Origin of the sequence: Arthrobacter pascens (genome assembly GCF_017052465.1) — a bacterium.
Lineage (GTDB): Bacteria > Actinomycetota > Actinomycetes > Actinomycetales > Micrococcaceae > Arthrobacter > Arthrobacter pascens.
Map to the genome: position 1 here is coordinate 1 of NZ_JAFHKT010000144.1, position 55,637 is coordinate 55,637.

The following is a 55,637-nucleotide window of genomic DNA, read 5'->3' on the forward strand; positions in this document are numbered from 1 at the left end:
CGGCACCGACCTCGCCGCCGAAAAGCTCGCACGCCTCCTCACCAACGACCCCGGCATGGGCGTCATCCGCCACGCCGACGCCGGCTACGACCGCGCCGTCGAGGTCGCCAAGGAACGCGGCGTCCGCATCCCCATGCACGAGACTGCCTCCGAAACCCACTAGCCACTTCGGTGATCGAGCCTGTCGAGACCTGGATCTCGACAAGCTCGATCACCGGCCCAGGTTTCGACAAGCTCAACCACCAGAAGTAGGAACAATGACCATAACCACCCACGAACCGCTCACCGTCACCCTCGGCTCCAGCGGCGTGACCCCCGAGGACGTCGTCGCCGTCGCGCGCCACGACGCCAAGGTCGCCATCTCCCAGGAAGCCCTGGACACGGTAGCCAAGGTCCGCGCGCACATCGATGACCTCGCCTCCAGCGACGTCCCCGCCTACGGAATCTCCACCGGTTTCGGGGCGCTTGCCAACCGGCACATCCCCAATGAACTTCGCACGCAGCTGCAGAAATCGCTCATCCGCAGCCATGCCGCCGGCATGGGACCGGCCGTGGAGCGCGAGGTGGTCCGCGGCGTCATGTTCCTGCGCGCCAAGACCCTTGCCTCCGGCCGCACCGGCGTCCGGCCCGTCGTGCTGCAGACCATGGTCGATGTGCTGAACGCCGGCATCACACCGGTGGTCCGGGAGTTCGGCTCGCTCGGCTGCTCCGGTGACCTCGCACCCCTCTCGCACTGCGCGCTGGTGCTCATGGGCGAAGGTGAGGCAACAGGGCCCGACGGCGAACTGTACGGCGGCAAGGACGGACGCCCCGTGTCAGAGCTCCTCACCCAGCACGGGATCGAGCCGGTGGTCCTCGCGGAGAAGGAGGGCCTGGCGCTGGTCAACGGCACCGAGGGCATGCTGGGCATGCTCCTGATGGCCATCGCGGACATCCGGCAACTGCTGACGACGGCGGACATCACCGCCGCGCTCAGCGTGGAGGCGCTGCTCGGCACCGACCAGGTGTTCCTGCCGGAGCTGCACGCCGCGCTGCGGCCGCACCCCGGGCAGGCCGCGAGCGCCGACAACATGCTGCGGGTCCTGTCCAATTCCCCGATCGTGGCCTCGCACCGGGTGGGTGACTCCAAGGTCCAGGACGCCTACTCGCTGCGCTGCGCTCCCCAGGTGGCCGGCGCCGTCCGCGACACCGTGGACCATGCGGCCCTTGTTGCCTCCAGGGAGCTGGCTGCGTCCATCGACAACCCCGTGGTCCTTCCGGACGGTCGCGTCTCCTCGAACGGCAACTTCCACGGCGCCCCGGTGGCGTACGTGCTGGATTTCCTGGCGATCGCCGTCGCGGACCTCAGCTCGATCGCCGAGCGGCGGACGGACCGCATGCTAGATCCCGCCCGCTCCCATGGGCTGCCGGCATTCCTCGCGGGTGATCCGGGCGTGGACTCGGGGCTGATGATCGCCCAGTACACCCAGGCGGGACTGGTGTCGGACAACAAGCGGCTGGCGGTTCCTGCCTCGGTGGACTCCATTCCAAGCTCCGCCATGCAGGAGGACCACGTGTCCATGGGCTGGCACGCTGCACGCAAGCTCAGGAAAGCGGTGGAGAACCTGCGCCGCGTGCTGGCCGTGGAACTGGTGACGTCGGCACGCGCCATCGACATGCGCACGCAGCTCTCCCGGGGAGCCCTGACTCCGGGCCCCGCGGGGGCAGCCGTCATCGCCGCCTTGCGTAACGTCGTCGACGGCCCGGGCACAGATAGGTTCCTGTCGCTGGAACTCGAAGCGGCAGACCTTTTGGTGGCCTCCGGCGAGGTGCGGGCGGCTGCCGAATCCGCCGTCGGCATTCTCGCCTGACGCTGAACAATGTGCGGCGCCGGGAAACATTTTCCGGCGCCGCCGAAATACTCTGCAACGCGACCGGCGCAGGCGTGTCGAGTGTAGTAGAACTAAAGGTGTAGTAAAAGTCACATCGATGATGCTGTGGCGCAAGAACATCCACAAAGGGGTAGAAGTTCAAATGAAAGCACGCGGGGCAGTCCTGTCCAGACGCATCGCACACGCTGTTACGGTTTCCGACTGGGGATCATTGCAGCCGGGCGAGCGGGTCGAGATCCTTAAGCATGCGCATGTCATCGCGGCAGGCGAGGTTGAGGAGGTCTCACGGAGCGGCAACGTACTCTGGCTCGTGGGCGGCGGTCATTCCGAATCGCAGCCGTTCATGAAGTCCGACGGCGTGCAGGTCCGGCGGGCCTAGCCCGCTTGGCGTCCTAAAAAGGTTTACGCACCCAAAAGCCCCCGACCCTGGCATCATCCGGCGCAGTTAAGCGGCGGATGACACCAGAGGCGGGGGCTTTTTGCGTGTTAGGCTGCGATGTCCTCGTGAGTTTCGCCGAACGGGACAGACTCGTCGAGGGCGACGGTGTACCGGCCGGGCTGGATCCGGGTGACGCGGATGCCGCAGGTGCCCTCCTGGGCTGCCGTTTCGATCAGGGCTTCAACTGCACTCTCGAGGCCGTCGTGGATTTGATCCGCGCTGGTGAATGCCAGGTAGATGGACCGGGAATCCGACGAGCCATACGAGGGCGAAGAAGCGGTTGGGCGCTCCATGGTTGCTGTGCTCATGTACCGAACTTTCTGTGTTTCTTGCCGAGGCAAGAGACAAGTCTACCCTCCGGCCGGCCAAACGTAAGATGACTGGCATTTGACCGGCCTTTGACAGGGCTTGTCAGGCTGCGCTCGTGCCCGTCGCAGCGGCCGCCGGGCCTGATTCGCCGCTAGTGTTGGTCAGACCCGCCCGCGCCGGATTGGAGGCGACCATGTTTGAAGCCGCAAGCATTATCTTCGCCGCGGCCGGTCTCGCTGTCTTTGTCGCTGCCATCCTGCCCAAGCTGCTCCGCAATGCGCCGTTCTCCATGCCCATGGTCTTCCTGGCGGCAGGCTTCGCCACGTTCTGGCTGCTGGGCGACCTCCCGGACCCGGATCCGGTGCTGCATGCAGACTTTACGATGCACCTGACGGAAGTCTGCGTCATCATCTCGCTCATGGGCGCCGGTTTGGCTCTGGACCGGCCCGTCGGACGCCGCCGGTGGGCCACCACCTGGCGGATGCTCGGGATTGCTATGCCGCTGTGCATGCTCGGCCTGACCCTGCTGGGGCTGTGGGTGCTGGGGCTGGGCCTGGCTGCCGCCCTGCTGGTCGCGGCCGTCCTGGCGCCTACCGACCCCGTGCTGGCGTCAGAGGTCCAGGTCGGTGAGCCCGCCGACGAGGACGAGGAGACCGACAAGGAGGACGAGGTCAGGTTCGGGCTGACATCCGAGGCCGGGCTCAACGATGGGCTCGCTTTTCCGTTCGTGTACCTGGCCATTGCCATGAGCGTGGTGGGGACGTCTCCCTCCGACTGGTTCCCTGAGTGGTTTGCCGTGGATGTCCTGTGGCGCATCGGCATGGGCGTGCTGCTGGGATTCGGAACGGGCAAGATCCTGGCGAGGCTCTTCTTCTCCGCGCGGCACGACAGCATGAGGCTGTCCAACCACTCCGAGGGGTTCGTTGCGCTGGCAGCAACATTCCTGGCCTATGGAGTGACCGAGATGATCGAGGGCTACGGTTTCATCGCAGTTTTCGTGTGCGCCGTGACCATCCGGGCGGCGGAGCACACCCACGGATACCACAAGGTGCTGCACTCATACGTGGAACAGCTCGAGCGGCTGATGACAGTGGTGATCCTGGTCCTTCTCGGCGGGGCCATCGCCAGGGGACTGCTGGCCGGAATCGGGTGGACGGAGGTGGCCGTCGCACTGGCGTTCCTCGTGCTGGTCCGTCCGCTGTCCGGTTGGCTGGCCCTGGCCCGGGGCAAGACCGGTCCGCGGGAGCGGATCGCCATTTCATTCTTCGGCATCCGGGGCATCGGCTCGCTGTACTACCTCGCCTACGCGCTCGGCAAGGGCCAGTTCGGTGCCCAGGCGGACTACCTGTGGTCCGTTGTGGGGCTCGTCGTGGCAGCCTCCGTGGTGCTGCACGGTGCCACCACCGCGCCGGTGATGCAGCGGCTGGACCGGCTCCGCGAGCGCCGGGCAGCCGAAAAGTTCGGAGACGAGGGGAAGGCTCCGCACACTCCTGTTTGAGGCCCGGACAGTCCGCAGCGCAAGGCGCTGTCCGGGGGCGGCCCGCGGCCCGGCGCGCGGTGTGGATTGCCCCTTGGGCAACGCGTATCCTGAAGTCAATCGAGATGCGTGGTGAGCTGGAAGCGTGGCAGTGATGAGGTTTGTGGCGCGGACTGGACGGGCCTTGTCAATGATGCTCGGGTTCCTCCTCGTGAGCGCACTTTGCGGTGTCCTGGTGGCCAGTTTCCTGGTGCCTGCGGCGGCCCTGGCCGGAACGACGGTCAGCAGGTCGATCGACTATTTCAACAGTCTTCCCACAGAACTGACCGTGCAGCCGCCGTCGCAAACCACCAGGATCGTCACGGCGGACGGGAAGCCGATCGCCACGTTCTACGCCGAAAACCGCGTTCGGGTCCCGCTCAACAAAATGTCGCCGTTCATCAGGAAAGCAGTTGTGGCCATCGAGGACTCACGCTTTTACGAGCACAGCGGCGTGGACGCCCAGGGCGTTCTCCGGGCGCTGACCAGCAACCTCACCCGCGGCGAACGGCAGGGGGCGTCCACCCTGACCCAGCAGTACGTCACCAACATCGTCAACGAAGCGATGATCTCCGCCGGACGGGAGGACCAGGTGGTCCTCAGCGGGCAAAAAAGCATGGGGGACAAGCTACGCGAGATGCGTCTCGCCATCGCGCTGGAAAAGAAGTACACCAAGGACCAGATCCTTGAGGGGTATCTCAATATCGTCTTCTTCAACCGCAGTGCGTACGGCATCGAGGCGGCTGCCCAGTACTACTTCAGTCTTCCTGCCAGCAAACTCAGCCTGCCCCAGTCTGCCCTGCTCGCCGGACTGGTCAACAGCCCCAGCTTCTACGATCCCGTCGCCAACCCGAAGAACTCCATCCAGCGTCGAAACCAGGTCCTGGACGCGATGCTGGACGAAGCCATGATCACCAAGAAGCAGCACGCTGCCGCCAAGGCCGCGGGCATTGGGCTCAAGCTCCGGCCGTCGAGGCAGGGCTGCGCCGCCGCGACAATGGCCCCCTACTTCTGCGACTACGTGAGCCACCTGATCCTGAACAACCCCGCGTACGGTGCCGACACCAAGGCCCGGGAGCAAAAGCTGTACCGCGGCGGCCTGACCATCACCACTACCCTGGACAGCCGGCTGCAGACGGCTGCCCAGGCCCAGGTGAACGCGACGGCCGGGCCGAACCCGGGCAAATGGGGTGCCTCCCTGGTCTCGGTGCAGCCGGGAACCGGCAAGATCCTCTCCATGGCGCAGAACACGGTGTTCCTGCCGCAGCGCGGGAAGTTCGATACCCAGCTCAACTTCAACGTTGACTCCAGGGACCCCAACGGCAACGACCTCAATGGCGCCGGCGGGTTCCAACCCGGATCGACGATGAAGCCCTTCACCTTTGCGGAATGGCTCAACCAGGGCAAGACCATAACGGAAACCGTGGATGCGACCCGGCGTGAATACCCGCTTGGCTTCCGCTGGCGGTCCTCCTGCGGCAAGGTGGCCGGCGCTTACAGCACGAAGCAGCGCAGGGCCGGCCTCGAGGCGGCCGATGATCTGCAGAACGCCTCCGAAGGCTACTACCGGAAGATGCCGGTCAACTACGGGCTGTATAACTCCATCAATACGGCAACGTTCGCCTCTGCGGCACAGCTGGACTTCTGTGGGATACAGAAAATGGTCAACACCGTGGGCCTCCACAGCGGGTTGGACGGCACTCCCATCAACATGCACCAGCTGGGCAACGTGCTGGGCGCCACGGGCGTGGCCCCCCTTCACATGGCCAACTCCTTCGCCACCTTTGCCGCCGATGGCCAATACTGCGCCCCGATTGCCATCCTGCGGGTGGCGGACCGTGCCGGGAAGCCGCTTCCTGCACAAACCTCCAAGTGCCGGGACGCCGTGGACCGGGACGTGGCACGCGGCGTGAACTCGGTACTCCAGGACGTTCTCAAGGTGGGATCGGGCGTTTACATCAACCCCAAGATCTCCAGCAAGCTGCCGGTGGCGGCTAAGACGGGCACGAACAACAGCAACGGAGCCAGCTGGGTGGTGGGCTACACCACCGGACTGGCCACGGCCTCCTTCTTCGGCGACGCCCTCGAAGGCCAGAAACGTCCCGGCCGGAACCTCACCATCAACGGCAAGTTCTATTCGCGCATCGACGGCTACATGATCGCCGGACCGCAGTGGGCGCAGTACACAAACAAGGTGGCCGGACTGTATCCGGCGGCCTCGTTCCCAAAGCCGCCGGCCTCCATGGTCAAGAAGGCCGCCCCGAAGCCGCCGGCCTCTTCATCCAGAACCAAGGGCCGGTCCGGCTCCTCTGACTAGCGCGGGGCGAGCAGTGTGTTGACGAGCCGCGCTGCCACCCGGGCGGTGCGGTTGTCGATGTCGAAGGCCGGATTCAGTTCTGCCACGTCCGCGTGCAGCAGCTTCCCGCTGGTCGCTGCCTGGCGGCACACGGCGGCAACCAAAGGCAGCGGGACACCGAGTGCCGCCGGAGCGCTGACCCCCGGAGCCACCGCCGCGGGCAGCACATCGAGGTCGATGGTCAGGTACAGGACATCAATTTCCGCCAGGAAGTCCGCGACGAATGCCTGCACGGCGTCCGGCGTGCAGTCCTCGTCCAGGAGATACTTCACACCCAGGCGGTCAGCGGTGGTGAACAGCGCCCGCGTGTTGTTCGGCTGGGAAATGCCGACGACGGCGTACTTCAGTTCGCGGCCCGCGGCGGCCTCCGCCTCGGCCATCTGGAGGAACGGGGTGCCGGAGCTGGGGGCCGGTTCGTCGCGGAGGTCGAAATGCGCGTCCAGGTTGAGGACCCCGAGCCGCTGCCCGGTGCGGACGGCCTCGGAGCCGGCGACACCGAGATAGCTCGCGAAAGCCGTCTCGTGGCCGCCGCCCAGCAATACGGTCAGGTTGCCTGTGTCGAGGAGGGACGAGACCGCTACGCCGGCCCGCGCCTGGCCGGCTTCGAGTTGGCCGTCCCGGACTGCCACGTCTCCGGCGTCGAGGACGGGTCTGTCCAGATGGAAGGCCAGGGGGCCCAACGCACTGCGGATGGCGGCTGGCGCTTTCGCGGCGCCGGTCCGTCCCTTGTTGCGCCGCACGCCCTCGTCGCTGCAGAATCCCAGGATGACGGCGGGACGCGAAGCCCCGGCCGGAACCCCAGCCGGAGCGCCGGCCGAGGAAGCAGCCAAGGAAGCAGCCGGAACCCCAGCCGGGGGAGCGGCCCTGACGGGCGGGTCGGACCGCAGGGGACTGCGGTCCTGCCGGGCTTCTGCATAAGGGGTCACGGCCTGCCACCACCGGAGGTGGGCTGCACCGTCACCATCGAAACGGCCCGTCCACGGGTGGGGCTGAACATCGACCGAGAGCGCGGGAAAATCCATGCTCCAAGCTCACCGCACCAGGGGAGCGAAAGCCAGCAGCGCCGCCGTCGTGATGTCTGGAATCCCGGAAACCTGCAAGCCACGAAACGCAGATGGCAGGTGGGAGGATCCTAGGCCATGCCGAGGGCCTGCTCGATGGGGCCGATGCAGAAGAACACCACGAAGGCTCCGGCCACTGCCCACATGAGCGGGTGGACCTCCCGGGTGCGGCCCTGGAACATGCGGATGAGGACGTAGGAGATGAAGCCCGCGCCGAGGCCGTTGGCGATCGAGTAGGTGAAGGGCATCAGCGTGAAGGTCAGGAAGGCCGGAAGTGCGATGCCCCAGTCCGTCCAGTCGATCTTGCCCACCTGGGCCGCCATCATGAATCCCACCACCACCAGGGCGGGGGCCACGGCCTCGAACGGCACCAGGTTGATGAGCGGTGTGAAGAACATGGCCACCAGGAACAGCAGGCCGGTCACGATCGAGGCCAGGCCTGTCCGTGCGCCTTCGCCGATGCCTGCGCCTGATTCGACGTAGATCTGGTTGGAGGATACGGACGCGCCGCCGCCGATGATCGCGCCGAGGGCGTCCACCTGCAGCACCCGGTCAACGTTGGGGATGTTGCCGTCCTTGTCCACGGTTCCTGCCTCGTTGGCCAGGCCCACCATGGTCCCCATCGCGTCGAAGAAGATGCTGAGCAGGATCACGAACGCGAGGAGCGTGGCGGCCACGAAACCGAGGTGCTCAAAAGCGCCGATCGGGTTGGCCTTGCCAATGAGGGAGAGGTCCGGGGCGGCCCATTCGGTGAACGTGGGGGCAACCAGGGACCAGCCCTGCGGGTTGTGGTTCGTCCCGTCGAAGCTCGGCCCGATGTGCAGCGTGAACTCCAGGATCACGGACAGGATGGTGGAGGCGACGATGCCGATCAAAATGGCGCCCTTGATGTTGCGCACCAGCAGGGCGATGGTCAGGATCAGGCCGAACACGAACACCAGCGTCGGCCACCCCAGGAGCCTGCCGTCAAACCCGAGGCCGACCGGGACGGTGGTGCCGGCAGCGTCCGGGATGCGGCGCACAAAGCCGGCGTTGACCAGGCCGATCAGGGCGATGAACAGGCCAATGCCCACCACAATCGCCGTCTTGAGCCCGTCCGGGACTGCCCGGAACACCGCGGTCCGGAAGCCGGTCAGGACCAGGATCAGCATGGTGGTTCCGGAGAGGACCACCAGACCCATCACGTCCGGCCAGGTCAGGCCCGGGTTCGTCGCCACTGTCACGGCCACGAATGCGTTGACGCCCAGTCCCGTCGCAATTGCGAACGGATGCTTGGCCCATGCACCCATGAGGATCGTCAGGATTCCCGCGACGAACGCGGTGACAGCCGCCACGGCGGGGAAGCCGAGCGTGGCGCCGGAGGAGTCCGGGCCGGAAAGAATCAGGGGGTTCAGCACCACGATGTAGCTCATGGCGAAGAACGTGGCAAAACCGCCGCGGATCTCGCGCGAGTAGTTCGACCCCCGTTCGGAAATCTTGAAATACCGGTCCAGTGCAGAGCCCTGCTTAAGCATTAGTCCTCCGGAGTCTTGGGGTCGCTTGAATCCTATTCGGTCGCCGGGATGTTCCCCGGCAAATTCGCCTAGTCTGTAAGGAAGCCAACACGAGGAGAAATCCGCCCATGCGTTCCATCCGCCAGCTGCTGACCGCCGTCCTGGGCGCAGTCGCATTCGCCGCCCTGCTTTTCGCCGCCGGTCCGGCCTCCGCCCACGACGCCGCCGAGTCAAGCAGCCCGGCCGATGGCGCCACCGTCGCTGCGCCTCCCGCGGAGGTGTCCATCACCTTCAACAACACCCCGCTCGGGCTGGGTTCGCAGGTGAGGGTCAACGATGCCGCCGGCGCTGACTGGGCCGACGGCAAGGTGGAGATCGTGGACAACGTGGCCACCCAGAAGCTGCGCGAGGGCGCCCCGGCGGGCAAGTACACGGTGCTGTGGCGCGTGGTCAGTTCGGATTCCCATCCCATTGAGGGAACGTTCACGTTTACGGCCACCGCCGGGGCGGAAGGCTCGACGGCGGCCGCGCCGGTTCCCACCGTGGGCACACAACAGCCGGGCGTCACCCCGGCCCCGGAGAACGCGCCCAGTGCTTCGGAGCCTTTCCCGTGGAGCCTCGTGGTGTTCGCTGCCGTGGCCGTGGGGCTGCTCGTGGCCCTTGGTATCCTGGCCCGCCGGAAGCTCGTGATGGGGAACGACGAAGAGGACGCTGATTCCGGGGACACGGCCGCAGGCGGCCGGAGCCACTAACCGGAGCCTCTAACCCGCAGGCGCTTCAGACCGGGGCGGGGAGCGCCGCGAAGCTTCCTGTCAGGACGGACGGGACGCTGTCGGGGTTCACTTTGGCCGAAATTGCGCGTCCGACCACCTTGGCCTGCCGCAGCACCTCCTTCGGGGTGGGGGTGATGAGCTCGCCCACCCCCACGAGGTAAATGCCGATGGCGCGCATGGCGGCCACCAGGTTCTGGCCCACGGAGATGCCCAGATCCGTGATCATGCGGCGCAGTTGCCCGTTGGCACACCGCGTGAGGATGATGTGGTCTGCCATCAGAACGCCGTCGGGGGTATGGACCGCCCAGCGGTGAAGGGAATCGCCGGCCGTCGCAGTCCCCATCTCCAGCAGCACCGCGGAGGTGTCGTTCCGGATGTCCAGTTGGTGGCTCGCAGCGTAGTTGCGGAGGTGGCGGATGATCTCGTTGCGCTCTTCCCGCGATGAGGCGCCCGGGGCGCCGCAGCGTTGCGGGGGCGCCGCTTGGGAGGCCTGGGATGAGCCGGGGGAGTCCAGCCCGCTGACGATGATCGAGTCGACGCCGCGGCGACGGAGTTCGGTGGCGACGGCCAGGCCGGGAAGGCCCGCGCCTATGACCACGGCGGTGGTACGTTCAGCCCTGCTGAGACCAGGCATGCTTGACACTACAGCTTCCTCCTCGAAAATTTTCGAGGTGCAGGGCGTCCGCGCCCCGCACCGTCCGCTGCCCCAGCAAGCAGACACCACATGTTGTCCGAGTGTGTTCTGAAACACAGATCTCGGATCAACAGTGTCTCGAAGGATACAGACTTTTTCGGCCTCTGGATAGCCCACGCGGCACATTGCGGGAGAAGCTCACGAGGAGCAGTAAGAAGGCCAGGAGGGCGTCCCTGGAGAGGGCCCGGGCAGGGCCGAAAAAGTGCGTGCTGGAGGTGCCGCAGCGGGCCCTCCGGCCTGCTTGCTAACTGCACTGCGACCGAGAATAGTTATGACTTAGAGCAGGTCTTTTACAATCCGGCAAAGAAGACCTGCCGGGTGACGGCGATGGTGCCTCCTTCTGGCAGAATAGCCGCATCATCAGGGCAGTACGCGAGGAGGCGGACCCACAAATGGGCGCACACGAGTTGCATCCGGACCCGGCACGGGATGGCGGCGGCAGGTCTGCCAGGCCCGAGGGAATAGTGGTTGGCGTCGACGGCTCGGACCATGGGCAGTGCGCCCTGGTGTGGGCGGCCCGTGAAGCCGAGCGCCGCCGTCGTCCTCTCCATATAGTCACCGCCTACTCGGTTCCCATTTTCGCGGCGTCGGGCCTCGACGGCGGGTACGCCACCGTCGACGACTCCGTGATCCGTGAGGGTGCCGAGGCCATCCTGCAGCATGCGGTGGACAAGGTGGCCGCCTACAACATAGACGTCTCCGCCTCCGTCGAGAACGGGGACGCTTCCGGCGTCCTGCTGGACTTGTCGGAATCCGCCGAGCTCCTGGTTGTTGGAACGCGCGGACGCGGCGGCTTTGTGGGGCGGCTTCTGGGCTCCGTCAGCAGTGCGATGCCGGCACACGCCAAATGCGTCACCGTCACCGTTCCCCTGATCTGTGCAGACCGGCTGGGTGAAACCACGCAGGACAAACACATCAGGGCGGAGCAGGCCAAGGCCGGCCGAGGGCCCGTGGAGAACGTCGTTGTCGTGGGCGTGGACGGCTCCGAACAGGCCAGGGTGGCGGTTCTGGAAGCCGCGGCGCAGGCCGAACGGCTCGCTGCGCCGCTCAGGGTGGTCTGCGCCGTGCCCCAGTACAGCGGCTCGCTGGCGTGGGTTCCCGCGCCCATGGACCGGGAAGCACTGTTCGCCGACATCCAGGTCCAGCTGAAGGCCGGTGTTGCCTGGCTGCAGAGTCACTACCCGGGGCTCACGATCGAAACCAGGCTCCTGGACGGCTCTCCCGTGGACGTGCTGGTGGAGGCGAGCCGCCACGTTGAGCTGGTGGTAGTGGGTACCCGCGGCCGCGGCGGTTTCACCGGCATGCTCCTGGGTTCCACGTCGGACGGTGTCCTGCATCATGCGAAGAGCCCCGTCATGGTGGTGCCCGACAGGGAGGATCCGCGGCTGGCTGACCGCGCCAGCTTCGGGCCCATGCTCGGCGCCTCATAACCCATGGGCGCGCTGGTTCTCGGCCTGGGCGCTGTCAACGCCGACATGCTGCCCGAGGTGGGCGGCAAGGCCGCGAACCTCGGTGAGCTGCTGGCCGCCGGGTTGCCGGTGCCGGAGGGCTTCTGCCTCACTACCGCTGCGTACCTTCAGGCCACGGCGCCGATCGGACTCGATGAAGTGCACCGCGCCCTGAGAGCCACGCCCGCCGACGACCTGGACGCCCTTGCAGCGCTGGCCGGCCGGGCCCGAAGCCTGATCACATCGGCTGAGCTGCCGCCCGAGATCGCTGCCGCTGTGCGGTCGGCCTACGGTGCACGCGGAACCGCCGCCGGGCGGCCTGACGCTCCGGTGGCGGTCAGGTCCTCGGCCACGGCCGAGGACCAGCCGTTTGCCAGTTTCGCCGGGCAGCAGGACACCTACCTGAACGTCGTTGGCGCGGACTCCCTGCTGGCAGCTGTGCGGAACTGCTGGGCATCACTCTGGACGGACCGCGCTGTGGCCTACCGCGCCAGCCGCGGCATTGACCCGTCCACCGTGGCGCTCGCCGTCGTCGTCCAGCGCATGGTGGACTCTGCAGCTGCCGGAGTCATGTTCACCGCCAACCCCGTGACCGGGCGCCGCCGCGAGTCGGTCATCGATGCCAGCCAGGGTTTGGGCGAAGCCGTGGTGTCCGGCGCGGTCAATCCCGACCACTTTGTGGTGGACACCGAGTCCGGGACGATCCTTGAGCGGAGGCTGGGAGACAAACGGCTGGTTATCCGCTCCACGCCAGGGGGCGGCACCGAACACGTGGACCAGCCCGCCTCGGGAACGAAACCCTGCCTCACGGACCGTCAGATCCGCGACCTGGCAGCACTCGGAGGCCGGGCCGAAGCCCACTATGGCGCTCCGCAGGATACCGAGTGGGCGATCGACCCCGCGGGCAAGCTCTGGCTGACGCAGTCACGCCCCATCACCACCCTCTATCCCGTGCCAGTACAGGTCCCGGGGGCGGGACCTGCGGCCAGGCGGGAAGGCACCCGGATCTTTCTCTGCTTCAGCCTCGCCCAGGGACTGACGAGGCCCCTTACCCCGATGGGGATCGCAGCCTTCCGGATCCTCGGTTCCTCGGTGGCCCGTGCGGCATCCTTCGACGTGCCTGATGCCAGGACTGGCCCTCCGCCCTTCGCCGAAGCGGGACAGCGCATTTTCATCGACCTGACCGGCGTGGTGCGGAGCACCGTGGGACGCTTCATCGTCCCCAGGGCCTTTGACGTTATGGAGGCGCGCTCCGCGGCCGTGCTGCGCAGCGTGTTCACGGATCCGCGGTTCTCCATAACCCGCCGTACGCCCTGGGGCCTCCTCCGGCGGGTGATACCGGTGGCCCTGCGCGGCCGCGTGCCGGAGTCCCTGCTGCGTGCCCTGCTCCGGCCGGAAGCCGCGCTCCGCCGCGTCGACCGTTTCACGAAGGACTTCGGCCACGCCCTGGAGCTTCCCCCCGGAACGTCTTCGCTGCAGCGGCTTGACCACGCGGAACGGGTGCTCGCGGGGGCCTTTCCCATTGTGCCGGCCATCCTTCCGTTGCCCGCGCTTGGTTTTGCCCTGCTGGCCCTGGCCGGAAAACTGCTGGGCGGACCCGACCGGCGCACGGATCTGCAGCCCATTCTTCGAGGACTGCCCAATAACGTGACTACCGAGATGGATCTGGAGCTGTGGCGGCTGGCCACTGCGATCCGCTCGGACGGCGAAGCCCGCCGGTTGTTTGAGGACCAGCCCCTCGCCGTGCTGGCCCAGCGCTTCAGCGCACAGGAACTGCCTGCCGCGGCACAGCAGGGCCTGGACGGTTTCCTGGAACAGTACGGGCACCGTGCGGTTGCCGAAATCGACCTCGGCATGCCGCGGTGGAGGGATGACCCCACCCATATCCTCGGCGTCCTGGCAAACTATCTCCGGCTCGAGGACCCCGCCCTGGCCCCGGACCGCCAGTTCCGCCGGGCAGAGGCCGAGGCCGAGGCCCAGATTGCCCGGCTCGTCGCGGAGGCCAGCTCAAGGGGCCGCGTCCGCGGCGCCATTGTCCGGGCTGCACTGAGGCGGGCGAGGCTCTTCATCGGCCTGCGTGAACGTCCCAAATACCAGATCGTCCTGGCACTCGCGGAAGCCCGCAGGCAAGTGGCAGCCACAGGGGCCGAGCTGGCACGCCGTGGACGGATTGCGCGGGCCGACGACGTCTTCTTCCTGGACTTTGCCGAAGTGCGGCAAGCTTTGGGCGGAACCGACATGCAGGACCTCGTGGCACGGCGGCAGGGTGCCTACAGCCTGGAGCTGGACCGACGCCGCATCCCGCGAATGCTGCTGTCCGACGGCACCGAACCCGAAACTGTGCTTTCAGCGGGTGCCGCCGCGGACGGCGCCCTGGCGGGAAGTCCGGCGTCGGCGGGAACCGTGACCGCCCCGGCACGGGTCATCCTGGACCCGGTGGGGGCGCACCTGGAACCGGGTGAAATCCTTGTGGCGCCGTCGACGGATCCCGGATGGACCCCGCTGTTCCTCACGGCGGGCGGCCTCGTCATGGAAATGGGCGGCCCCAATTCGCACGGCGCCGTGGTGGCCAGGGAGTACGGCATTCCGGCCGTCGTCGGCGTTCCGGACGCCACGTCCCGCCTCCGGACGGGCCAACAGATAACGGTCGACGGCGGTGCCGGCACCGTGGTGCCCGGCAGCTAGAAGCACCTGCAGCCAGAAGCCCCCCACAGCCAGAAGGTCCCCAGACGGATGCTACTGCGGGCGTTCGGCCGCCCTCCTCCTCCGGACATAGCGGACGATGAGCCAGGCAACGAAGAGCGCCAGGCCTGCGTAGACGGCGTAATTCAGGTAGCGCGAGTACTGCTCGACCATGGAGTGCTGGCGCCCCAGGACGGATCCCAGACCGATCAGTGCACCGTTCCAGATGCCGCTTCCTGCAATGGTCAAGACGCTAAACGTGCCCAGATGCATCCGCTGGGCACCTGCCGGCAGCGAGATGAGGCTGCGCACACCCGGAAGCAGCCGGCCAAAGAATATGGCGGATTTGCCATGGCGCCGGAACCAGTCATTCGCCGTTTCGAAATCCTCACGGTCCATGAGGGGGAGCCTGGAGAGCAAACGAATTGACCGCTCAAGCCCCACCTTGGCTCCCAGGAAATACAGCGCCAGGGCGCCCAGGTAGGCGCCGAGCGTGCTGGTGACCAAAACCAGGCCCAGGTTCATGGTTCCCTGGCGTGTCAGGAAGCCGGCGAGGGGAAGGATGACCTCGCTGGGGATCGGCGGGAACACTGTCTCGGCCAGGGTAAACAGCCCGACGCCCCATTCCCCCAGCGCGTCCAGGGACTGGGCCGCAAAACCGACGATGCCGGTCATCTCATCTGCGGGACTGGAGGGGATGGGCGTGCGCATTGCTCAGGGCTCCTGAAGCTGGATAACGGCGTCCCGTCCAGTCTGGCCCAGTAAGTGCAGTGAGGAAAGTTGGGGGAGGGGACAATCCGGGGCTGTCAGGAGAATGGCCGAGGCGTACCCTGAGGATATAAAGCTGCGACGTCGGAGCGGAGTTAGAGATGACCTCCAAGTGGCTGCGGTGGATGCCCGCCGCGGCCGTACCTGCTGTAATCGCTGCCGGGGTACTGGCAGGATCCGTACCCGCCAGCGCCCGTGACCCGCTGCCGGACAAGACGCCCGCGCAGGTGCTCGCCATGATCGGACAGCACTCCACCAAAGCCCTGTCGGGAACCTTGGAGCAGACCTCCGAGCTTGTACTGCCGGACGTTCCCCAGATTGGCCCCAGCGCCGGGCCGGGAACAGGCTCGATCGCCGAACTGCTGACGGGGCCGCACAGCGCACGGGTCTTCGTGGACGGACCCGCCAACGTGCGGATCCAGGTCATGGACAGGCTCGCCGAGCGCGACGCCGTGCGGCAAGGCAACGAACTGTGGCTGTACAACTCCAAGGACAACACGGCCACCCATGTGACGCTCCCGGACAAGGCTGCCGGCAGCAAGCCCCCGGCCACCCGGATGCCGGGATCCGTGCTTACCCCGGAGGAGCTGGCCGCCCGGATGCTCGCCAAGATTGATTCGACTACGGAAGTGACCGTCGGTGATGACGTGGAGGTGGCTGGCCGCGCGGCGTACAGCCTGAAGCTGACCCCGCGGTCGGACGGAACGCTGGTGGAGTCCGTTGCCATTGCCGTGGACGGCGAAAAGGGCCTGCCGCTCAGCGTTGAAGTCCGCGCCCGCGGACAGGCCGAGCCCGCATTCCGGGCCGCATTCACCAGCCTCAAGCTCGAGGCGCCGGACGCAGGCCTGTTCAACTTCACACCGCCGCCGGGTGCCACGATCAAGGAACTGGTGTTGCCGGGCAGGCCGCACGCAGCCAAGGTTCCTGGCAAGCACCACGGGCCGGGCAAGCACTACGGGACGGGCCAGCCCCCGGGTGCCCAGCGGAACTCTCCGTCGGTGACAGGCTCGGGTTGGGATAGCATCGTCAGCTTCCCGGCACGTACCGCTGCTCCGAATACCGGCGCACCGAACGCCGGCGTGCCGTCCATCGACAACCTCTTGACGGACCCGCTGCTGCGGCAGGCCACCGTCACTGTTCCCGGAGGCCGGGCGATCTCAACGTCCCTGCTGAACGTCTTGCTCACCGACGACGGCCGCGTGTTCGCCGGGTCCGTACCCTTGGAGCGGCTTCAGGCAGCCGCTGCTGCGAGGTGACGTCCGCTGACCGCGGCCCCGGGCTCGCTATCGAGACCCGGGGGCTGACCAAGCGCTTTGGCCACCAGGTGGCTGTGGACAGCATTGACTTGGCCGTGCCGCGGGGATCCGTGTTCGGGTTCCTGGGCCCCAACGGTTCAGGGAAAACCACCACCATCCGAATGATGCTCGGCCTCGCCGCGGCGACGGCCGGCTCCGTCAGTGTGCTCGGGCTGGACATGCCCCGCCGGCTCGACGAGGTGCTGCCCAGGGTGGGCGCCCTGGTTGAGGGGCCGGCCTTCTATCCGTTCCTCTCGGGGGCGGCAAATCTGCACCGCTTTGATGCTGCGGACCGGCATGCGGTTCCCGCCACGCGGCGTGCCCGCGTGGCGGAAGCCCTCGAACGGGTAGGGCTGTCACACGCCGCCCGAAAGAAAGTCCGGGCCTATTCGCTGGGCATGAAGCAGCGGCTGGGAATCGCCAATGCGCTGCTCGCCGACAGGGAACTGCTGGTGCTTGACGAACCGACCAACGGCCTGGATCCGCAGGGCACCCGGGAGGTGCGAAACCTGGTGCGGTCGCTGGCAGCCGACGGCGCCACCGTCTTCGTTTCCAGCCATCTGCTCGCGGAAGTGGAGCAGATCTGCACGCACGCGGCGATCATGAGCGCCGGACGCCTCGTGGCACAGGGCCCGCTGCCGGAGCTCCGCAAGACCGGCTCGGCGCAGCTTCGGCTTCTCACGCCCGACGCCGGCGCGGCCTCGGGCGTTTTGGCCCGGTTTGGGATGACTCCGGTCGTCGGACATCCGGACGGCCAGGGCGCTGTCATTACCGCAGTACTGCCTGATAGCGGGTTGCCTGAGGGCGGGCTGCCTAAGGGGGCCGGGACGGCGCCGAGTCTGGAGCCAATAGAACCGGAGTCAATCGTCGCGGCGCTGGTGGCCGACGGCGTGCGGGTCCGCGGCTTCACCGTGGAGCGCGGCAGCCTGGAAGACCGCTTTGTGGCACTGACGGGGGAGGGCTTCGATGTCGCACAGTGAGCGGACAGCCAACACCGCGGGTGATGCCCGGCGGACGCCCTCCAGCGGCCCGCTGTTGGCCTCGGAGCTGACGCTGCTGTTCCGGCGGCGCAGGACCCAGGCCCTGCTGCTGGCGCTGGCCGCCATCCCGGTGATGATCGCCGTCGTCGTCCGGGTTTCCTCAACGGTCCCGCCGGGCCGGGGGCCGGCGTTCCTGGACCGCATCACCCAAAACGGGCTGTTCGTCGGGGTGACGGCACTGATCGTTGCCGTGCCGCTGTTCCTGCCGCTGACCATCGGGGTCGTGGCCGGCGACACCATCGCCGGCGAGGCCGGCCACGGCACCCTCCGATACTTGCTCGTGGCTCCTGCGGGACGCGTGCGGCTGCTTCTGGTGAAATATGTTGGGGCGGTCGCTTTCTGCATCGCGGCGCCGCTGGCGGTGGCACTCGCCGGGGCCGGAATCGGTGCGGCGCTTTTCCCGGTGGGTCCGGTGACACTGCTCTCCGGCGACGTGGTGGAGCCGGGCGAAGCATTCAGCAGAATGCTGCTGATCGCCGCCTACCAGACCGTCTCGCTGCTGGGACTTTCGGCGATTGGGCTCTTCCTGTCCACCCTGACGGACGTGCCGGTGGGAGCCATGGCAGCCACGATCGTCCTGTCCGTGGCATCGCAGGTGCTGGACCAGCTGCCGCAGCTGGAGTGGCTGCATCCATGGCTGTTCAGCCACTATTGGTTCGGATTCGCGGACCTGCTGCGTCAGCCCATCGGATGGGAGTCCTTCACCAGCAACGCCATGCTGCAGGGCGGCTATATCGCTCTTTTCGGTGCCTTGGCCTATGGCAGGTTTGTCAGCAAGGACGTGCTGTCGTAGGCGCCGGGACGGGCTGGCAGCGCGCCTAGTAGCGGGCCGCCACCGGGTGGAGCTGCATGCCGCCATCGTGCCCAGGTCGGTCACCGTGATGCCGGCGGACGGGTTCAGGGCCTGCACCACCCTGCCACCGCCGAGGTAAATTGCCACGTGATAGAAGCCGGGAGCCGATCCCCACACCAGGAGATCACCGGGCTGCGCCTGGGACAGGGGAACATGAACGGGCGCCTGCGCGAATTGCGCTGCGGCCGTCCGCGGCAGGTATTTCCCGGCCGCCGCGAAGGCGTTCTGCACGAGTCCTGAGCAGTCAAAACCGTAAGCGCCGGTACCGCCATACTCATAGAAATACGGCTTTCCCACCTTGCCCAGGGCAACGGAAATGGCGGTCTGGTTGGAGCCTCCCGGCGACGGCGCCGGCGCGGGCTGGACAGGTTTCGGAGCGGGGGCGGGAACCACTGGGGCAGGTGCCGGCGGAGCGGGCTGGACAGGGGTGGCCGGCGCGGGAGCCGCCGGCCGTGCCGGCGCCGGCGCTACTGGAGCAACAGGCGCCGGTGCAACAGGCGCCGGCGCTGGCGCTTGGGCGCCGCGTGTCCGGCCGGCAGGAGCCTGAGTGGCAGGGGACTGGGAAGACGCCGCCGGAACCAGAGCACCCTGTGCCGCGGGGCGGACGGCGCCGCTTGCCTGCGTTCCCTGATCCGTTCCCTGCGTTTCCTGATCCGCTGCCGTCTCCGGGGCAGCCGAAACGGTGGCGAGCAGGGCCTGTTGCCGCTGCCGTTCAAGCCCGTCGATTCTTGCCGATTCGAGCGCAACGGTGGTGCGCCTCAGTGACGCCAGTTGGCCGACCAGGACCGACCTCTGTGCCTTGGCGTCGGACACTGCCTGCAGTTGTGCCGCGTTCGCCTGCTCGGCCGCGGCCTTGAGCGATTCGGCGGTCTTGGCGGCATCGTCGGCTGCCCGCCGGGCGTCTGCAGCGGCTGCGGTCAGGGACTCCGCCGCGGAGGCCGAGGCCTCGGCCGTTTCGAAGGCGCGGCTGCGGCCGGCCGAGAGGGCCTGCAGGGTGGCTGCCTGCTCCAGGACATCACCGTTGCCGGTCACGAAGCTGCTGAGCGCCGGGTTCAGCCCGCCGCTGCGGTACAGGTCCCCGGCCAGCTGGCCGATCTCCTTGCGGCTCTTCTCCTGCTCTTTGTCCGCGGCGCTGGCTCTGGCGGCCGCGGCGTCGGCGGCGTCAGTCCGGACCCGGAGTTCCACCAGGGCATCGCTGTAGGCGTTGTTCGCTTCCAGGCTCCGCGCGAAGGTGCTCGACTGGGCGGCGGCTGCCTCCGCCAGGAGGCCCTCGATGTCGGTGACCTTGGCCGCCGTCGCACTTTCACTGGATTTGGCCGCGGCGATGTCGTCGGGGGAGGGGACCTGCGGCGCGGCGGGAACCGTGACGGCAGCCGGGAAGGTGCCAGCCGGGTGGGCGCCAGCCGGCCTGTCGGCCTGTGCCGGGCCGGCGAGAAACCCAAGAAGGACGGCAGTTGCGCAGAGGGCGGCAGCCTTGCGGCCGGGACCGGTCAAACTCATTCGCAAACCTCGCAGCGCTCGGGCCGGGACGAACGGGTCTGGAGGCGGCACGGAAGTGCCCCTCGGGATGCCCAGCAGCATTGAGGCTACGGGTCAATTTTCACTTTGGCAACAAGGGTCTCATCTTTAACATAAACAACACCAGTGTCATTCGGTGGCATTTTGCCGGGCGTGTTCCGCTGACAACGTCCGGCCTCCTTTCTTAGCCGGCGCGCTTAGCCGGCGCGCTCAGGCGTGCTGGTGCGATTCGTGCTCGGAGTGGCTGGCAGGTTCGAGCTGGAAGGTGCAGTGTTCGGTGTCGAAGTGCGAGCCGAGGCAGGTGGTGAGCTTGTCAAGGACCTGGTCCGCCCCGCGGGCGCTGAGTACGCCGTCCTCCACCACCACATGGGCGGAGAACACCGGCACGCCCGACGTGATGGTCCAGATATGGATGTCGTGGACCGCCACGACGCCTGCCACCGACAGGATGTGTTCGCGGATCATCTGGACCTCCACCCCTTTCGGGGCGGCTTCCAGCAGCACGTCCACAACGTCCCGGAGCAGGTGCCATGCCCGCGGCAGGATCATGATGGCAATGAGGACGGAGGCGATGGTGTCCGCGGCAAGGAATCCCGTGAGCATGATCACCACGGCCGCGGCGATGACCGCCATGGAGCCCAGGAGGTCCCCCAGCACCTCGAGGTAGGCCCCGCGGACGTTGAGGCTTTCCTTCTGGGCGCCCCGCAGGATCAGCAGCGAGACGAGGTTCGCCGCGGCGCCGAGGATGGCGGCGTACAGCATGATGTCCGTCTGCACTTCCGGAGCGGCTCCGATCCTGCGGATGGCCTCGGTGAAGATCACCACGGCGATCGCCACGAGGATCAGGGCGTTGGCGAGGGCCGCCAGCACCTCGGCGCGCTGGTAGCCGTAGGTCCGCAGGTCGCTGGCAGGCCGGGAAGCGATCCACGCGGCCAGGAGCGCGATGAAGACGCCCGCCGCATCGGAAAGCATGTGCCCGGCGTCTGCGAGCAGTGCCAGGGATCCCGACAGGGCGGCCCCTGCCACCTGAATGAGAACCACGGCCATGGTGATGGCCAGGACGGCGATTAGACGGCGTCTGTGCTTGCCGGTCGCTGTGATGCCCGGGGCATGGTTGTGGTCGTGTCCCATGCCTCTAGGCTAATCCCAACCGAGTTCGTGGAGCCGGTCGTCGTCGATTCCGAAGTGGTGGGCGATTTCGTGGACCACCGTCACGGCGACTTCCTCCACCACGTCCTCGCGGGAGGAACAGATGTCCAGGATGGGTTGGCGGTAAATGGTGATGCGGTCCGGCAGTGAGCCCGCGTCCCACCACGAGTCGCGTTCGGTCAGCGGCACGCCCTCATAAAGTCCCAGGAGAACCGTGTCCGGGTCCTCGCCCGGCTGGGGTGTGTAGTCGTCCTCGATGAAGACGGCCACGTTGTCCATGGCGCGCGCAATGTCTGCGGGGATCATGTCCAGGGCGTCGCTGACGGCTGCCTCGAAATCAGTTTCGGACATGTCGAAGCCGGAGGAATCACCGGCGCCGTCCGGCACGATGGGAAGTCCTGGCGGCAGGTTTGCGGGCATACCCCAAACTTTAGCGGGATCTCCGCCGTGTGAGGCCCACGCCCACCAGGCAGATGGCACCTCCGACAAGGCCCCAGACGGTGGGGATTTCTCCGAGCACCAGCCAGGAGATCAGCACCGTGGTGGCCGGCACCAGGTAGGTGGTGGCGGCCAGCCTGCCTGCGTCGATGAGGGAGAGGGCATAAGCCCATGTGGTGAACGCAATGGCGGTAGGAAAGACGCCGAGGTAGACGAGGCCCAGGGTGGCGGGCAGCGGCGCGGCCTGCAGCTCCGTGACCAGCTGGCCGCTGAACGGCAGGCAGCACAGGAACCCCACCATGATGCCGAACCAGGTGGCCTGCCCTGCGGAGAACTTCCGCAGCACCGGCTTCTGGACAATAACGCTGACGGCGGCGAGCCCAGCGGCCAGGAGGCAGAGCAGCACGCCGGCCACGTCCGCCGTCGACCGCTGCCCGGAGCCAAGCGCGATGACGGCGACGCCGCCGAACGCTATGGCGCTGCCGATGATGAGCCAGCGCGGGAATCCCTCCTTGAGGACGATGCCGGCCAGTACAGCGATCAGGATGGGGTTGACGTTGATCAGCAGCGCGGCAGTTCCGGCGTCGAGCAGGTGCTCGGCGGCGTTCAGGGCGATGTTGTAGCCGCCGAACCACATGACCCCGAATGCGAGGATTGGCCACCATTCACGTCCCCGCGGCAGCATGCGCAGCTTGGGCAGGACCACAACGCCAAGCGCGACGGCGGCAATTGCCAGGCGCCCCAGTGTCAGGGAGCCGGGGGAGAAGCTGGGGCCGACGGCGCGGATCCCCACAAAAGCGGACGCCCAAAGCACCACAGTGATGACGACGGCGGCGACGCCCAGTCGGCTGATGCGCGGCCCGGCCGGGCCGGGCGATGCGGAGGAGTCCAGCGGTGCGGAGGCATCCGGAGGGGCGATGTCGCGGCCGGGGGAGGAGCCTGCCGGTTTTGCTGCCTGGGAAGCGCCCTTGTGGGGATCTGCTGGCTGGATGGGGCCGGTGCGGGCGGTGGTTGCCATGGTGCCAATCTAGTCCTGTGTCGGGTTCCTGGGCTGGCGGAAATCGGTCACGTCTAGGCGAGAAACTGCCAAAATTTCCGGGCGGCTGCCGGACTTTGGGGCGGCGTCATCGCCGATTTTGGAAATTCCCGGAGGAGGCTCTATAGTTTTAGAGGTCCAGTTCGGAGCAACTCGAAGGGACAAAAACGAAAGGCTTCGGCCCTTTATTTTTGCCCGGAACAACCCGTACTGAGTTCAGGCCCCCATCGTCTAGCGGCCTAGGACACCGCCCTTTCACGGCGGCGGCACGGGTTCGAATCCCGTTGGGGGTACGCAAGGAAGTGGTCAAACCAGACCAAAAAGTCTGGTAGGCTAAAGGCCTTGAAAAATTGCAGTAGCGATACTGCAAGCAGCAAGAAACACGCAGTACAAGCAAGGCCCTGTAGCGCAGTTGGTTAGCGCGCCGCCCTGTCACGGCGGAGGTCGCGGGTTCAAGTCCCGTCAGGGTCGCTCTGATTGCCAGAAGAAATTCCGGCTCTCATGGTGACATGTCACCTAGGCTCTGTAGCTCAGTTGGTAGAGCGTTCGACTGAAAATCGAAAGGTCACCGGATCGACGCCGGTCGGAGCCACCACTGGGAAGCATCAGTTCTTCGGAACTGGTGCTTTTCTTCTTTAACCGCCGTTCCCCCGTGTCCACACGGTGGAACGGCGGCATTTTTCGTGCCCGGATTGCCGGTCGACCTTGTCGGGGCCAACGCGCCGGGCATAGACAGGCTCAATTGCCGGAGAGGCTCATCCATTCTCCGGCAGTGCCGTTGGTCTTCTGCCAGCCAGGTTTGGGAGGGGAGCCGGCCATGACGGATATCACTCTTTTGCCCCCTGCCGAACGCGTAAGCGCAGGTGACGTCATTGTTACGTTCCGGTTGATCAATTTCCTGCGCTGTGGCACGCGCGCGGAAACGTAGATGTAAGCGCTTGCACTAAATTGGCGGGACGACTCGATGCCCCTGAAAACCGGGTTGAGCTCGGCTGACAACGTTGTCTACCGTGGGGGTGTGCCGAGCAATGTATGACATCTCGAGCCACCTTGACGGGGTCCTACCCAAACCCCGTTCTCCCTCGACACAACGGCGTCCTCGATGACGCATGTCGTGTCAGCGGGGATTTCCGGAGTGCTGGGGGGCAGGGCATCAGCCCATCTTCCACGAACGTAACTCCGCGAGAAGAGCAAAAACATGCACAAGCACCCCAACACCCCCCGGATGCTGCGGTGGCGCCCCGCCGCCGTAGCTCTGGCGGCGGCTGTCGCAGCTTCGACGTTCCTTGCCACGCCTTCGGCACAGGCAAACGAACCGTCGGATCCGCCGGCCCAGCAGCAGATGCCGGCTCCCGCCCCCGGCTTCCCCCTGCCTACAAAGCACACGCAGAAGGCTTACGACCCGGCGTCCGACTTCACCTCGAAGTGGACCCGTGCGGACGCGAAGCAGATCATGGCGCAGAGCGACTCCACGGTAAAGCCCGGCGAGAACTCGATGAGCCCCGACGTCACCATGCCGGAAATCCCCGAGGACTTCCCCACCATGAACGACGACGTGTGGGTTTGGGACACCTGGTCCCTGACCGACGAGCACGCCAACCAGATCAGCTACAAGGGCTACGACGTCATCTTCTCCCTCGTCGCTGACCGGCACGCAGGCTACGGCTTCGACCAGCGCCACTGGAACGCCCGCATCGGCTACTTCTTCCGCAAGACCAACGCCGACCCGGCCAAGGACAAGTGGAACTACGGCGGACACCTCTTCCTGGACAACACGTCCATCGGCAACACCGAATGGTCCGGGTCCACCCGCCTCATGAAGGGCAACCAGGTGAACGTGTTCTACACGGCCACCACGTTCTACGACGTCAAGGAGCGCAACGCCGGCGGCGGCGGAATTGCCCCTGACGCGGCCATTGCCAAGGCTCTCGGCAAGATCCACGCCGACGAGAACGGCGTGACCTTCGACGGCTTCAAGCACCACAAGCTGCTCGAACCGGACGGCAAGATGTACCAGACCAAGGAGCAGAACCCGGGCTTCGCCTTCCGTGACCCGTACACCTTCGCTGACCCGGCACACCCCGGCAAGACCTTCATGGTCTTCGAAGGCAACACCGGCGCCAAGCGCGGCGACTACCGCTGCAAGAACGAGGACCTGGGTTACCGTAAGGGCGACCCCAACGCTGAAAGCCTCGACGAGGTCAACAACAGCGGCGCCTACTACCAGACCGCAAACGTCGGCCTGGCAGTGGCTGAAAACAAGGACCTGACCAAGTGGAAGTTCCTGCCCCCGATCCTCTCCGGAAACTGCGTCAACGACCAGACCGAGCGCCCGCAGATCTTCATCCAGAATGAGGGCGGCAAGAACAAGTACTACCTGTTCACCATCAGCCACCAGTTCACCTATGCAGCCGGCATGCGCGGTCCCGACGGCGTCTACGGCTTCGTGGGCGACGGCATCCGCTCCGACTACCAGCCGATGAACAACAGCGGCCTGGCACTGGGCTCCCCGACGGACCTGAACCTGCCGTCCGAATCCCCGGAGGCCCCGACCCCCAACCAGAACGGCCGCCAGTTCCAGGCCTACTCGCACTACGTGCAGCCGGGCGGCCTGGTCCAGTCCTTCATCGACAACGTGAACGGCGTCCGCGGCGGATCCCTTTCGCCCACCGTGAAGATCAACTTCCGCGACGGCGTATCCCAGGTTGACCGCAGCTTCGGCAAGAACGGCCTCGGCCCGTTCGGCTACCTGCCCACCAACGTCAGCGTTGGAGGCAACGGCCTCTACAAGTAGAGCCGGGCTTGACCTGTAGGCCGGTGATTAGGCCGGCATAGCAGTACATCGGCGGAGGCGCCCGGATCAAGTCCGGGCGCCTCTGCTGCGTTCATGGCGCCGGCGGGCATCTGACCGCCGTTCCTTATATACATATACAAATACGAATACGCGCGCTGCGGACCGGCGGACCCGTGCCCTGTCAACTTGGAATGCATGCGGCGGTCACGGCTAGACTCGCACGCCGGGGGATACGGCCGGCTCTTGCGCCGGCCAGTCAAGGCCGCCTGCTGGCGGCGAACCAATCCAGGAAATGTGAACTGTGAAAAACTTTGCCCGCACGCTGACCGCCACCGCTCTCTTCGCCGCAGTGGCACTTACCGCCTGCACCGCCCCGACGGCCGGCAGCACGCCGTCGTCCTCCAATGGTTCCGGGTCCACGAGCAGCCCGGCTGCCGCGCCGGAGACAAGCACGCCGTCTGGCGCTTTTGGCGGCTTCGCCACTGCCGCCGAAGCGTGCAAGGCCATCGCCGAGCAGGCCACCGGCGCCTCGCTGCTCCCAATGTCCGCTGCCCAGGGGAAGACCGCGGAGCTTGAGCAGAAGAAGGCCGAGCTCAGCGAAACGGCGCAGCGCGTACCTGACTCGATCAAGGCAGACTTCGCGAGGCTGAACGAGGTGGCGGTGGCCGGTCTGAGCGACCAGACCGTCTATTCGAGCGGCAAGTTCCAGGAGGCCATCGCCCCCGTGAACCAATGGCTGGCCACTAACTGTGCCTAGGCCCCGCGCTCGGAACCGATAGGCGAATCGTGCCCGCGCCACCCCCTGACGTTGTCCGACCTAGGGGATAGGGTTGAGTTCAACAGAAGGGGAGCGCCTGATGGAATACGAGAATCCGGATCCTGCCGGCATCCGCACGCAAACGGCCCTCAGCCAGGCCGCTGGCGGCGGACGCACAGTCATTTCTGAAACAGCGGTTGCTAAGGTGGCCGGAATCGCGGCCCGGGCTGTGCCGGGCGTCTACTCCCTGGGGACGGGCTCATCCAGGGCCTTGGGGGCCATCCGGGACGCCGTGGGTAGCTCCGACCACGCCGCCGGGGTGCACGCCGAGGTGGGCGAGACCCAGGTCGCTGTTGATATCACCCTCGTCGCAACCTACGGCACTCCGCTCCACTCTCTGGCCAACCAGGTTCGGGCCGCCGTCTATTCGGCAGTCGAGAAGCTTGTCGGACTCCAGGTCATCGAAGTGAACGTCGAAATCAATGATGTCTACATCGCGCCGCCCGTGAAGCCCGCGGGTCCGGCGGCAGCACCTGAGAGGGAGGCGATCCTGTGAGCCTGACGGTCGTGGGAATCGGGATCGGTGCGTTCGTGGCCTTCATGTCGCTCCAGTTCGGTCTGTGGGGATTCCTGGTCGCCTTGCTCTTCATGGGCGTTGGCGCCCTCTTGGGCCGCGCCGCAGAAGGGAAACTGGACCTGCGCAGCGTCATTGATGCCCTGAGCGGCCGGCGCTCCTCGTCATGAGCGAGGAAGCCGAAGCGACTCCCAGCCGGCTCTACAGCGGTCACAATAGGATCAGCACCCAGGCCCTGACGAGCCTGGCGAAGGCGGCGGCAGGTGCGGCGCTGGGGATTCCTCCGCACGACGTCCGCGCGGATTGGTCGGACGACGACGGCCTGCTGGCGTTGTCCCTCGTCACTCCGATCAAAATCCCTTCCCTGACGGCCGTCGTGCGCGACCCTGCCCGGGTGCCGGCCTTTGGCGGCTCCATCCGGGAGCGGGCCATTGCAGCCAGGTCGGAGATCCTCACCACCGTCACGGAACTCAGCGGCGCACGCCTGAGCAGGGTGGATATCCGCATCAGCGGCGCGCACGTCACGGAAAGGGGCCGGGTACGTTGAGCTCAGTCATCGAACGGCAGAATCCCGCGGATGGAGACCCGGGCGATGCCGCCGGTCCCGTGAACGCCGGATCATTTGACATGCGCCGCGTCCTCCACCGGGAAACCCACTCCTCGCGTGCCGCAGCGGCCGGCATCGCCGCCGTCCTTGTTGTCCTCGTCTCCCTCTATGCCCTCCTTGAGTCGGCAGTCCGGGCGATCGGCCAGCCTCCCTGGCTGATCGACCCCCAATCAGCGGCCGAACGGATCGTTGCGCTGCCGAGCGGCGTCCCGCCGCTCCTGCTGGGCGTTACGGGTGCCGTCGTGACAGCGGCCGGTCTGTTCTTCTTCCTCAGCGCCATACTGCCTGGACGCAGGGCGAGGCATTTGCTCGAAGAGCCCCGCGTCGCTGTGGTGGTGGACGACGAAGTCATAGCGTCCGCCCTCGCCCGCCGGGCCCGCCTTGCGGCCAACGTCACGCCGGAGCAGGTCATGGTGGTGGTCTCCCAGCGCCAGGCGGTGGTCAACGTGCGCCCCACATCCGGTGTTCCGGTCAGTGAGAACGCGGTCCGGGAGGCCGTCGAGGACGAACTCCGTGCCATGGCGCCCATTCCCCTCCCCGCAGTCCGGGTCAACCTGGCGGAGTCCGGGGTGATCGGGGCATGAACAGCACTCCGCGCCTGCTCAACAGGATCCTCATCGGGATCCTCGGCCTCAAGCTCCTGGCTGTGGGCATCCTGCTCATGCTGCTGGCCACGGTTCCCGCTGTGGGTTCGTGGTGGCAGTCCTGGTCCGCGGGTGTCAGGGACGGCGCCAACCGGCTTTTCGACGGGACAACGTTCCCGGGCCGGCAGGAGAGCTGGCTCTGGATCGTCCTCTCGCTCGTCCTGGTCCTGGTGATCGGGCTCGTGGTGGCGTGGGTCGCCCAGCAGGGAAAGGGGCGATCAGGGCTGCTGCTGGCCGCCGAGGACCCCGGCGGCGTACCGGGAGACGTCCGCATCGGCAGCGGCGTGGCGGAGCAGTCCCTCAAGAACGCGCTTGCCGAACGTCCCGATCTCGCCAGTGCCACGGTCAGCACCTATGAGGTCCGCGGGCAGCCCGCGCTCAAGATCCGCCTTCACCCGCGGTCCGGTGTGGCGCCGCATCTTCTCGCGGAGGACGCATCTGCCCTTGTCGCGGCGCTGGATGAGGTTGTCGGCCAGAAAACACCCGTGCTGGTGCACATCGCGGCCGGCGCCCGCACCCGCTTCAGCCGTGCGGAGCGCGTCCGCTGATTGTGACCTCTGCATGTCCTGCCCGGCGTGGGCCTTTGCCTCAGGGTCATGCTGGCGCCTAGTTTGAAGGCGAGGGCACGTTGTGGCCGCAGGTCACACGGCCCGCCGCCGGGGCCAACAACCCGGCCAAGCCGTCGACAAGGGAGAACACTGTGCGCGAAGGAGTAACAGGAAACCACGCTGCAAAAGACGGACTCGAGAATGCTGTGGGCCACGCCAAGGAATTTGCAGGCGGCGCCGCTGAAAACGTCAAAGTGTTGGCGGGCGGGACAGCGGAACACGTCAAGGAGTTCGCCGGACAGGCAGCCGGGAACGTCAAGGAACTCCTGTCAGGGGACGTCGCCGCAAATGTGAAGGAAGCGGCGAGCGACGCAGCAGGCAACGCCAAGGAACTCGCTGGTGGTTTTACCGAGAAGGTCAAGGGCTTCTGGGCCAAGCTTGCCGGACTCCTCAAGGGCGGCAAGTAGTCCTTCGGCCTGTCCCATCACCGACAGAGCGCTGCGTCCCCGAGGGCACGCGGCGCTCTGTCGGTTGTGGCGGCACCTCTTGGTTGGGGCCTACCCGGCCAACAGGTAGGCCGCGCTGTTGGGTGCAATGACGGCGCTGTCGGCGTCGGCTCCGGCTCCTGACCCTGTCGCCGCGTCACTCGACAGAACCACCCGGTAGCCGTCCGGGACGGGCGTCGCCTCGGTCCCCATGTTCGCCACCACCAGGACGTCCCGGTTCTCAAAGGCCAGCACACCCAGTTCCGGATCGTGCATGTCGGCCCAGCAGAACGTGCCCGAGCCCAGTCCGTGGCTCCGTCGCAGGGACAGCGCCGAGCGGTACAGCTCAAGCGTGGAACCAGCGACGCCTTCCTGTCTGTCCGCCGCGAGCCCGCCGAACGAGTCCGGCTGGGGAAGCCACGGCCCGGCCGGTGCGCCGGCAGTCGTCGACCCCGCCGCTGTGTACGCCTCGGCGAAACCGAAGCCGGGTTCGTCCGACTTCCACGGCAGGGGAACGCGGCAGCCGTCGCGTCCGCGCTCTACGCCATTTGTGCGGAAGAACGTCGGGTCCTGGCGCGCGTCCGCGGGCACGGTGGTGTGTTCCGGAAGGCCCAGTTCCTCCCCCTGGTAGAGGTAAGCCGAGCCGGGGAGGGCGAGTGACACGAGCGTGGCCGCCCGCGCGCGGGCGAGGCCCAGGGCCGCATCCGGCTGCTCGTCCTCCGCGGCAATGCCCTTCGGGAAGCTTGTGGGATCGGACAACCCGAACCGGCTCGGGTGGCGGACGGTGTCATGGTTGCTCAGCACCCACGTTGTCGGGGCGCCCACCGAAGCGGCAGCCTCGAGCGACTCCTCGACGGCTACCGCCATGCGCCCGGCGTTCCAGCCGGCGAGCAGGAAATCAAAGTTGAACGCCTGGTGCATTTCGTCCTTGCGGATATACCGTGCCAGCCGTTCCGCCGGTTCCACCCAGGCTTCGGCCACGAGCATGCGGTCGCCGTCGTACTCGGCCAGGACACGGTTCCAGTCCCGGTAGACGTCGTGGACACCGTCCTGGTCAAAGAAGGGCGACGGCGGATACAGCGGAGACACCGGTTGATGCTGCGCGCCCTCTCCCGGAGCCAGCACGGAGACTTTGCCCCGGGCTGCGTCATCCGCGCCGGCGCTGCCGGCCGCAAGGCTGGCGTGGTGGGCCGTGTGCGGCTCGACTGACTCCGGGTGGGCGCCGGGGGCATCCGGGAGGTGCCGGGCGTCGGCTGAGCCTTCCACCATGGCAGCCACGCCGTCCCAGTCCGGCAGCCCGGCCTCCTTGACCATTCCGTGCGCCACGTCCACCCTGAAGCCGTCCACGCCGCGGTCCAGCCAGAACCTGATGACGGACCGCATCTCCTCCCACACCTCGGGGTTCTCCCAGTTGAGGTCCGGCTGTTTGGTGTCGAACAGGTGCAGGTACCAGTGGCCCGGCGTGCCGTCCGCGTTGGTGGTCCGCGTCCAGGCCGGGCCGCCAAAGATGGACTTCCAGTTGTTCGGGGCGATGTTCCCGTCACCGGAACCGTCCACTTCGTCCTTCCCGGGCCTGAAGATGTAACGTTCCCGGGCGGCCGACCCCGGTTCCGCGGCCAGGGCCTCGCGGAACCACACATGTTCGTCGGACGTGTGGTTCGGCACCAGGTCCACGATCACCTTCACGCCGAGGGCGTGAGCTTTCTGCAACATCTCGTCAAAGTCGTCCAGGCTGCCGAACATCGGGTCTACCTGGCGGTAGTCGGCGACGTCATATCCAGCGTCCGCCTGCGGGGACTTGTAGAACGGTGACAGCCAGACGGCATCGACGCCGAGCTCTTTCAGATAGGGCAGCCGCGCAGTCACGCCGCGCAGATCGCCCATGCCGTCTCCGTTGGCGTCCGCGAAGGAGCGCGGGTAGATCTGATAGACGACGGCGCTGGCCCACCACGCCTCTATGTCAGAACCGGGCGTTGAAATGGGGCGGTGGCTCATAGTTGCCTCTCCGGTAACAATTAGGTGTAAACGCTTGCATTTCTTTCCGCAACGTTACTAGTGTGATGGTCACCACAACAACCGCACCTAACGACTTTTCTTTGTCACTCAGCGAGGAGTTCTTTGCCAATGAAAACCCGCAAATTCTTATTGCCGGTCGCTACCGCCGGCGTTCTCGCCCTCACGCTCTCCGCCTGTGGCGGCGGTGGCGGGGGCGGCACCACAGCCGGTGGCGGTGACGCAGCCAACGGTCTCGACGGCCGCGGTCCCATCACGTATGTGCAGGGCAAGGACAACAGCAATGTGGTCCGTCCGTTGATCGCCAAGTGGAATGCCGCGCACCCCAACGAAAAGGTGACGTTCAAGGAGCAGACCGACCAGGCCGACCAGCAGCACGATGACCTGGTCCAGCACTTCCAGGCCAAGGACGCCAACTACGACGTCGCGAGCGTGGACGTCGTCTGGACCGCCGAATTCGCCGCGAAGGGCTGGCTGCAGCCCCTTAAGGACAAGATGGCGCTGGACACCTCCGCCATGCTGAAGCCTACGGTGGACAGCGCATCCTATAAGGACACCCTGTACGCAGCGCCGGTGTCCTCCGATGGCGGCATCCTGTACTACCGCAAGGACCTCGTCCCCACCCCGCCCAAGACCTGGGACGAGATGATGCAGATGTGTTCCATCGCCAAGGAGAACAAGATCGGCTGCTTCTCCGGCCAGTACAAGCAGTACGAGGGCCTTACGGTCAACGCCTCCGAGGCCATCAACTCCGCCGGCGGCTCCGTGCTGGACAAGGACGGCAAGCCGAGCCTGAACACTCCCGAGGCCAAGGCCGGTCTTGAGAACCTTGTCAAGGCGTTCGCGGACGGCAACATCCCGAAGGAAGCCATCACCTACCAGGAAGAGGAAAGCCGCCGCGCATTCCAGTCCGGCAACCTGCTCTTCCACCGCAACTGGCCGTATGTCTACAACCTGGCGACGACCGAAGGTGCGTCCAAGGTGAAGGACAAGCTGGGCATGGCCCCGCTTCCCGGCAAGGACGGTCCCGGCGCCTCGTCGCTGGGTGGACACAGCGCTGCCATCAGCGTCTACTCTAAGAACAAGGCCACCGCCCTTGACTTCGTGAAGTTCCTGGTCGAGGAAGAACAGCAGAAGTTCTTCGCGACCCAGGGTTCACTGGCTCCAGTGATCACTGCCCTCTACGATGACGCCGCGCTCGTGAAGAAGCTTCCGTACCTGCCGGTCCTGAAGACTTCGATCGAGAATGCCGTTCCCCGCCCTGTAACGCCGTTCTACCCGGCCGTCACCCAGGCCATCCAGGAGAACTCCTACGCAGCGCTCAAGGGTGAGAAGCCGGTGGACCAGGCGCTGTCTGATATGCAGAAGTCCATCGAAGCCGCCGGTGCGGGATCGTAGTCCAGCCATGGCAACCGAAGTAGGCCCGACGCCGGTCAAGACACCGGCGTCGGGCGGTACCCCGATCCACCACGGGCCCAAGGGCGTGGGTGAGGACAACAAGATCCTCAGCCAGGGCAAATGGGCCTCCTGGCTGCTGGCCCCGACCATCATCGCGCTGGCCGTGGTGATCGTTTACCCGATCATCAGCGCCATCGTGATGTCCTTCCAAAAGGATGCAGGGCTCGATCCTGCCACCGGCCTCTTCACGGCGGGCGGCCCGGCAGGCATCCAGAACTACGTCAACTGGATCGCGCAGCAGTGCGGCACCGCCGACGGCGGGACTGTCGCCTGTCCTCCCGGAACCCTGGGAGCGCAGTTCTGGACCGCGACCCAGACCACCTTCATCTTCACGATCATCACGGTCACGCTGGAGACCATCCTTGGTTTCTGGATGGCCATGATCATGGCCCGGAGCTTCAAGGGCCGGAGCCTCGTGCGCGCAGCCGTCCTGGTGCCGTGGGCCATCCCCACCGCCGTGACGGCCCAGCTGTGGCTGTTCATTTTCGACTTCCAGGGCATCGCCAACAAGCTCTTCAACGCTTCTATCCTGTGGACCGGAAGCGAGTGGCCGGCCAAGTGGGCGGTCATCATCGCTGACACGTGGAAGACGACGCCCTTCATGGCGCTGCTGATCCTGGCAGGCCTGCAGATGATCCCGGCCGAAGTCTACGAGGCAGCCAAGGTGGATGGAGCCAGCGCCTGGCAGCGGTTCCGCATGATTACCCTGCCGCTGGTGAAACCGGCCCTGATGGTGGCCATCCTCTTCCGCACACTGGATGCGCTGCGCATGTTCGACCTGCCGTACATCCTCACGGGCGGTGCGAACAACACCACCACGCTGTCCATCCTTGTCATCAACCAGATCCGGCAAGGGTTCAACTCGGCGGCGGCGTTGTCCACCATTACCTTCATCATCATCTTTTTGGTCGCTTTCATCTTTGTCCGCTTCCTCGGGGCGAACGTTGTGGAGCAAAGCGGCGCCACCGGTAAGGGGAAGAAATGAGCACCGGGACAGCCCTCCGCGCAGAGCAGGACAGGGGCCGCCGCGCGGCGCAGAACAAGGAAAAATGGGCGCAGGGGCGTACGTACATCAGTGCGGCAGTCATCCTGATCTGGTGCCTGGCACCGGCGTACTGGATGGTCGTCGTCGCGTTCCGCGAGGTCGGCTTCACGTACGACACGTCGATTTTCCCGACACATGTCACGCTGGATAACTTCATAACAGCGTTCGACACGTCCTTCGGCAACAGGTTTGGCCAGGCGCTGCTGAACAGCATCTTCATCGGTGTGGTGGTGACAGCCATCTCGCTGCTGATCGGCGTCTTCGCCGCCTACGCCCTTGCCCGGCTGAACTTCAGGTTCAAGTTCCTGGTCCTCGGCTTCATTCTTGGTGCCTCCATGTTCCCCGGCGTTGCCCTGATCACGCCGCTCTTCCAGCTGTTCACCAACATCGGCTGGATGGGCACCTACCAGGCGCTGATCATTCCGAACATCTCGTTCGTGCTGCCGCTGACCGTCTACACGATGACGTCCTTCTTCCGCGAAATGCCGTGGGAGCTCGAGGAATCGGCACGTGTTGACGGCTGCACGCAGGGGCAGGCTTTCCGGAAGGTCATCATGCCGCTGGCGGCTCCGGCCATCTTCACCACGGCCATCCTGGCGTTCATCTCCTCCTGGAACGAGTTCCTGATCGCCAGCCAGCTGTCCAGCGACGCAACGCAGCCGGTAACGGTGGCAATTGCCAACTTCGCCGGTGCGCAGCCCCAGCAGATCCCCTACACGGCCATCATGGCGGCCGGCACCATTGTCACCATTCCCCTGGTGATTCTTGTGCTGGTGTTCCAGCGCAAGATCGTGGCTGGCCTGACAGCGGGTGCAGTCAAGTGACGGACGGAGCAGCGCCGCAGGGCAAGAAGCCGGCAGCAGGGCTCGGGCATAAGCATGTCCGTTCCGGCGAGGACTTCGACATCATCATCGGATTCCTGGGCTTTTGGGCTGTGGTGCTGCTCGTCGTCACCGTCTGGATGGAGCTGACCGCCCAGCCTGCCTTGGGATGGGCGCTCGGTCTGCTGGCCATCCTGCTGGCGCTCTACGGGATGATCCGGCTCCGCAGGCGCCTTCCGGCACGCACCGCCACGCGGCGCAACTGACACACGCAGGCCCAGACTAAAATGGTTTCTTGCCGTTGGGAGAATGAGATGGCGGAAATCTGCAGCAGGCCTTTGAAGGGACACCGTGGCGCGCACAACTGACCGGGCTCAGCGCGGCGGCCACTCCGGTGTGAGCATCGAGGACGTGGCGGCAGCTGCGGGGGTGTCCACTGCCACGGTGTCACGCGCCGTGCGTGGCTTGCCGCGCGTCTCGCCGGCAACACGGGCAAAGATTCTCGAGGTTGCCGGCGCCCTGGGCTATGTGGCGTCCTCGTCGGCCTCTGGCCTGGCAACCGGCCGTACCAAGACCATCGGAGTGCTGGCACCGTTCGTGAGCCGCTGGTTCTTTTCCAAGGCCATTGAAGGGGCTGACCGCGAGCTTCATGCGCGGCAATACAACCTGTCCCTGTTCAACCTGGGCGGCCACGGCAGCCACCGTGAGCGGCTCTTCAGCAAGACCATGGTCTACAAGCAGATCGATGCGCTCCTTGTCCTGTGTATGGCGTTGTCCCACGACGAGCTTGACCACCTGCAGAAGATCGACATTCCGCTGGTGGTGGTGGGCGGCCATGTCGAGGAATGCGCCTATATCGGCATTGACGACTATGCGGCCGCCTCCACGGCCGTCAAGCACCTGATCGACCTGGGCCACCGCGACATTGCCCTGCTCCACGGGGACGACGAAACCGACCTCAACTTCGACGTCCCGCGCGTCCGTATCCTGGCGTTCCAGGACGTGATGGCGGCGGCGGGGCTTGAGGTCCGCCCGGAGTGGGACGAATGGGGCGATTTCACCCTCCGCAGCGGCCAGGAAGCGTTCCGGCGGCTGTGGGGCCAGCCCGGCCCGAAGCCGACCGCGATTTTCTGTGCCTCCGACGAAATGGCCATGGGCGTCATTTTCGAAGCACAACGGGTGGGGGTCCGGGTGCCCGAGGACCTGTCGGTGATCGGCATCGATGACCACGACTTTTCCGACGCCATGGGTTTGACCACCGTGGGCCAGCGCCCGGACGAACAGGCGGAGCTGGGGACGAAGATGCTCCTGGATGAACTCCTCGGCATCACCGGCTCGGTGCAGTCCGCCGTTGCGCCCCACCAGCTGATCGTGCGGCGCACAACGGCGCCGCCCAGGTCTTAGGGCGCACGAAGCGCAGCACGGGTCAACGGGTCAGGATGCCCGGGCCAGTTGGCGGATGGGAATCCACCGCGACGCGAGCCGGCGGTAGGCGGCGGCTGCGCCGGTCATGTCGCCCTCTGCGAGGCACTCGATGCCAAGGCGGACATCCATGGGGGAGTCATCGGGATACACCTTGTCTGCCACGGCCCCGTAATCCAGCTCCACCATGGACTCCACGTGGAAGAGTTCCAACCACTCGGTGAGCTGGGTGAGGTCGTCGAGCATGTCGAGATCCGGAGCGGCCAACGCGAGGTTGGCCACGGCGTAGCGCACCCGGTCGAGGGCCTCGGTAATCGGCGCCAGAACCCGGACAGTGAGGATCCGGCCCCCGGCCTCGACCACTTCCTGCGGGTCCGACTCCAGGAACAGCGAGAACCAGCTGAACGGGATGCCCCAGGTGGATGCCCTGGTGTGGACCCGGGTGGCACCTTCCCGGGCGCTGACGAGGTCGATCCGCTCCTGATGCCGGTCCCGCTGCTCTTCCGGAATCAGGAGTTCAGCCAGTGGTCCGTGGATGCCCTCCATCAGCGCATTGGCTGCCAGTCCGGCCCGCAGCACAAGCTGACTGGGGCAATAGAGGAGGGCGTCGGCATCGGCCGCGTCCGCCGAATCCTTGGATTCGTCCGCGGCCGGCAGCCCAAGGTGGCGCATGACCCGCACCAGGTCGGTCCGTCCGGTCGGGAACGGATCTCCGCCGGGCCGCGTGATCCGCCCCAGGGAGGCCAGCAGCTCGGCGTTCTCGACCGCAGCGCGGGAGACCGCCCGCTCGCCGGCAGCCTTGAGCGCCGGACGCTGGTCCTCGGGGAAGGCATCCAAAGGCTCATAGACCCGCAGCGTGGACGAGAACGGCAGCCCGGCCTGCCCGCGGTAGAGGCTGCCCGTCATGAGTGTTCAGCCCTCATCAGTCGGCCAGCTCCAAGAGCACGGGCGCGTGGTCGGAGGCACCCTTGCCTTTGCGTTCCTCACGGTCGATGGAGGCGCCGGTGACCCGGGCGGCAAGGGCAGGCGAAGCCAGGATGAAGTCAATCCGCATGCCTTCCTTCTTGGGAAAGCGCAGCTGCGTGTAGTCCCAGTACGTGTAGACACCGGGACCTGGGGTGTGCGGGCGCACCACGTCCGAGAAGCCGACCTGCTCGAATGCGCGGAAGGCGGCGCGTTCCGGTTCGCTGACGTGGGTCAGGCCCTGCGTCAGGAACAAGTCGATGTCCCAGACGTCGTCGTCCGTGGGTGCGATGTTCCAGTCACCCATCAGGGCGATCTGCGCCTCGGGGTTTTCGGCGATCCAGCCGGCGGCCTGGTTCTTAAGGCCGTCCAGCCACTTGAGCTTGTAGGGCATGTGCTCGTCGTCCAGGGCCCGGCCGTTGGGGACGTACAGGCTCCAGACCCGGACGCCGCCGCACGTGGCGGCCATGGCGCGGGCTTCCTGAATGGGGTCCGAGCCCGCCTTGCCAAAGACTGGCTGGTCCACAAAGGCGCGTTCGACGTCCTCGAGCCCCACCCTGGAGGCAATCGCCACGCCGTTCCACTGGTTGAGGCCGTAGTGGGCCACCTCGTAGCCCATCCGTTCGAACAGCTCCCACGGGAAGTTGTCGTCCTTGCACTTGGTTTCCTGGATGGCAAGGACATCGCAGTCAGAGCGCTGCAGCCAAGCCTCCACACGGTCGGCACGGGCACGCAGCGAGTTCACATTCCAGGTAGCTATCTTCACAGTTCCTAACTTACCGAACTTGGGCCCGGGATGAACGGGGCGCAACGGGGCAGTGCCCGCAGAACGGGGTCACTTAGCGCGGACTTCGGACTCTGGAATTTAGTAGGAAGTCCGAGTATATTCAGCTCCAAGATGACCTGGGTCACATGCAAAGGAGCATTCCATCATGGTGCGCGAACTGTCCCACTACGTTGACGGCCACAGGATAGACGGAACCTCCGGCCGGTTCAGCGACGTTTATGACCCCTGTACCGGTGAGGTGCAGGCCAGGCTCCCGCTGGCCAGCGCGGCGGAAGTCCGCAACATCATTGCCAGCGCAGAGAAAGCCCAGCCGGAGTGGGGTGCAATGACCACCCAACGGCGCGGGCGCATCCTGCTCAAGTTCGTGGACCTGGTGAACGAGAACCTGGACGAGCTTGCAAGGCTGCTGTCCTCGGAGCACGGCAAGACCGTCGCGGATTCAAAGGGGGATATCCAGCGCGGCATTGAGGTGGTGGAATTCGCCGCCGGGGCGCCGCATCTCCTCAAGGGCGAGTTCTCTGACAGCGCCGGCTCCGGCATTGATGTCCATTCCATGCGCCAGCCGCTGGGCGTGGTTGCCGGGATCACGCCGTTCAACTTCCCTGCCATGATTCCGCTGTGGAAGTCCGGGCCGGCCCTCGCCGCAGGCAACGCCTTCATCCTCAAGCCCTCCGAACGTGACCCGTCAGTGCCGCTCCGGCTGGCCGAGCTCTATACGGAGGCCGGCGTGCCGGACGGCGTCTTCAACGTGGTCAACGGCGACAAGGAGGCCGTGGATGCGCTGCTTGAGGACGAGCGCGTCAAGGCCATCGGCTTTGTGGGCTCGACACCCATCGCCCAGTACATCTACGCGACCGCCGCCGCCCACGGCAAGCGTGCCCAGTGCTTCGGCGGCGCCAAGAACCACATGGTGATCATGCCTGACGCGGACCTCGACATGGCTACCGACGCCCTCATCGGCGCGGGGTACGGATCCGCCGGGGAACGCTGCATGGCCATCTCCGTGGCGGTTCCCGTGGGCAAGAACACTGCCGACGCGCTGGTTGCCAAGCTGGAAGACCGGGTCAAGCACCTGAAGGTTGGCCATAGCCTGGACAAGGACTCGGACTTCGGGCCGGTGGTGGCGGGAGCTGCCAAAGAGCGGATCGAAAACTACATCCAGTCCGGCGTGGACGACGGTGCGACGCTGGTGGCCGACGGCCGCGGGCTCACCGTCGACGGCTACGAGGGCGGCTTCTGGATCGGGCCTACCCTTTTCGACAACGTCACCAAGGACATGAAGATCTACAAGGAGGAGATCTTCGGCCCGGTGCTGAGTGTCCTTCGCGCTTCGGACTACGGCGAAGCCCTCCGTCTCTGCAGCGAGCACCAGTTTGGCAACGGCGTGGCCATCTTCACCCGCGACGGGGACGCGGCCCGCGACTTCGCCAGCCGCGTCCAGGCGGGCATGGTGGGAATCAACGTGCCTATCCCGGTGCCTATTGCCTACTACACGTTCGGCGGGTGGAAGGCGTCAGGCTTTGGCGACCTCAACCAGCACGGTGCCGATGCCTTCCGCTTCTACACCAAGACCAAGACCGTGACCACCCGCTGGCCCTCCGGTATCCGCCAGGGCGCCAGCTTCATCATGCCGGAAGGAAGCTGATGACTGCTGAAACGATAGAGGGTTCCACGGATGAGGTGCTGTTCGAGCAGCGCGGCCGCCTCGGCGTCATCACGCTGAACCGCCCAAAGGCGGTCAATGCGCTCAACGCCGGCATGGTGGCCGCGATGCTGGAGCGGCTCGCCGCCTGGGCGGATGACGACGGCGTGGAAACCGTTCTGGTGCAGGGTTCCGGTGAGCGGGGCTTATGCGCCGGCGGGGACATCGTGGCCATTTATCGCGATATCCTCGCGGGCGGGCAGGAGACCGCCGACTTTTGGCAGGCTGAATACCGGCTGAACTCACTCATTGCCCGCTACCCCAAGCCGTATGTGGCGTTCATGGACGGGCTGGTCCTGGGCGGCGGCGTGGGCATCTCCGCCCACGGTTCCATGCGTGTCGTCACCGAGCGGACCAGGACCGGGATGCCGGAAACCACCATCGGATTCGTGCCCGACGTCGGCGGAACCCTGCTGCTCGCGCGGTCGCCGGGGGAGGCCGGCACGCATGCGGCCTTGACCGGAGCACATCTGAGCGGAGCCGACGCCCTGTTCCTGGGCCTCGCGGACCACTTTGTTCCGTCCGGCAGGCTCGCTGAGCTGGCGGCGGCGCTGGAAAGCGAAAGCGCGGAAGCCGCCGTCGGGCGCTTCGCAGAGAAGCCGCCTGTCTCCGCTTTGGAGGCGCAGCGGGACTGGATCGACGCCTGCTACGTGGCCGACGACGCCGGCGAAATCCTCCGGAGGCTCCGGGCCGCCGGAGGTGAGGCGGCCGAGGCCGCGGATACCATCGAGGCTAAGTCGCCGACGGCGGTGAAGGTGGCCCTGGCGTCGCTGCGCCGGGCCGCGGAGCTAAGCCTGGACGAGGCCTTGGCACAGGAATACCGGGTGGGCCTGCGCTGCCTGAGCGGGCCGGACTTCCGCGAAGGGATCCGGGCCCAGGTGGTGGACAAGGACCGCAAGCCGCAGTGGCGGCCGCCCACGCTGACGGAAGTGCACGCGGACGACGTCGAGCGGTACTTTGCCCCGCTGGGGGATAGGGAGCTGGTTCTGTTGGAAAGGGAAACCGATCATGCCTGACGAAGCGACACCGGACGTTGCAGGAACCGCAGACGATTCTGCGGGCAGGAAGGAGCACATTGCGTTCCTGGGGCTGGGGCATATGGGCGGACCCATGGCGGTCAACCTCGTCAAGGCCGGCTACACCGTGGCAGGATTCGACGTAGTGCCCGCGGCCCTGGAAGCGGCTCGTGAGCACGGCGTGCCCACCGTCGGCACCGCCGCCGAGGCCGTGGCCGGAGCGGACGTGGTCCTCACCATGTTCCCCAGCGGACAGCATGTGCTCGACGCCTACCGGGGCGCGGAGGGCCAGCCCGGGCTGCTCGCAGCTGCAGGCCCGAACACCATGTTCCTTGACTGCTCCACCATCAACGTCGATGAGGCCAGGGAAGCGGCCAGGCTGGCCCTCGACGCCGGGCACCGCTCGGTGGACGCGCCGGTCTCCGGCGGCGTGGTGGGAGCCGAGGCAGGCACGCTGACTTTTATGGTGGGAGCGCTGCCCGAGGACTTCGAAACCGTGCGGCCCATGCTGGACGTGATGGGCAAGCGCGCAGTCCTCTGCGGAGAGCACGGCGCAGGACAGTCGGCAAAGATCTGCAACAACCTCATCCTGGGCGTGTCCATGATCGCGGTGAGCGAGGCGTTCGTCCTGGGTGAGAAGCTGGGGCTGACGCACCAGGCGCTGTTCGACGTCGCCTCCGCAGCTTCCGGCCAGTGCTGGGCGCTCACCACGAACTGCCCCGTTCCGGGGCCGGTGCCCACCAGCCCGGCCAACCGCGATTACCAGCCGGGGTTTGCCGGGGCGCTGATGGCGAAGGACCTCAAATTGGCCCTGAACGCCGTCCAAAGCACCGGGGTGGCAGCCCGGATGGGTCCGCTGGCCTCGGAAATCTACGATGCCTTCGCAGCCGAAGGCGGTGCCGGAAGGGATTTCTCCGGCATTATCACCGACATTCGGGACAAATCCGGTAAGTAGGCTTAGCTTGAGTTAGGGACCAAATACGTAAGGGGCATGCATGACGCAGGAGTACGGGAACATTCTGGTGGAGCGCCGCGGGCGCGTGGGTCTCGTGACCCTGAACCGGCCCGAAGCACTGAACGCGCTGAACAGGGCGACACTGGATGAACTCGTCGCTGCGGTGTCCGCCATGGACGCCGATCCGGGCGTGGGGGCGGTGGTGATCACCGGCTCGGGGAAGGCCTTTGCCGCCGGCGCCGACATCAAGGAGATGGCATCGCAGGGCTACATGGAGATGTACGACGCCGACTGGTTCCGTGGGTGGGAAGACCTCACCCGGCTGCGGATCCCGCTGATCGCCGCAGTGTCCGGCTTCGCCCTGGGCGGCGGCTGCGAGCTGGCGATGATGTGCGACTTCATCGTCGCCGGGGACAACGCCAAGTTCGGCCAGCCCGAGATCAACCTCGGAGTCCTTCCGGGGATGGGCGGCTCCCAGCGGCTGACCCGGGCCGTGGGCAAAGCCAAAGCGATGGACATGATCCTGACCGGCCGGTTCATTGATGCGGACGAGGCAGAGCGCTCCGGACTCGTGGCAAGGGTGGTTCCGGCCGGGGACACCGTGGAAGAGGCGCTGAAGGCCGCCGAGGTCATCGCCTCCAAGTCAAAGCCTGCCGCCATGCTGGCCAAAGAAGCCGTCAACGCGGCCTTCGAGACGGGGCTGGCGCAGGGCGTGCTCTTTGAACGGCGCCTGTTTCATTCGCTCTTCGCCACCGAGGACCAGAAAGAAGGCATGGCGGCTTTCTCGGAGAAGCGCCAGCCGGAGTTCAGGCACCGGTGAACCTCCCTGTCGCAGAGCAGAGCACCGCCAAGGGGACGTCCGTTCGCGTGGTCCCTGCGGCGATGCTGTCGCTGTCCGGTTTCCTGCTCTTCGCGGTGCACCAGCCCGTCGCCGGCTACGCCCTGCTTGCGGCCTCGCTGGTGCTTGCTGCGCTCGTTGACAAGGCGCTTTTCCGCGATCTCATCCTCATCGCCGCCGGAATCCTGCTGATCAGCGCCGTTCCGATCACCACCGACGTCAGCACCTCGCACATGCTCGTCATGGGGTCCGCCATGGTCCTGGCCGTGGGCATCCCGTATGCGGTGTCCCGCTGGGTCACCAAGGAGCGCGCGATCGTGTTTCCCGTCATGACCGGCAACAAGTGGACGCGGGGGGAGAAGCTGTACCTGCCCGTGGTGTTGGTGCTGGGCTACGCTGTGCTGCCCGTCTACATGGTCCGGACAGGCGTCTACCAGAACTGGCCCGCAGTGCACGATCCCGACGGCATCACACGGCTCTTCATCGGGACCAACGCCCTGGGCATCTGGGATGAACTGTTTTTCATCTGCACGGCCTTTACGCTGTTCCGCCGACATCTGCCCGACTGGCAGGCCAACCTCCTGCAGGCAGTACTGTTCACGTCCTTCTTGTGGGAACTCGGATTCCGGGCCTGGGCGCCGCTGTTCATTTTCCCGTTCGCGCTGCTTCAGGCCCGCATTTTCACGGTGACCAAGTCGCTCTCCTACATTGTGGCCGTCCACCTGCTGTTCGACTTTGTCCTGTTCCTGGTCCTGCTGCACGCCCACAACCGCGAATGGTTCGACATCTTCCTGTACTGAGATATCTGCCGGTCTCCGCCGATCGGGCCCATTAAACGGAACTTGCCGCTTCGTTCCGTTCCGCTGCGCCGAAAAGCCAGGCCGCGACGTCGCTCCGCAGGATCTGGTGGGGGCTTCCCGTGGGGCTGACGCTTCCGGCAGGCACGTAGTAGCCGCGCCCTGAACCGGGACCTCCGGCGGCGCGGTCCAGTGCCTGGATAATGTGCCGGCTCAGGTGGCCGTGTGGCCCCGTGGCTCGGATCTCCTCAAGTTCGTGCGGGGCGAGACGCCCCAGGACAGCAGCAATGTCGGCCACGATCGTTCCCCTCCTTGCCCAAGTTTCCCGCGCACGGGTCTTAGAAGAGCAACGCTAAGCTATGGCCGTTAACGGGAGGTGAAGTTCCGGCGGCTATCAGCGAACAGACGCCGGGCGGCCGCCTGTCGGCATGTCAGCCCGCAGTTTGCAGGTTGTCGTCGGCCATCCGCACAGACCCCAGCAGACCGCCGGCGGCTTCCAGGACACCGCGCACGTCGGAGCAGGAGAGTTCGTAGAAGAGACGGCCGTCTTTCCGCGAGGGGACGATCAGCCGCTGCCGCCGGAGGATGCCCAAGTGCTGGGAGAGGTTCGAGGCCTCAAGGCCTGTGTCATCGCGTAGCCTGCTCACGGCCACGGGGCCGTTAAGCAGCATCTCAAGGATGAGGATCCGTGCCGGGTGGCCCATCGACTTGAAGAGGTCTGCTTTTATGTCGCTCAGGATCACGCTGCCTGGCATGTCATCCACCTGGATTTCCTCCGCTGCAGTCCCATCCATACCGGCGCTGCCGAACGGCCCACCTAGATTCAAGTATAGAGACAGAACGGTCTGTCTAGTTGCGCGTATCTTCGGCCGCACTCAGTGGCCCGGAAATCCGCGGAATGGAGCGGCATGAACCCGGTACTGGCGATGGACAGGCCTTGCAAAACAGGCCCGCCTAGTTCACAATTTCATAAATTCATCAAATTGCGCCCTGCATTATCCACGGCGTGATTCAGGAACACGTGGACTGCTTCCGGTGCCGATGGTGTCACCGGAAGCCTTGTATTTCTGTTGAACGAGGGGGATTTTTATGGCCGGTATGTTCGAACTTTTCCTTGACGACGACGCTGCGTTCAGATTCCAGATCACAGCCCCGGACGGTACCGTGATGGCCGTGTCCCGGGCCTTTTCCGATAAGGAGGAAGCGGTAAAGGGAATTGCCGCAGTCCGCGAGTACGCCGGTATGGGTCTCGTACGGGAGATTTCGGCATCGCGGATGGACCGCCTATCCCCGCACCGCCCGTCGCCACCCCGCCAAGCCGCGCCCCGCCCGCCCGCCGTGAACGAGGGTGTTCCCGTGGCAGGCCTGCGGCGCACCGCCCTGTCGCGCACCGAAGCGCTGCGGGCGTGCAGGACCACCGATCAGGCAAGGCCGCTGGTGTCCGCCGCCGACGGTTACTCGCCCGGCGTGTGACCATGGACGGACAGGACGCGGCAGCAGGCGGGGCGACGAACCAGCCGAAGAGCGTGAACACATACTCCAGCGCCCTGGGGGACGCCCCCTGCGCCGCCGGGACATTCCATTACGATGCCGTGTCCCAGGAACTGCACTGGTCCGATGAGCTCTATGCGCTGCATGGGTACGCCCGCGGGGAGATCGTACCGACCATCGAACTGCTCTACTCCCACAAACATCCCGAGGACCGCGACCGCTGCCAGGAAGTCTTCTCGGCGGCCTGCGTTTCGGGCGGCTATTTCTGCAGCTACCACCGGCTCATTGACTCCAGGCTGCGGGAGCACCGCGTCATCACCGCCGGCGAGGCTGTAGTGGAGGCTGGTGTGCTGCAGAGCGCGGACGGCTTCATCATTGACCTCACCAGCACGCTGCACTGGGAGACGGAGCGGGCCGCCCGCGAAGCGGTGGAGGGTGCCGTCGGGACGCGCGCCACCATCGAACAGGCCAAGGGGATTTTGATGGGGAGCCTGCGCATCGGCTCCGAGGCCGCGTTCGACCTTCTCTCGACCCACAGCCAGCACACCAACATCAAGGTGTACAGCACGGCCGCCGACCTCGTCCAGCTTGCCAACGACCCGCAGCAGATCGCCCTGTTGGACGCCTTCATTGGGGAACTGCAGCGAACATCAGGCCAACGCGCGGACAGCGACACTATTCCAGGCTGATGACCGGACGCTGGGCTGGTGCCGCACTGCCCGCCGGCCCGTCATTCTTCGGAGAAGTCGCCGGCCTGGCGGCGGAAGTCCGCCAGTATCCGGATCAGCTGGTCCATGTCGCTGTCCGCGAAGCCGGACTGGCTGAAAACCTCCGTGTTGAGGACCGCCGTCGCCCGTTTGGCGATGGTGCTGCCTTCGGTGGTGAGTTCGATCAGCGTGGTGCGGCCGTCAGTCGGGTGCGGTGAGCGCACCACGAGTCCGGCTTTTTCCAGGCGGTCGACGGCGTTGGTCACCGATGTCGGATGGACCTGCAGCAGGGCGCTCGCTTTGTTCATTGGAAGCGAGCCGCTGCGCGCGAAACTCAGCAGGGCCAGCAACTCGTAGCGGGCAAAGGTGAGGCCGAAGGGCTTCAGTGCGACTTCAATGCGGGCCAGGAGGATCTGCTGCGTGCGCATGATGGCCGTGATGGCGGCCATCGGCGCGGCGACGTCGCCCCATCCATGGCGTTCCCAGTTCCGCTGGGCGTCGGCGATGGGGTCACGGGGCAGCGGCGTTGCCATGGTCAGTTCCCGCTCTTCAGGCCCGGAAAGTCGGCTTCGGAATACTCCGTGCCCAGGCCCTGGCTCAAGCCTTGGGGAACCTGGGTGCCGGAACCTGGTGCGCCGCCGTGCCTGGCCTCCTCGCTGTGACGCAATTCGACCCGGCGGATCTTGCCGGAAATGGTCTTGGGCAACTCGGCGAATTCGATCCGGCGAATGCGCTTGAAGGGTGCCAGGTGGTCCCGGCAGTAGCGGAGGATCTCCTCGGCCAGTTCCGGCCCCGGTTCGTGGCCGGCCGCCAGAACCACGAACGCCTTGGGCACGGATAGCTTGACGGGGTCAGGGGACGGGACCACGGCAGCCTCGGCCACGGCAGGGTGCTCGATCAGCACGCTCTCCAGTTCAAACGGCGACAGCCGGTAATCAGAGGACTTGAAGACGTCGTCACCGCGGCCAACATAGGTGATGACGCCATGCTCGTCCCTGCTGGCCATGTCGCCTGTGTGGTAGTAGCCGCCTCGGAAAGCGTCCGTCGTCTTCTCAGGATCCCCGTAGTATGCCTTCATCAGCCCCACGGGGCGGGGGTCCAGGCGCAGGCAGAGTTCGCCGTCGTCCGCTTCTTCGCCGGTCGCGGGATCAACGAGAACCACGTCATAACCGGGCAGGGGCTGGCCCATGGCCCCGATCTTGACCGGCTGGCCAGGGGTGTTGGCCACCTGAACGGTCGTCTCTGTTTGGCCGAAACCGTCGCGGATGGTCTGTCCCCAGGCGCGGTGAACCTGCCCGATCACCTCGGCGTTGAGCGGTTCGCCGGCCGAAACCACCTTGGCGGGCGGATTCCTGAGGAGCGTGAGGTCTGCCTGGATAAGCATTCGCCACACCGTGGGCGGGGCGCAAAAGCTGGTCACCTTCTCGCGGTCCATCTGCTCCATCAGGGCCCGGGCGTCAAAGCGGTCGTAGTTGTAGATGAACACGCAGGCCTCGGCGATCCACGGCGTGAACACGTTGGACCACGCATGCTTGGCCCACCCCGGGGAGGCCACGTTCAGGTGGACGTCGCCGGGCTCCAAGCCGATCCAGTACATCGTGGAGAGGTGGCCCACAGGGTAGGACGTGTGCGTATGCTCCACCAGTTTGGCCTTCGAAGTGGTCCCGGAGGTGAAGTACAGGAGCAGGGTTTCGTCGGCCTTCGTGGGGGCATCCGGAGTGAATTCCTCGGAGGAGGCGGCGGAGTCAGAGTACCGGGCGGCACCCGGCGCCGCGTCCGCGCCGGTGCCGCCGTCGCCTATTTCTATGAGCCTGTAATCTCCGGGAACATCGGCAAATTTGCCGATGTTAGAACTTCCGACGGCGGCCCAGGCCGCTTCGCCGCGCTCCACCCGGTCTTTCAGGTCCGCCGGACCCATCAGCGTGGTGGTGGGGATGAGCACGATGCCCAATTTGATGCCCGCCAGCATGAGCTCCCAGAGTTCCACCTGGTTTCCGAGCATGACGATCATGCGGTCCCCGCGCCGCACTCCCTGGCTCCGGAACCAGTTGGCCACCTGGTTTGAGCGGGCCGAGAGCTCGGCGAAACTGCGGCGGGTCGCCGTGCCGTCCTGTTCCACGATCACCAGCGCGGGCCTGCTTCCGGCGGCGGGATCGGCGGCGATGGCGTCGAACCAGTCCAGTGCGAAGTTGAATTCCTCGAAGCGTGGCCACTGAAAGCTGCTCCGGGCCTCTGAGTAGTTGTTGCGCAGGGCCAGCAGCTGGTCGCGTGCTGCACGGAAGTCGTCGGTGACTGTCATGGGGCACCTTTCGCCGGGGGATGCACATCCTAGTGATCCATGTCACTCTGCAATATACTAGGACATCCAAGGGTTTGAAAGAGTGAAGGGACCGTGCCCGTGCAGCCACAAGGACGTGACAGCGGACAATCCACAGCGGTGCAGGCGGCCGGCGGCGACGTGCCCGGCCAGGCGCCGCCCTTTCCCGATGCCGACCTCATGTACATCGCGGACCTGCTTCCTCCGGACGAACGGAAGCGCTACCTGGATGTTCGGGAGTTCCTGCAGGCCAGGGTCAGGGCGCAGTCCATCGATTACTGGAACCGCGAGGAGTTCCCGTTCGGGCTGCTGGCGGAGATGGGAAAGCGCGGGCTCGGCGGGCTGCAGACCGACGGCACGTCGAAGCTCTTCAAGGGCCTCATGTATGTTGAGGTGGCCCGGGCTGACGTATCGCTTTCGGCCCTGGTGGGCATCCACAACGAGTTAATTGTGGGGATGATCCACGAACTTGGGTCCGAGGAGCAGAAGCGCCGCTGGCTGCCGGGACTGACGGCATTCACGCAGCTGGGAGCCTTCGCCCTCACAGAGCCGGACCACGGCTCGGACATCGCCGGGGGACTTGCAACCTCGGCCCGGCTGGAGAATGGCGAGTGGGTGATAAACGGCGCCAAACGGTGGATCGGAGCCGGCACCATCGCTGACTTTGCCCTCGTCTGGGCCCGCGACGAGGCCGACCAGCAGATCAAGGGCTTCATCGTTGAAACCGACCGGCCCGGGTATACCGCCACCAAGATCGCGAACAAGATCGGTCTGCGAATCATGCAGAACGCCGACATCGTGCTGGACAACGTCCGGATCCCGGAGGCCAACCTGCTCCCGGGAGCCACGGATTTCTCCAAGGCGAACGCGCTCCTGCGGGATTCGCGCGCATGGGTGGGGTGGCAGGGCGCCGGGATCCAGCTGGCCGCGTTCGACGTCGCCCGCTCCTACTCCCTGCAGCGCCGGCAGTTCGGCAAGGAACTGGCCCGCTTCCAGCTCATCCAGCAGCAGCTCGCCGAGATCCTGGGCAACGCCTCCGCGTCATTGGCCCTGATGGTGCAACTCGCCCGCATCCAGGAGGAGGGAAAGCTGGAAATGGCGCAGGCAGCGATGGCCAAGGCCACCACCACCCGGCTGGCCCGGTCCTCGGTGGCCATGGGGCGTTCGCTGCTGGGGGGCAACGGCATCAGCAGCGACTTCGAGATGGGCAAGCTCTTCGGGGATGCCGAAATCCTCTACACCTACGAGGGCAGCTACGAGATCAATTCCCTCATCGTGGCCCGTGCCGTCACGGGGAAGTCCGCCTTCGTCTAGGTCGTGGCGTGTGCCGCAGCCTCGCGCGCCGCGGCCTCGAGGCGGTCGAAGTGTGCGCTTTGCTCGGCGGCGCTCCGCGCGGGAAGGTTGGGGTCATTCGGACCCTGCCCCGCAGCGCCGTCGATCAGTTCGCGAAGGATGTCCGCGTGCCCCAGATGCTGGGCCGTCTCCGCGCACATGTGCACCAGCATCTGCTGCAGCGTCACGTGCCTGCGCTCTTCCGGCCACCAGGGCACGACGCCCGGTGCATCGAGCGGCAGCGACTCAATGGTGGCATCGCTGTGGGCCGCCGAAAAGCGGTGCAGCTCCACGATCTCATCGCGGGTCTCCCCAGCGGTGGCCCACATGTCCGCGTCAGGTTCCTCGGCGTCGTCGAACCGGGGGAGGTCACGCCCGCTGGGACGGCCGAAGACATCGCTGAAGTAGCCAAGCTCCACGCTGGCGACACGCTTGACGAGGCCCAGCAGGTTGGTTCATGGGCGTCTCAGGACACAAAAATTGCCCGGGACATGCTGAACAGCACGTCCCGGGCAATTTTTTTTAAACCTACAGCGGGCGAATGTTCTCAGCCTGCGGGCCCTTGGGGCCCTGGGTCACGTCGAATTCGACTTTCTGGTTTTCATCCAGGGAGCGGTAGCCGCTGCTGGCAATTGCCGAATAGTGCGCGAAAACATCTGCCGATCCGTCATCCGGAGCGATGAATCCGAAGCCCTTTTCGGCGTTGAACCATTTAACTGTGCCTGTTGCCATGTGCTGCTACTTCCTTTGTAACCCTTATTTCTGGTCCTGCTCCGACGGCAGGCAGATGCGGAGAACTGTTTTCCGCTATCTCAAACCTATGGGCAGCACGCGGGCCGTGCAATAGCTGGAGTCATCAACTGTCCCTTCTGCAACTCCGGCTGGGGCTATTAACGGGTCCCATTAACGGAGTGTTCGGCCATTGTTCTTCCACGGGGACGCCCTTATTCAGCTCCGGCGCGCGAGGGCGGGCAACTCCAGTTCCGCCGATCGCGGAGGGTTTGCGCCGGGCCGCGAGCAGGTGATCGCCGCCGCACGGTTGGCGTAGGCGGCGAGGGCATGCAGCTCATCTGTAGTCAGCTCCTGCAGCCGCCCCCTGCCCGCCGCCCCGAGCGCTCCGAAATGGGCGAGCCCGGATATCAGTCCGGCCATGAAGGAGTCCCCGGCCCCCACGGTGTCGGCCACCGTGATGGCCTCGCCCGGCATCTCCACGCGCCCCGCCCGGGTCAGGATGACCGGTCCCTGGGCGCCGCGGGTCAGTGCCACCAATGACGGTCCGAGCTCCAGCCAGGCCGCCATCGATTCCTCCAGCGTCCTGTCGGGGTAGAGCCATCGCAGGTCCTCGTCGCTGGCTTTGACCACGTCGCTGGCGGCCACAAAGCCTTCGGCCTGTTCCCGGGCGGCGGCTGGGTCGGGGCTGATGGCCGGCCGGCAGTTGGGGTCAAAGCTTACGGTGGCGTGCGGGCGTGCTGCTTCGATCAGGCCGCGTACCGACGTGTTGCCCGGAGGGAGCAGCGTCGCGATTGATCCGGTGTGGACATGGAGCGAGTTCTCCGCCACTGCCAAGGCAGGTATGGACGCGCCGTTGATGTCCCAGCTGATGGAGAACGTGTATTCCGCAGCTCCGGCGGCGTCCAGTGACGCCAGGGCGGTTGAGGTCGGCAGTGAGCCGCCGACGATGGCGTCGACGCCGTTGCTGTCCAGATGGTCGGCGATCATCTGCCCGTAGGGGTCCTCAGCATAGTGCGTGATGAGTTTGGTCCGGAGGTCCAGGCGGGCGCAGCCGACGGCAACGTTGAGGGGGCTGCCGCCGGGGTGCGTTTCGGGCGCCGTGTTTCCCCGGAGGGGGTCGTCGATGATGTCAACGAGTGACTCGCCGATGACGGTGACCAAGGCTCCGTCGTCAGGGAGGTCTGGTTGGGAACCGTGCTCTTGTGATGGCATGGCTGCTTCCTTGCAGGTCGGTGCTGAACGTGGTTGTGATGTCGCTGTCGTTGGAGCCGCGCTGGGCTTAGCGGCCGGGGTAGACGACGGCTTTGAGCTGTCCGGGCTGTTTGCCCGCTCTGAGGGCGTCTTCAGATTCGGCGAGTGTGAATTTTCCGGTGACCAGGACGTCCAGGTCCACCTTGCCGTCGGCGATGAGCTGGATCGCCAGCGGCCAGGTATTGGTGTAGCGGAAAACGCCGGAGAGCCAGATCTCGCGGTTCTGGATAAACGAGACAGGAAGCTCGACGTCGTCCGCTCCCAACCCGACCAGGATGACCCGGCCGGCCGGCCCCACCGCTTTGATCCCGGAACGGACCGCCTGCGGGGCGCCGGAGGCGTCAATGAACGCGTCGACGTCGAGCCCTTCCACGCTGTCCGTCCTGGCGTTGAGCGCGTGCGTTGCACCGTGTTCCAGAGCAAAGGCCAGCCGGTCCTGGGCGACGTCCGTGATGTAGATTTCCGTGGCGCCGAAAGCGCGGGCGGCCTGGGCGGCAATGATCCCGATGGGTCCGGCCCCGGCGATCAGGACGCGGCTGCCGGGTTTGATGTCGGCGCGCTCGCAGGCCCACAGCCCCACGGACAGCGGTTCGATGAGGGCGGCCGCCTCGTCGCTGACGCTGTCCGGGATGTCGAAGGCGAAATCGCTTTGGATCGTCACGTATTCGGCGAAGGCTCCGTCGATTGGCGGGGTGGCGTAAAACTCGATGTCGGGGCAGAGGTTGTAGCGTCCGGCCTTGCACTGCTTGCACTTGCGGCATGGCCGTTGGGGTTCGACGGCGACGCGCTTGCCGAGGCGGTCAGGGTCAACAGCGCTTCCGACGGCGGCGATCCGTCCGGAGAGTTCGTGGCCCAGGATCAGCGGGTGGTCGACCACGTAGTCGCCGATGCGGCCGTGTTCGTAGTAGTGGACGTCGCTGCCGCAGACGCCGACGGCGGCGACCTGTACGAGGACCTGGTCGGGCGCGAGTTGCGGGACGGACAGGGTTTCCAGAACCATGTCGCCCTGGCGCTTCAGGATGGAGGCGCGCATGGTGGCGGGCAGTTCAGGCTGCGCGGGGTGTCCTGGCGCCGGGGACTGTGCGGTTGATGTTGTCATCGAAGTATTCCTCGGAAGATCGAAGGGGAATGGCTGGTCTACTTGACGGCGCCGAGTGAGAGGCCCTGGACGAGCTTGTCTTGGGCTGCGAAGCCAGCGAACAGCACCGGGAGGGAAATCACGACGGCGGCGGCGCAGACCTTCGCGAGGAACAGTCCCTGGCTGGAGACGAAGCCGGTCAGGAAGACGGGAGCGGTGCCGGCCATGACGCCGGTGAGCACCCGGGCCAGGAGGAGCTCGTTCCAGCTGAAGATGAAGCAGATCAGGGCGGTGGCGGCGATTCCGGGCATGGCCACGGGGGCGATGATCTTGCGGAGCGTCAGCAGCAGGCCGGCGCCGTCGATCTGTGAAGCCTCCAGTATTTCCACCGGCACTTCGGCGAGGAAGGAGCGCATCATCCAGACCGCGATGGGCAGGTTCATGGACGTGTACATCAGAATCAGGAACCAGATGTTGTCCAGCGCGCCGGCGGTCTTGGCGAAGAGGAACAGCGGCAGGACTGCGGCGACCACCGGCATCATCTTGGTGGAGAGGAAGAAGAACATGACGTCGGTCCACTTCTTCACCGGCCGGATCGACAGGGCGTAGGCGGCCGGGATGGCCAGGACCAGGACCAGCACGGTGGACAGGATCGAGGCGGTGGCGGAGTTGATCAGCGGCGGCCAGGGGATGACCCCGGAGCTCGCGCCGAAGAACTCCTTGTAGGCATCCAGGGTGAGGTTCGCGGCGACGGACGGGGGGTTGGTGGCGGCGTCCGTCTCGGAGTGGAAGGAGGTCAGGATCATCCAGAGGACCGGAGCGGCGAACAGCAGGGCCAGCAGCCAGGCCGCAATGCCCGCCGCGGTGTTGTTCCGGGTGGGGTCCATGCGGGACTTGCCCCCGATCTTTCCGAATCGACTGCGGCGCGATCCGGTGTTCAGGGCGGTGGGCGATGTGGAACGGGCAGGGCCCGACTTCTGGTGTTCGGCAGGGGTGAGGGTGCTCATCGTGCTGCCTCCTTCTTGAAGAGCGAGAAAACGGTGCGGAGGGCGAAGGTCGCCACGATGATGGTGCCGATGACCACCACGACGCCGGCGGCGGAGGCCAGGCCGTATTCGTTGGCGAAGTAGAACGTCTGGTAGATGGCGTAGGGCAGGTTGGCCGTGCCCAGGCCGCCGGAGGTGAGGGTGAAGACGGCATCGAAGTTCTGCACGATGTAGATCGCGCCGAGCAGGCCGCCGAGCTCGAGGTACTGGCGCAGGTGCGGCAGCGTCAGCTGGCGGAAGATGTCCCACGGGCTGGCGCCGTCCATCTGGGCGGCCTCCACGGTGTCCATGGGACGGGACTGCAGCCCGGCCAGCAGGATGAGCATCATGAACGGGGTCCATTGCCAGACCAGCGAGACGATGACGGCCATCAGTGGCGCCTGGGAGAGAAGGTCCGGCTGGGGCGGGGTGTTGCTGCCGAACAGGGACCAGATCCAGGTCAGGACCCCGTTGATCAGCCCGTAGGTCGGGTTCAGCAGGGCGTGCTTCCAGATCAGGGCAGCGGCGACCGGCACCACCAGGAACGGTGCGATCAGCAGGGTGCGGGCCAGGCCGCGGCCGATGAACTTCTTGTCCAGCAGCAGGGCCAGTCCGAGGCCGATGACCAGGCTGGCCAGCACCACCGAAACGGTGAGGATGATGGTGGTGAAGATGGCCTGGCGCAGGTCGGCGTTGGTGAGGACCTGAACGTAGTTGTCGAAGCCGGCGAACCCGGTCTGGTCAGGGCGGAGGCTGTTCCAGTTCAGGAACGAAATGATGAGGGTCACCACGAAGGGAAGCTGGGTGACGATGATGAGGAAGATCAGGGCCGGCAGCAGCGGCGCACGCCGTGCCCAGGCCAGTGCGCGTTCACGCGACCTGGCATTCTTGGAAGTTTTGGGTGCGCTGTGCCCGGGACGGGCGACGCGCGCTGTTGCGGTAGTCATGATGTTCTCCTGCGGTTCTGTGGCCCGCCGTCAGACGGGCCACAGAACCATTGGTGGATGGTTGGTTACTTCTTGTACTTGTCGCCGATTTTCTGAGCGGCTTCCTGGCCCTTGGCCAGCGCATCCGCTACAGATCCCTGCCCTGCAATGGCGGAGCTGACACCCTGGGAGACGGTGGTGCCCAAGTCGGCGAACTCGGGGATGCCGACGAACTGGATGCCGACGACCGGGCGCTCCTGCATGCCTGGATTCTTCGGGTCCGCGTTCTCGATGGCAGAGCGTTCCGCCTTGAAGAACGGCGCGGCCTTCTGGAACGCGGCGTTCTCGTAGGTGGAGATGCGCTTGCCGGAGGGAACCTTGGCCCAGCCCAGCTTCGAGGCCACGAGCTCTTCGTACTTCTTGGAGCTGGCCCAGGCGATGAACTTACCGGCAGCATCCTGTTTCTTGGAGGCCGCCTGCACGCCCCAGGACCAGGTCCACAGCCAGCCGGAGGAATCGGTCTTCTTCACCGGTGCCTGGGCGTAGCCGATCTTTCCCTTCACGGGTGATGCATCGGCTTCCAAAGCGCCTGCTGCGGACGTGGCGTCGTACCACATGGCGACCTTGCTCTGGCTCATGTTGTTCAGGCACTCGGTGAATCCTGCCTGGGCAGCACCGGCCTCTCCGTGCTTGCGGACCAGGTCCACGTAGAACTGGGTCGCTTCGGTGAATTCAGGGGAGTTGACCTGGGCGTTCCAGTCCTTGTCGAACCAGGTGCCGCCGAAGGTGTTCACCACGGTGGTCAGCGGCGCGAAGACCTGGCCCCAGCCGGGCTGGCCGCGCAGGCAGATGCCCTTCATGTTGGGGGCCGCGCCGTCGGCCTTGGCAGCCAGGTCGGCCACCTGGTCCCAGGTGGGCTTCTCCGGCATGGTCAGGCCCTTGGCGTCGAAAATGTCCTTGCGGTACATCAGGAACGAGGACTCCCCGTAGAACGGCTCGCCGTAGAGCTTGCCGTCCTTGCCGGTCAGCGAGGCGGTGTACGCGGGCAGGATATCTGCCTGGTTGAATTCGGCGTCCTTGGCCACGTTGTCCAAAGGCGCCAGCCACTTGTTCTCTGAATAGAACGGGATCTCGTAGTTCGAGAGGGATGCGACGTCGTACTGGCCAGCCTGGCTGGAGAATTCCTGGCTGATCTTGGCCCGGACGTCATTCTCCGGAAGCACGGTGTAGTTGACCTTGATGCCGGTGTCCTTGGTGAAGTTATCCGCGGTCAGCCTCTGCAGGTCTTCCATCTGCGGGTTGTTCACCATCAGGACATTGATGCTGTTCTGGTCACCGGCGGCCGTGCCGCCGCCGGCTCCGGAGCAGGCTGAGGCAGAAAGTGCGATGCACAGGGCGCCGGCGGCCAGTGAGGCAGCGCGCATTTTTGGGCGCATGGGAGGACTCCTTTGTTCTTCATGGGGGTGCACAGGCGTACTTCGACCGCTTCATCGAAGTACCGGACTGGGGAGAGGCTTAGGGCCGGGCGTCCGACGGGCCCCGCTTGTGTTCCTCAACATTAGGCCTGTGGGATGTGGCACAACTAGCGCCGTGGTTGCCGATTTCTGATACAAATTTGCCATGCCGCTCCTCGGGAGCAGGCGCTAATGTTAGGGAATGGCGCACCAACGGAGCCGCCATTTTTCACACACCAAATGCTGGAGAGCCAGAATGAGCGCGACGGATCCGGGCAACGGCGCATCGGCCAGGCTTGCCGAAAGGCTGCTGGGCATGCGCGCCAACCGGGAGGTGATCCCGGAAGACCCAAACCATT

Annotated in this window: 55 protein-coding genes, 3 tRNA genes and 2 pseudogenes (1 of these 60 running past the window's edge); 37 read left to right on the forward strand and 23 right to left on the reverse strand. The window is 65.9% G+C overall.

Translation table 11 applies throughout. From position 1 onward, the window contains the following. From JYA52_RS14010 to JYA52_RS14020, 3 genes are all read left to right on the forward strand, one after another. A partial coding sequence (locus JYA52_RS14010) for a urocanase-related protein (protein WP_205653856.1) occupies positions 1-163 on the forward strand: 163 nt, incomplete at its 5' end. A gap of 94 nt (positions 164-257) precedes the next feature. Further along, on the forward strand, positions 258-1,850 hold the full coding sequence (hutH, locus tag JYA52_RS14015; RefSeq protein ID WP_205653788.1) for a histidine ammonia-lyase: 1,593 nt from the start codon (positions 258-260) through the stop codon (positions 1,848-1,850). Between the two features lie 163 nt (positions 1,851-2,013). Next, positions 2,014-2,250: a hypothetical protein gene (locus JYA52_RS14020; RefSeq protein WP_205653789.1), complete on the forward strand. Its 237-nt coding sequence runs from the start codon at positions 2,014-2,016 to the stop codon at positions 2,248-2,250. 107 nt (positions 2,251-2,357) lie between these two features. On the opposite strand, the gene JYA52_RS14025 is transcribed toward JYA52_RS14020, so the two are convergent. Beyond that, positions 2,358-2,618, reverse strand: a complete 261-nt coding sequence (locus JYA52_RS14025; protein WP_240460347.1) for a hypothetical protein — start codon at positions 2,616-2,618, stop codon at positions 2,358-2,360. A gap of 194 nt (positions 2,619-2,812) precedes the next feature. On the opposite strand from JYA52_RS14025, the gene JYA52_RS14030 reads away from it, so the two are divergent. Both JYA52_RS14030 and JYA52_RS14035 read left to right on the forward strand, forming a co-directional pair. Continuing rightward, on the forward strand, positions 2,813-4,117 hold the full coding sequence (locus JYA52_RS14030; RefSeq protein WP_205653790.1) for a cation:proton antiporter: 1,305 nt from the start codon (positions 2,813-2,815) through the stop codon (positions 4,115-4,117). Positions 4,118-4,250: 133 nt separating this feature from the next. After that, entirely contained in the window at positions 4,251-6,452 is a 2,202-nt protein-coding gene (locus JYA52_RS14035) for a transglycosylase domain-containing protein (protein ID WP_205653791.1), read from the forward strand. Here the strand turns inward: JYA52_RS14035 and hutG are convergent. Together hutG and JYA52_RS14045 are read right to left on the reverse strand one after the other, a co-directional pair. Continuing rightward, entirely contained in the window at positions 6,449-7,513 is a 1,065-nt protein-coding gene (gene hutG / locus JYA52_RS14040; RefSeq protein ID WP_205653792.1) for a formimidoylglutamase, read from the reverse strand. The genes JYA52_RS14035 and hutG overlap by 4 nt on opposite strands. A gap of 110 nt (positions 7,514-7,623) precedes the next feature. Beyond that, the gene (locus tag JYA52_RS14045) at positions 7,624-9,066 is read right to left on the reverse strand and encodes an NCS2 family permease (RefSeq protein ID WP_205653793.1); all 1,443 of its coding nucleotides are present in this window, start codon (positions 9,064-9,066) and stop codon (positions 7,624-7,626) included. Between the two features lie 107 nt (positions 9,067-9,173). On the opposite strand from JYA52_RS14045, the gene JYA52_RS14050 reads away from it, so the two are divergent. Then, entirely contained in the window at positions 9,174-9,797 is a 624-nt protein-coding gene (locus JYA52_RS14050) for a copper resistance CopC family protein (RefSeq protein WP_205653794.1), read from the forward strand. Between the two features lie 25 nt (positions 9,798-9,822). Here the strand turns inward: JYA52_RS14050 and JYA52_RS14055 are convergent, their stop codons facing one another. Then, positions 9,823-10,452, reverse strand: a complete 630-nt coding sequence (locus JYA52_RS14055; RefSeq protein WP_205653858.1) for an FAD-binding protein — start codon at positions 10,450-10,452, stop codon at positions 9,823-9,825. A 452-nt stretch (positions 10,453-10,904) separates the two neighbouring features. On the opposite strand from JYA52_RS14055, the gene JYA52_RS14060 reads away from it, so the two are divergent. After that, positions 10,905-11,942, forward strand: coding sequence for a universal stress protein (locus JYA52_RS14060; RefSeq protein ID WP_205653795.1), 1,038 nt, complete (start codon positions 10,905-10,907; stop codon positions 11,940-11,942). A gap of 3 nt (positions 11,943-11,945) precedes the next feature. Beyond that, a complete protein-coding gene (locus JYA52_RS14065) occupies positions 11,946-14,645 on the forward strand; it encodes a PEP/pyruvate-binding domain-containing protein (RefSeq protein ID WP_205653796.1) in 2,700 nt (899 codons plus the stop codon). A 51-nt stretch (positions 14,646-14,696) separates the two neighbouring features. On the opposite strand, the gene JYA52_RS14070 is transcribed toward JYA52_RS14065, so the two are convergent. Beyond that, positions 14,697-15,353 carry a DedA family protein gene (locus JYA52_RS14070; RefSeq protein WP_205653797.1) on the reverse strand — a complete coding sequence of 219 codons (657 nt, stop codon included), beginning with the start codon at positions 15,351-15,353 and terminating at the stop codon, positions 14,697-14,699. Between the two features lie 158 nt (positions 15,354-15,511). On the opposite strand from JYA52_RS14070, the gene JYA52_RS14075 reads away from it, so the two are divergent. Genes JYA52_RS14075 through JYA52_RS14085 form a run of 3 tightly spaced genes read left to right on the forward strand, consistent with a single transcriptional unit; the run spans position 15,512 to position 18,538 of the window. After that, the gene (locus JYA52_RS14075; RefSeq protein WP_205653798.1) at positions 15,512-16,666 is read left to right on the forward strand and encodes a LolA family protein; all 1,155 of its coding nucleotides are present in this window, start codon (positions 15,512-15,514) and stop codon (positions 16,664-16,666) included. Continuing rightward, positions 16,663-17,685: an ABC transporter ATP-binding protein gene (locus tag JYA52_RS14080; RefSeq protein WP_205653799.1), complete on the forward strand. Its 1,023-nt coding sequence runs from the start codon at positions 16,663-16,665 to the stop codon at positions 17,683-17,685. The genes JYA52_RS14075 and JYA52_RS14080 overlap by 4 nt, the downstream gene beginning before the upstream one ends. Beyond that, complete coding sequence (locus JYA52_RS14085) at positions 17,672-18,538, forward strand: ABC transporter permease (protein WP_205653800.1); 867 nt, start codon at positions 17,672-17,674, stop codon at positions 18,536-18,538. The genes JYA52_RS14080 and JYA52_RS14085 overlap by 14 nt, the downstream gene beginning before the upstream one ends. A gap of 132 nt (positions 18,539-18,670) precedes the next feature. Here JYA52_RS14085 and JYA52_RS22955 read toward each other — a convergent pair. Then, a pseudogene (locus JYA52_RS22955) lies at positions 18,671-19,411 on the reverse strand (C40 family peptidase); the annotation flags it as partial. A gap of 9 nt (positions 19,412-19,420) precedes the next feature. Here JYA52_RS22955 and JYA52_RS22960 point away from each other — a divergent pair. Next, a complete protein-coding gene (locus tag JYA52_RS22960; RefSeq protein WP_307869373.1) occupies positions 19,421-20,182 on the forward strand; it encodes a hypothetical protein in 762 nt (253 codons plus the stop codon). Positions 20,183-20,326: 144 nt separating this feature from the next. Here the strand turns inward: JYA52_RS22960 and JYA52_RS14095 are convergent, their stop codons facing one another. The 3 genes from JYA52_RS14095 to JYA52_RS14105 are packed head-to-tail and all read right to left on the reverse strand — an operon-like array spanning position 20,327 to position 22,721. Next, positions 20,327-21,247 (reverse strand): cation diffusion facilitator family transporter, encoded by a 921-nt coding sequence (locus tag JYA52_RS14095; protein ID WP_205653801.1) that lies wholly within the window; start codon positions 21,245-21,247, stop codon positions 20,327-20,329. A 9-nt stretch (positions 21,248-21,256) separates the two neighbouring features. Next, entirely contained in the window at positions 21,257-21,685 is a 429-nt protein-coding gene (locus JYA52_RS14100) for a metallopeptidase family protein (RefSeq protein ID WP_205653802.1), read from the reverse strand. 10 nt (positions 21,686-21,695) lie between these two features. Continuing rightward, positions 21,696-22,721 carry a DMT family transporter gene (locus JYA52_RS14105; RefSeq protein ID WP_205653803.1) on the reverse strand — a complete coding sequence of 342 codons (1,026 nt, stop codon included), beginning with the start codon at positions 22,719-22,721 and terminating at the stop codon, positions 21,696-21,698. A gap of 238 nt (positions 22,722-22,959) precedes the next feature. Here JYA52_RS14105 and JYA52_RS14110 point away from each other — a divergent pair. From JYA52_RS14110 to JYA52_RS14160, 11 genes are all read left to right on the forward strand, one after another. Further along, positions 22,960-23,032, forward strand: a tRNA-Glu gene (locus tag JYA52_RS14110). A 104-nt stretch (positions 23,033-23,136) separates the two neighbouring features. Further along, positions 23,137-23,210, forward strand: a tRNA-Asp gene (locus JYA52_RS14115). Between the two features lie 48 nt (positions 23,211-23,258). Next, positions 23,259-23,334 (forward strand) — tRNA-Phe (locus JYA52_RS14120). 603 nt (positions 23,335-23,937) lie between these two features. Then, the gene (locus JYA52_RS14125; protein WP_205653804.1) at positions 23,938-25,533 is read left to right on the forward strand and encodes a glycoside hydrolase family 68 protein; all 1,596 of its coding nucleotides are present in this window, start codon (positions 23,938-23,940) and stop codon (positions 25,531-25,533) included. A 301-nt stretch (positions 25,534-25,834) separates the two neighbouring features. Continuing rightward, the gene (locus JYA52_RS14130; RefSeq protein ID WP_205653805.1) at positions 25,835-26,290 is read left to right on the forward strand and encodes a hypothetical protein; all 456 of its coding nucleotides are present in this window, start codon (positions 25,835-25,837) and stop codon (positions 26,288-26,290) included. A gap of 100 nt (positions 26,291-26,390) precedes the next feature. Continuing rightward, positions 26,391-26,846, forward strand: coding sequence for an Asp23/Gls24 family envelope stress response protein (locus JYA52_RS14135; protein ID WP_205653859.1), 456 nt, complete (start codon positions 26,391-26,393; stop codon positions 26,844-26,846). Next, positions 26,843-27,034 carry a hypothetical protein gene (locus JYA52_RS14140; protein WP_205653806.1) on the forward strand — a complete coding sequence of 64 codons (192 nt, stop codon included), beginning with the start codon at positions 26,843-26,845 and terminating at the stop codon, positions 27,032-27,034. The genes JYA52_RS14135 and JYA52_RS14140 overlap by 4 nt, the downstream gene beginning before the upstream one ends. Then, positions 27,031-27,411: a hypothetical protein gene (locus tag JYA52_RS14145; protein ID WP_205653807.1), complete on the forward strand. Its 381-nt coding sequence runs from the start codon at positions 27,031-27,033 to the stop codon at positions 27,409-27,411. The genes JYA52_RS14140 and JYA52_RS14145 overlap by 4 nt, the downstream gene beginning before the upstream one ends. After that, entirely contained in the window at positions 27,408-28,055 is a 648-nt protein-coding gene (locus tag JYA52_RS14150; protein WP_205653808.1) for a DUF6286 domain-containing protein, read from the forward strand. Before JYA52_RS14145 ends, JYA52_RS14150 begins: the two co-directional genes overlap by 4 nt. Further along, the gene (locus JYA52_RS14155) at positions 28,052-28,663 is read left to right on the forward strand and encodes a hypothetical protein (RefSeq protein WP_205653809.1); all 612 of its coding nucleotides are present in this window, start codon (positions 28,052-28,054) and stop codon (positions 28,661-28,663) included. The genes JYA52_RS14150 and JYA52_RS14155 overlap by 4 nt, the downstream gene beginning before the upstream one ends. A 152-nt stretch (positions 28,664-28,815) precedes the next feature. Then, complete coding sequence (locus tag JYA52_RS14160) at positions 28,816-29,130, forward strand: hypothetical protein (RefSeq protein ID WP_205653810.1); 315 nt, start codon at positions 28,816-28,818, stop codon at positions 29,128-29,130. 90 nt (positions 29,131-29,220) lie between these two features. Here JYA52_RS14160 and JYA52_RS14165 read toward each other — a convergent pair whose 3' ends face one another. Then, complete coding sequence (locus tag JYA52_RS14165; RefSeq protein WP_205653811.1) at positions 29,221-31,143, reverse strand: glycoside hydrolase family 13 protein; 1,923 nt, start codon at positions 31,141-31,143, stop codon at positions 29,221-29,223. A gap of 129 nt (positions 31,144-31,272) precedes the next feature. Between JYA52_RS14165 and JYA52_RS14170 the strand changes: the two genes are divergently transcribed. The 5 genes from JYA52_RS14170 (at position 31,273) to JYA52_RS14190 (ending at position 35,889) form a co-directional block, all read left to right on the forward strand. Further along, entirely contained in the window at positions 31,273-32,559 is a 1,287-nt protein-coding gene (locus tag JYA52_RS14170) for an ABC transporter substrate-binding protein (RefSeq protein ID WP_205653812.1), read from the forward strand. Positions 32,560-32,566: 7 nt separating this feature from the next. Next, positions 32,567-33,604: a carbohydrate ABC transporter permease gene (locus JYA52_RS14175; protein WP_205653813.1), complete on the forward strand. Its 1,038-nt coding sequence runs from the start codon at positions 32,567-32,569 to the stop codon at positions 33,602-33,604. After that, on the forward strand, positions 33,601-34,488 hold the full coding sequence (locus tag JYA52_RS14180) for a carbohydrate ABC transporter permease (protein ID WP_205653814.1): 888 nt from the start codon (positions 33,601-33,603) through the stop codon (positions 34,486-34,488). The genes JYA52_RS14175 and JYA52_RS14180 overlap by 4 nt, the downstream gene beginning before the upstream one ends. Further along, entirely contained in the window at positions 34,485-34,751 is a 267-nt protein-coding gene (locus JYA52_RS14185; RefSeq protein ID WP_205653815.1) for a hypothetical protein, read from the forward strand. The genes JYA52_RS14180 and JYA52_RS14185 overlap by 4 nt, the downstream gene beginning before the upstream one ends. Positions 34,752-34,836: 85 nt before the next feature. After that, positions 34,837-35,889, forward strand: a complete 1,053-nt coding sequence (locus tag JYA52_RS14190) for a LacI family DNA-binding transcriptional regulator (protein WP_205653816.1) — start codon at positions 34,837-34,839, stop codon at positions 35,887-35,889. Between the two features lie 30 nt (positions 35,890-35,919). Here the strand turns inward: JYA52_RS14190 and JYA52_RS14195 are convergent, their stop codons facing one another. Next, positions 35,920-36,813, reverse strand: a complete 894-nt coding sequence (locus tag JYA52_RS14195; RefSeq protein ID WP_205653817.1) for a DUF8083 family protein — start codon at positions 36,811-36,813, stop codon at positions 35,920-35,922. A gap of 16 nt (positions 36,814-36,829) precedes the next feature. Next, positions 36,830-37,636, reverse strand: coding sequence for an exodeoxyribonuclease III (locus tag JYA52_RS14200; RefSeq protein WP_205653818.1), 807 nt, complete (start codon positions 37,634-37,636; stop codon positions 36,830-36,832). 166 nt (positions 37,637-37,802) lie between these two features. Here JYA52_RS14200 and JYA52_RS14205 point away from each other — a divergent pair, with 166 nt between their 5' ends. The 5 genes from JYA52_RS14205 (at position 37,803) to JYA52_RS14225 (ending at position 42,968) form a co-directional block, all read left to right on the forward strand. Further along, a complete protein-coding gene (locus JYA52_RS14205) occupies positions 37,803-39,302 on the forward strand; it encodes a CoA-acylating methylmalonate-semialdehyde dehydrogenase (protein ID WP_205653819.1) in 1,500 nt (499 codons plus the stop codon). Beyond that, a complete protein-coding gene (locus JYA52_RS14210) occupies positions 39,302-40,375 on the forward strand; it encodes an enoyl-CoA hydratase/isomerase family protein (RefSeq protein WP_205653820.1) in 1,074 nt (357 codons plus the stop codon). Before JYA52_RS14205 ends, JYA52_RS14210 begins: the two co-directional genes overlap by 1 nt. After that, complete coding sequence (mmsB, locus tag JYA52_RS14215) at positions 40,368-41,330, forward strand: 3-hydroxyisobutyrate dehydrogenase (RefSeq protein WP_276208581.1); 963 nt, start codon at positions 40,368-40,370, stop codon at positions 41,328-41,330. The genes JYA52_RS14210 and mmsB overlap by 8 nt, the downstream gene beginning before the upstream one ends. 40 nt (positions 41,331-41,370) lie before the next feature. Then, positions 41,371-42,150 carry an enoyl-CoA hydratase gene (locus tag JYA52_RS14220; RefSeq protein WP_205653821.1) on the forward strand — a complete coding sequence of 260 codons (780 nt, stop codon included), beginning with the start codon at positions 41,371-41,373 and terminating at the stop codon, positions 42,148-42,150. A 62-nt stretch (positions 42,151-42,212) separates the two neighbouring features. Next, complete coding sequence (locus tag JYA52_RS14225; RefSeq protein WP_240460355.1) at positions 42,213-42,968, forward strand: CPBP family glutamic-type intramembrane protease; 756 nt, start codon at positions 42,213-42,215, stop codon at positions 42,966-42,968. A gap of 31 nt (positions 42,969-42,999) precedes the next feature. Here JYA52_RS14225 and JYA52_RS14230 read toward each other — a convergent pair whose 3' ends face one another. Both JYA52_RS14230 and JYA52_RS14235 read right to left on the reverse strand, forming a co-directional pair. After that, positions 43,000-43,263, reverse strand: a complete 264-nt coding sequence (locus JYA52_RS14230) for a hypothetical protein (protein WP_205653822.1) — start codon at positions 43,261-43,263, stop codon at positions 43,000-43,002. 133 nt (positions 43,264-43,396) lie between these two features. Beyond that, a complete protein-coding gene (locus JYA52_RS14235) occupies positions 43,397-43,720 on the reverse strand; it encodes an ArsR/SmtB family transcription factor (RefSeq protein ID WP_240460357.1) in 324 nt (107 codons plus the stop codon). 334 nt (positions 43,721-44,054) lie between these two features. Between JYA52_RS14235 and JYA52_RS14240 the strand changes: the two genes are divergently transcribed. Both JYA52_RS14240 and JYA52_RS14245 read left to right on the forward strand, forming a co-directional pair. Continuing rightward, the gene (locus JYA52_RS14240) at positions 44,055-44,438 is read left to right on the forward strand and encodes a YegP family protein (protein WP_205653824.1); all 384 of its coding nucleotides are present in this window, start codon (positions 44,055-44,057) and stop codon (positions 44,436-44,438) included. Positions 44,439-44,440: 2 nt separating this feature from the next. Next, positions 44,441-45,145, forward strand: coding sequence for a PAS and ANTAR domain-containing protein (locus JYA52_RS14245; protein WP_205653825.1), 705 nt, complete (start codon positions 44,441-44,443; stop codon positions 45,143-45,145). A 41-nt stretch (positions 45,146-45,186) separates the two neighbouring features. Here the strand turns inward: JYA52_RS14245 and JYA52_RS14250 are convergent, their stop codons facing one another. After that, positions 45,187-45,696 (reverse strand): MarR family winged helix-turn-helix transcriptional regulator, encoded by a 510-nt coding sequence (locus JYA52_RS14250; protein WP_205653826.1) that lies wholly within the window; start codon positions 45,694-45,696, stop codon positions 45,187-45,189. 2 nt (positions 45,697-45,698) lie between these two features. Beyond that, on the reverse strand, positions 45,699-47,462 hold the full coding sequence (locus JYA52_RS14255) for an AMP-binding protein (RefSeq protein ID WP_205653827.1): 1,764 nt from the start codon (positions 47,460-47,462) through the stop codon (positions 45,699-45,701). A 198-nt stretch (positions 47,463-47,660) separates the two neighbouring features. On the opposite strand from JYA52_RS14255, the gene JYA52_RS14260 reads away from it, so the two are divergent. Beyond that, positions 47,661-48,794 carry an acyl-CoA dehydrogenase family protein gene (locus JYA52_RS14260; RefSeq protein ID WP_240460358.1) on the forward strand — a complete coding sequence of 378 codons (1,134 nt, stop codon included), beginning with the start codon at positions 47,661-47,663 and terminating at the stop codon, positions 48,792-48,794. Here the strand turns inward: JYA52_RS14260 and JYA52_RS14265 are convergent. The 7 genes and pseudogenes from JYA52_RS14265 to JYA52_RS14295 form a co-directional block, all read right to left on the reverse strand. After that, a pseudogene (locus JYA52_RS14265) lies at positions 48,791-49,267 on the reverse strand (DinB family protein); the annotation flags it as partial. The gene JYA52_RS14260 and the pseudogene JYA52_RS14265 sit on opposite strands and share 4 nt — an antisense overlap. Before the next feature lie 73 nt (positions 49,268-49,340). Next, positions 49,341-49,544, reverse strand: coding sequence for a cold-shock protein (locus tag JYA52_RS14270; RefSeq protein ID WP_013599688.1), 204 nt, complete (start codon positions 49,542-49,544; stop codon positions 49,341-49,343). Positions 49,545-49,760: 216 nt separating this feature from the next. Then, the gene (locus JYA52_RS14275) at positions 49,761-50,756 is read right to left on the reverse strand and encodes a carbohydrate kinase family protein (protein ID WP_205653828.1); all 996 of its coding nucleotides are present in this window, start codon (positions 50,754-50,756) and stop codon (positions 49,761-49,763) included. A gap of 67 nt (positions 50,757-50,823) precedes the next feature. After that, on the reverse strand, positions 50,824-51,894 hold the full coding sequence (locus tag JYA52_RS14280; protein WP_205653829.1) for an NAD(P)-dependent alcohol dehydrogenase: 1,071 nt from the start codon (positions 51,892-51,894) through the stop codon (positions 50,824-50,826). A 38-nt stretch (positions 51,895-51,932) separates the two neighbouring features. Then, the gene (locus JYA52_RS14285) at positions 51,933-52,880 is read right to left on the reverse strand and encodes a carbohydrate ABC transporter permease (RefSeq protein ID WP_205653830.1); all 948 of its coding nucleotides are present in this window, start codon (positions 52,878-52,880) and stop codon (positions 51,933-51,935) included. Then, a complete protein-coding gene (locus JYA52_RS14290) occupies positions 52,877-53,845 on the reverse strand; it encodes a carbohydrate ABC transporter permease (protein ID WP_205653831.1) in 969 nt (322 codons plus the stop codon). Before JYA52_RS14290 ends, JYA52_RS14285 begins: the two co-directional genes overlap by 4 nt. A gap of 65 nt (positions 53,846-53,910) precedes the next feature. Beyond that, positions 53,911-55,260, reverse strand: coding sequence for an ABC transporter substrate-binding protein (locus JYA52_RS14295; RefSeq protein WP_205653832.1), 1,350 nt, complete (start codon positions 55,258-55,260; stop codon positions 53,911-53,913). Between the two features lie 274 nt (positions 55,261-55,534). Here JYA52_RS14295 and JYA52_RS14300 point away from each other — a divergent pair, with 274 nt between their 5' ends. Further along, on the forward strand, positions 55,535-55,637 hold the 5' end (the start) of the coding sequence (locus JYA52_RS14300) for an AraC family transcriptional regulator (RefSeq protein WP_205653833.1). Its footprint extends 824 nt past the window's final position; the window shows 103 of its 927 coding nt (coding positions 1-103); the start codon lies at positions 55,535-55,537; its stop codon lies beyond the right edge, outside the window.

Coding starts and splice junctions, on each gene's coding strand:
- hutH (WP_205653788.1), top strand. CDS start 258: ATGACCATAACCACCCACGAACCGCTCACCGTCACCCTCGGCTCCAGC.
- JYA52_RS14020 (WP_205653789.1), top strand. CDS start 2,014: ATGAAAGCACGCGGGGCAGTCCTGTCCAGACGCATCGCACACGCTGTT.
- JYA52_RS14025 (WP_240460347.1), bottom strand. CDS start 2,618: ATGAGCACAGCAACCATGGAGCGCCCAACCGCTTCTTCGCCCTCGTAT.
- JYA52_RS14030 (WP_205653790.1), top strand. CDS start 2,813: ATGTTTGAAGCCGCAAGCATTATCTTCGCCGCGGCCGGTCTCGCTGTC.
- JYA52_RS14035 (WP_205653791.1), top strand. CDS start 4,251: ATGAGGTTTGTGGCGCGGACTGGACGGGCCTTGTCAATGATGCTCGGG.
- hutG (WP_205653792.1), bottom strand. CDS start 7,513: ATGGATTTTCCCGCGCTCTCGGTCGATGTTCAGCCCCACCCGTGGACG.
- JYA52_RS14045 (WP_205653793.1), bottom strand. CDS start 9,066: ATGCTTAAGCAGGGCTCTGCACTGGACCGGTATTTCAAGATTTCCGAA.
- JYA52_RS14050 (WP_205653794.1), top strand. CDS start 9,174: ATGCGTTCCATCCGCCAGCTGCTGACCGCCGTCCTGGGCGCAGTCGCA.
- JYA52_RS14055 (WP_205653858.1), bottom strand. CDS start 10,452: ATGCCTGGTCTCAGCAGGGCTGAACGTACCACCGCCGTGGTCATAGGC.
- JYA52_RS14060 (WP_205653795.1), top strand. CDS start 10,905: ATGGGCGCACACGAGTTGCATCCGGACCCGGCACGGGATGGCGGCGGC.
- JYA52_RS14065 (WP_205653796.1), top strand. CDS start 11,946: ATGGGCGCGCTGGTTCTCGGCCTGGGCGCTGTCAACGCCGACATGCTG.
- JYA52_RS14070 (WP_205653797.1), bottom strand. CDS start 15,353: ATGCGCACGCCCATCCCCTCCAGTCCCGCAGATGAGATGACCGGCATC.
- JYA52_RS14075 (WP_205653798.1), top strand. CDS start 15,512: ATGACCTCCAAGTGGCTGCGGTGGATGCCCGCCGCGGCCGTACCTGCT.
- JYA52_RS14085 (WP_205653800.1), top strand. CDS start 17,672: ATGTCGCACAGTGAGCGGACAGCCAACACCGCGGGTGATGCCCGGCGG.
- JYA52_RS14095 (WP_205653801.1), bottom strand. CDS start 21,247: ATGGGACACGACCACAACCATGCCCCGGGCATCACAGCGACCGGCAAG.
- JYA52_RS14100 (WP_205653802.1), bottom strand. CDS start 21,685: ATGCCCGCAAACCTGCCGCCAGGACTTCCCATCGTGCCGGACGGCGCC.
- JYA52_RS14105 (WP_205653803.1), bottom strand. CDS start 22,721: ATGGCAACCACCGCCCGCACCGGCCCCATCCAGCCAGCAGATCCCCAC.
- JYA52_RS14125 (WP_205653804.1), top strand. CDS start 23,938: ATGCACAAGCACCCCAACACCCCCCGGATGCTGCGGTGGCGCCCCGCC.
- JYA52_RS14135 (WP_205653859.1), top strand. CDS start 26,391: ATGGAATACGAGAATCCGGATCCTGCCGGCATCCGCACGCAAACGGCC.
- JYA52_RS14145 (WP_205653807.1), top strand. CDS start 27,031: ATGAGCGAGGAAGCCGAAGCGACTCCCAGCCGGCTCTACAGCGGTCAC.
- JYA52_RS14155 (WP_205653809.1), top strand. CDS start 28,052: ATGAACAGCACTCCGCGCCTGCTCAACAGGATCCTCATCGGGATCCTC.
- JYA52_RS14165 (WP_205653811.1), bottom strand. CDS start 31,143: ATGAGCCACCGCCCCATTTCAACGCCCGGTTCTGACATAGAGGCGTGG.
- JYA52_RS14170 (WP_205653812.1), top strand. CDS start 31,273: ATGAAAACCCGCAAATTCTTATTGCCGGTCGCTACCGCCGGCGTTCTC.
- JYA52_RS14175 (WP_205653813.1), top strand. CDS start 32,567: ATGGCAACCGAAGTAGGCCCGACGCCGGTCAAGACACCGGCGTCGGGC.
- JYA52_RS14180 (WP_205653814.1), top strand. CDS start 33,601: ATGAGCACCGGGACAGCCCTCCGCGCAGAGCAGGACAGGGGCCGCCGC.
- JYA52_RS14195 (WP_205653817.1), bottom strand. CDS start 36,813: ATGACGGGCAGCCTCTACCGCGGGCAGGCCGGGCTGCCGTTCTCGTCC.
- JYA52_RS14205 (WP_205653819.1), top strand. CDS start 37,803: ATGGTGCGCGAACTGTCCCACTACGTTGACGGCCACAGGATAGACGGA.
- JYA52_RS14210 (WP_205653820.1), top strand. CDS start 39,302: ATGACTGCTGAAACGATAGAGGGTTCCACGGATGAGGTGCTGTTCGAG.
- mmsB (WP_276208581.1), top strand. CDS start 40,368: ATGCCTGACGAAGCGACACCGGACGTTGCAGGAACCGCAGACGATTCT.
- JYA52_RS14220 (WP_205653821.1), top strand. CDS start 41,371: ATGACGCAGGAGTACGGGAACATTCTGGTGGAGCGCCGCGGGCGCGTG.
- JYA52_RS14225 (WP_240460355.1), top strand. CDS start 42,213: ATGCTGTCGCTGTCCGGTTTCCTGCTCTTCGCGGTGCACCAGCCCGTC.
- JYA52_RS14235 (WP_240460357.1), bottom strand. CDS start 43,720: ATGCCAGGCAGCGTGATCCTGAGCGACATAAAAGCAGACCTCTTCAAG.
- JYA52_RS14240 (WP_205653824.1), top strand. CDS start 44,055: ATGGCCGGTATGTTCGAACTTTTCCTTGACGACGACGCTGCGTTCAGA.
- JYA52_RS14245 (WP_205653825.1), top strand. CDS start 44,441: ATGGACGGACAGGACGCGGCAGCAGGCGGGGCGACGAACCAGCCGAAG.
- JYA52_RS14250 (WP_205653826.1), bottom strand. CDS start 45,696: ATGGCAACGCCGCTGCCCCGTGACCCCATCGCCGACGCCCAGCGGAAC.
- JYA52_RS14255 (WP_205653827.1), bottom strand. CDS start 47,462: ATGACAGTCACCGACGACTTCCGTGCAGCACGCGACCAGCTGCTGGCC.
- JYA52_RS14260 (WP_240460358.1), top strand. CDS start 47,661: ATGTACATCGCGGACCTGCTTCCTCCGGACGAACGGAAGCGCTACCTG.
- JYA52_RS14270 (WP_013599688.1), bottom strand. CDS start 49,544: ATGGCAACAGGCACAGTTAAATGGTTCAACGCCGAAAAGGGCTTCGGA.
- JYA52_RS14275 (WP_205653828.1), bottom strand. CDS start 50,756: ATGCCATCACAAGAGCACGGTTCCCAACCAGACCTCCCTGACGACGGA.
- JYA52_RS14280 (WP_205653829.1), bottom strand. CDS start 51,894: ATGACAACATCAACCGCACAGTCCCCGGCGCCAGGACACCCCGCGCAG.
- JYA52_RS14285 (WP_205653830.1), bottom strand. CDS start 52,880: ATGAGCACCCTCACCCCTGCCGAACACCAGAAGTCGGGCCCTGCCCGT.
- JYA52_RS14290 (WP_205653831.1), bottom strand. CDS start 53,845: ATGACTACCGCAACAGCGCGCGTCGCCCGTCCCGGGCACAGCGCACCC.
- JYA52_RS14295 (WP_205653832.1), bottom strand. CDS start 55,260: ATGCGCCCAAAAATGCGCGCTGCCTCACTGGCCGCCGGCGCCCTGTGC.